The organism is Pseudidiomarina aestuarii (assembly GCF_048263735.1).
Taxonomy (GTDB): domain Bacteria; phylum Pseudomonadota; class Gammaproteobacteria; order Enterobacterales; family Alteromonadaceae; genus Pseudidiomarina; species Pseudidiomarina aestuarii_B.
The window spans coordinates 1-57,671 of record NZ_JBLXDX010000008.1 but is presented as its reverse complement, the minus strand read 5'-3'; the positions used below and the strand labels follow the sequence as shown (position 1 = coordinate 57,671).

Sequence of the window (57,671 nt, the reverse complement as noted above, 5' to 3'; positions counted from 1 at the left end):
CTGGGCGAAGTCCTACGCTCTATCGCCAAAAGTACCGCCAGCAAAGCACCGCAAGCAAAAAAACGTCTAATCTTATAAATTAGGACGCGTAGACCCGCCGCACCTGTTGCAATGAGTCCATCAACAACTGATGGACTTTACTCATGCTCAAAACATTCTCGAAATGGTTTCTTGGTCTCCTGCTGTGCACCCTTGCGTTGGCTGCCGGATATCTATTGTGGTTTATCAATGGCGTCAATTTTATCTATGGCGCGCACACTGAAGTGGTGGATCACGAGGCGTTCGCCACACCCGCCCAGCTCACTGCTGTGACCAACATTAACGTGCTATCGCCAGATGGGCCGACCATGCTGCCTGAACGCACGGTCATTGTTGATGACGGGGTTATTGTTTCGGTGGCTATTGATGGCGTCATACCCACGGGAGCCAACGTTATTGATGGTCGCGGTAAATACATGATTCCCGGGTTGGTCGACTCTCACGCGCATCTGCTGCGCAGCCCCAATGACCTTTTGCTGTATGTTGCCAATGGCGTGACGCATATTCGTGACTTGGGTGGCCCCGAGGAGCGCTTGCAGTGGCGCAAGGAAATTGAGCAAGGTCGGGTAGGGCCGCGGCTGTTTGTAGCATCACCACCAATTGACTCCATGGGCTTACTCGAGGGCGCCTTCTATGAGCTGATTACCTTCCATAAGAATACCCGCGGTGTTGAGCATGCCGAGAGTCTGGTGCGCGACTTTGTCGAGCAAGGCTATGACGCGATTAAAATCTACCATCTGGATATGCCGAGCTACCGCGCCGTCAACGCCGTTGCCGCTGAACTCGGCGTGCCAACCACGGGGCATTTTCCGTTGTCCTTGGAGCTATCTGAGCTTGCCGTAACGCAGCAAAAAGAGATCGCGCACTTGGAAGAGATTGTGCGGGTGTTGATACGCGAGTTCGGCTCCATCAGCGAGCAAGGCAGCGATGCCTTCTATGCCCACGTGGAAGCCCGCAGCGATGCCATTATTGATGACCTACTTGCCAATAACATAACCGTCAATTCAGTGTTGTGGTTTATGGAAAGCATTCACGATCAATTCAGTGACCTAGAGACGGCCTTAACGCAAGTTGAAATGGAATACGCCAACCCAGGCATTGTCGAGGGCACACAGGACTCGGATGAATTCAAAGTCGGTTGGCTGCCGGGCTACAATCAGTTTGAACTGAGTGCAGATGCCTCTCCAGAACTACGCGAGAAAAACGACATCTTCTGGCGCGCCCGTGAGCATGCGCATCATATTTTGTTGAAGGCCATGGTGCGTCGCGGCGTATCTATTGTTGCCGGCACCGACGCGGGTGCCAACTTAGTGGTTCCGGGATTCTCGCTGCATGACGAGTTGGCTTCGTTAAATGCTGCAGGTATGAGCCCGGCGCAAACATTGGCAGCGGCAACTAGTGCGCCCGCGTTAATGATGAGCAGTAATGCGGGAGTCATTGAAGCGGGTCGCCGTGCCGATCTGGTCATACTCAATGAGAATCCTCTCACGGCCATTGAGAACACCCGAACCATCGACACTGTTATCCTCAACGGACGCGTGTTTGACCGCCAGCAGCTCGACGCCATGCTCGCCGCCGTCAAGCAAGCCAACACCAACAGCCGCAAGCTCAGTATCGATGCATATTTGTAGACAAAGCCGCACAAATGAAACTATCAGCCATGAGTGGAATCTAGACCTATATTTTATTGACACAAGGCAAAATTATTACCAAACTAAAACCACGACTCACCCCTTACAGCTATCATTCAGTTGATTTCGGTTCGGGGCGGAAAAACCGCCATCATATATGGCGGTTTTTTCATTTCTGAGGGCAAATCTATGCCCTTTGCAAGCCAGTTATTGGTGAAAGAGTCCTTCTAAATTGCTCTCTAAAGTATCGCCAACTACAATGAAAAGTAACTATTTCTGGAGGTGTAGCATGGATGAAATGCAGGTTGAGCAGGATTGCTGGCAACAGACATTAGAGGCGATCGAGTCGGCTTCCGCAGGAAAGCTGGTTGATGCGAGTGAAGTCCACAAATGGCTCCGTGGTTGGGGCAAAGAGAACGAGCCTGATGCTCCTATGGTGGCCAAAAATGACTAATCAACATATAGGGTCATCTTTGGATGACTTACTCGAAGAAACAGGTGAGCTGGCTGAAGCAAACGCTGCGGCTTTGAAGCGCGTCACCGAGTGGGAAAAGAATTCGCATAAAATGAATGCGGAAGACCCCTCAGACGCTGACCATCCATCGACGGATTAAAACTTCTTAAGGAACGAAACGATGCCCGTATATGCGCTAAACCTATTCGATATCGTCGATAAAGACGAGTACCTGGCATACGCGCGGCGCTCGGTCAGCGAAGTGGGCAAGCATGGCGGGAAGGTTGTTTCGCTGGGCAAGTTCAGAGAGGCGGCGCTGGGTGATATGACGCCGCGCACGGTGCTGATTCTGGTCGAGTGGGAGTCGAAAGCTGCTTTTGAGGGTTACTGCAATGATCCTGCGTTAGCTGACTTGCACCCGCATCGTGAGAAGGGTACAAAGAATTATATTTGGCACTTATTCGACAAGCTGGATGATTTACGGCCTATATTAAAAGCTCATGACTAAGGCGCGATAGGTTCAGGACCCTAAAGGTAACGAAAAGGAAGAACGAAACATGGATGACTTAGTACAACTCGGCTTCAGCTTAGTCTGCGTTTATGCGGTGATGTTGTCTATTCACTGGCGCAGGCGTAAACGCCAAAGCAGCAATGAGGCAAGCTCTGCTCCAAAAGACATCAGCTTTCTCAAATTTCTGAATGACTTCGGGGTCGGAGCTCTGATTGGTATAGCTATATTTACGGTGATCTTCGGTGAACCAACGAGCCTTGTGACATTCGAGCCCACTAGCTGGTTGCGCTTGCTTTCGGAGTTCATCATTTTTAGTGTCGTGCTCGGTTCGGTATCTTTCCAGATAGATCGCTGGATGAACCGCAAAACCTAAGTTACAGCTGTAGCCGCAAATTGCCTGCAATCTCATTAATCAACGCCTTCGGCACCTCATGCTGCTCGGCAAGCGAGCGCCACTTGGCTACCTGCTCAATGGTTTCATCTAAAATAGCGTTGATGTTGTCGGCGCTGAAAGTTTTGCCGAATTTGCTCAGGTGCTGAAAGTCGCGGCGAGTAAAGTCTTCGCGTTTTCCGTTTAAGCTCATCCAATGATGATTCACCCATTTGCTGCCGGGTTTGTAGCTGTAGGCGACATCGTAGGCCGGTGCCAATTTCCACTTGCGGTCATCGAGCATAAAAGCGAAATTCTTGGCGTGGTCGTCATGATTGCGCGCCACAATGTTGAAGCACATACGGCGCAGTAATTGCTCGGCTTCATAGCGGCTCAGCTTCAGTTGGCGGGCAACGTCGAACAGCTCTTCATAGGAAAATGAGCCGGGGTTTTTGTAGTCCACATGCGCCATGCCAGTCAGCGTTTGGACGTGAATTTTGTCATTGCCGCGGCGGTCAAAACGGCGGGTGACAAAGTGTCGCCGGTTCCCTTCCGGTAACAAATGACAAGGCTCCATCTCAATACCTGCAGCGGTGGCCATCAAGTGGTACACGTACTCCATCACGCCATATCCCGATGGGTCACCAAAGGTTTCTTGATGGGTGTTGTGCTCGCTGACACCATCAAATTTCATTAAGTAATGCGTGAAGCCAGCGGGTACTTGTGCTTGACCGGAACGGACTTGGGTGAAGTCATCATTAAACGCCAGTACCGCTTTGGCTCGTGCGCCGCCGGCACTCATGCCTACCGACATCAGCTCTAGCATGGTCTCGCGATCTTCCTGGCCGTGCTGCAGCTCCACAGCAAAGTCATTGCGGCTATCCAGCACTTCCTGCGCAATGCTCACCAAACTCTCGATCTCAACTTGACGTGCTTTACTCAACACATCCTTATTGAGCGTTGGGGTGTACTCGAGCGCGCCCATGGCTCGCGCGCCAGTGTATTGCAGCCGTTGTAACGGTGTGATGTCTTGCGGTGACTTCCCTTGTGCCGCCACCCAAGCATTCATGACTGCATTACCGAAGTCATCCGGGAGTGAATCCGCCAACAAGCCGGGTAGCCCTCGGAACGTGGGGTAGGGCAAACCGGGGAAGTTATAGATGCCTGCGCGCAAAGGCATGGTCAGCGGCGCCAGTTCAATGCCCGATGCGATAAAGCTATTGGCATATTCGAAGCTGCCATAACCTTTCTCAACATCAAAGCTCACCGCACCGATAATGCGGCCTTGATAGCGAACATTGACTACTTCAGTCACCATGATGAATCCTTACTCGTTGCTGGTTACCACTGTTCCATGTCGTCATCTTGCGACATCTGGCCGGAGGCACGCTGGCGCTGTTTGCCTTTCAGCTTGGCCAGTTGCAGGGGCGAGATGTCTTGCTCGGGCAAGAACACATCGAGCTGGTCAATCACCCCTAAAACTTGCATGATACCAATCAAGGTATCCAGCTTCGCGTTGCCTTGTTCGGCTGCGACTAACGTCCGCCGCGAGATGCCCACTTTGTCGGCAACTTCTTGCTGGGTGAAGTTCTTGTTCAGCCGGGCCTGTTTTAGCCGCGCGCCAATTTCCTCAGCAATCACAGCTACTGGCGCTGTGCTAAACCTTATTTTGCTATTTTTAATGTTCATTTTCATGCTCATTAATGAATAAAATAGTTAATTATGTGCAAATTATAGCACCTTATTTTATTTATGCATTTTTATTTTAATGTAACAATAATTGCTCATTAATATTATTTTATGCAATTTAAGTTCAATTATTTGCTCATTATATCTTTAGGTTAACTATCTGTAGCCTTCTAACCCGCTGAGGGGCTCCAAAACCCTGATAATTCGCCTGCCAAAAATAAACTTTTCCGTTATAAATCAATAAACTTGACGGATTCTTGATAGCGGTTATGCTTGTATCGTAAAGGTAGTAATGGATGTCATTACCAAAAGGCCAAGCATGGGAAGTAAGAAACCAACCGTGGAGTCACAGGGAAGTGACGCTGAAGTTGTCGATGAAATACTAAAACGTGTGTCCGAAGCACAACGCTTAGTCGGTCATCAGGACTACTTTGTTGAGCTCATGCAAATACTGGCCAGCACACTACAAGTCGACCATGCCATGGTCGCCGAAGTGCTTCCCAAACAACACACCGCCACCACCAAAGCATTAGTGTCTTTTGGGAAACCAGTTGCCAATATCACCTATGAATTGAAGGGCTCACCGTGCGAGCAGGTACTGGATCGTCAGAGTTGTGCTTTTAGCGAACATGTGAGCGAACAATTCCCGGATGACGAAGTTCTGCAGCAGATTAAAGCGGAAAGTTACTTGGGTGTGCCCATGTTTGACCAAGCGGGCTTCAAGCTCGGATTAGTTGCATTGTTGCATGGTGCACCGCGAGAGTTTAGCCCCTTTGTACAGCGCATCGTCGCTATTATCGCGACTTTAGCGGGTGCCGAGCTGGCGCAAAGTCATTCGTACAAAGCATTAAAAGAGAGTCGTCGCCGCTTAGAAACCTTAATCGATAACCTACCCGGTGTGGCGTATCGCTGTAAGAACGATGAATTCTGGACCATGGAGTTTATTAGCAGTGGGGTTGAGTCGTTAACCGGTTACACACCACAGCAGTTGCTCGATAATCGCGAGCTGTCATGGCTGGATCTCATTTATCCACCGGACCGCAGCATTGTTGATGCCAGCGTGGAAGTCAGCAATGAACAGCACAAGCCGTTCCAGTTGAGTTACCGAATTATCCGGAAGGATGGCCAAGTTCGTTGGGTCTGGGAGCAAGGGCAAGCGGTGTATGGACCCGATCAATCCGTCAGTCATCTGGAAGGCTTCATTACAGATATCACCGAGCGCCAAGAGCAGAACGAAAAAATCACTAAAATTGCTTTCAGCGATACGTTAACGGGTTTGCCGAATCGCGCCGCACTGCTCCATCATCTCCAGTACAATACGGGCAATGGTAGCGAGCGGTTCGAGGCTATGTATGTGGCCATTATTGATGTGGTGAGCTTCCGTGATATCAATGATAACTGGGGCATTCATGTGGGCGACATAGTGCTGCAACAAATTGCTGAGCGCTTGCGTGAATCAACTCGTGCGAATGAATATTGTGCGCGTATGTCGGCGGATGAATTTGTGTTAGTGGTGCATGATGATGCCAACCAAGAATCTATCGAACACGTATTGAAGCGGATAATGAATGCGGTCAATAAACCGATCAGAGCAGATAGCGTTGAGGTTCAAGTAAAACTGCGAGCCGGTGTGGTGCATACCTCTATGATCGCGACGCCAAGTGAACTGCTCCGCTGTGCGAGTACGGCGTTACATCAAGCAAAAAGCAGCGCTCGACCGTTGTGCGTATACAGCCAGGAGTTAGCGGCGCAATTGCAGAAGCATCGTCATAAAACCGAACGGTTTTTGCGAGCACTGGCTAAGCGGCAACTCACCATTTACTTCCAACCACAAATTGACCTCGCAACGAATAAATTAATTGGTGCTGAGGTGCTGTGTCGTTGGTTTGATGACGAATTAGGTATGGTGGCGCCCGACCAGTTTATTGCCATTGCTGCAGAGCAAGGCGTTCTGGATGAATTGGGTGAGCAGGTGATGAGTCAGGCTTGTGATTATTTGCGGCAGTGGCAGGAAAGCTATTCGCAGGTAGTCAAAATATCGGTCAACTTGGCGGTACAACAGCTCGATAGTGAAGAGTTGGTCGCAAAATTGGTGCAACTGCGTGGCGAGTTGCCAGAACAGCTAATCACCTTAGAGATTACTGAGAGTGCGTTGATGTCAGACCCTGATCTGGCCACAGGTGTTATTCACAAGCTCCGCGAGTCGGGCTTTAAGTTTGCCGTGGATGACTTTGGGACCGGCTATTCGTCACTGGCTTACTTGCAAAGTTTCTCGGTGGATATTCTGAAGATCGACATGTCGTTCGTGCAGAAAATGATAGACGACGAGAGTAGCTCAGCCATTGTGTCGACTATTATTGCTATGGCCGAGACGCTCGGCATGAGTACTATTGCAGAGGGTGTGGAGACGCAAGCGCAAGCGGATGCGCTATTAAAAGCTGGTTGTACATCCGCGCAAGGATACTTGTTTGCGAAGCCCATACCCGCCGAGGAGTTTGCTAAGCAGTGGTTGTCGCGCCTGAACGACAGCTAGCTGGGATCGGTGCGCGGTAATCCAACCGCTAGAAGGGCTGCCAGAACGATGCAGCCCGCCGACACCCATAAGCATGCCGTGAGTCCATACCATTGATACACCAAGCCGGACGCAACCGTACCTGTGAGTCGGCCCATCGCATTAGCCATGTAGTAAAAACCCACATCGAGAGATACGCCATCGGCACGCGCATAGCTGACAATTAAATAGCTATGCAGCGCTGAATTGACTGCAAAAGCAGCACCAAAGAGTAGTAGCCCACTGACCACTATCAAGGCTGGTTCTAAATCATAAGCAAGCCCAGCAATGATCAGCGGCGGAGTAAGTGCTAACAACCATGCCCACCACACGGCGGCACGACGCGGTTCACCGGTTTTATGGGTGAAGCGTGGCGCAAGGCTCTGCACGGCACCATAGCCAATGACCCAACAGGCCATAAAGGCACCGGTCCAGGTGTGTGGCCAATTGAGTTGCGTTGCAAAATACACGGGTAGGGCGACCACAAACCAGACATCGCGTGCGGCAAATAGGAACAATCGCGCTGCGGAGAGCTGATTAATGGCGCGGCTTTTTGACCAGATATCCCGAAACTTGGGCTTGAATTTAGCTTTACCGAGGTCGGCACCGAGGCGCCACAAGCTAAACAGCCACACCAGTGCGAGTGCGCTGAGCATGATGCCAATTGCACCCTGAAACCCGACGGTATAGAGCAGCAGTGAGCCGAGGAAAAAGCCGACCCCTTTTAACGCATTCTTTGAGCCGGTAAGCAATGCTACCCACTTATAGAGTTGGCCTTGCGCATCGGCAGGCACCAGTGTTTTGATGGCGCTTTTGGCGCTCATTTTGTTCAAGTCTTTGGCAATGCCGGACAAAGCTTGTGCTGCCATGACCCAGAGCACCGTCAACGCGGGGGTAGGAACGAGCAGCATAGCTAACGCAATCAGTTGTAAGCCAAGGCCGATGTTCATGGTCCGATTCAGACCAATGCGCGCACCCAGCCAGCCGCCCACTAGATTTGTGACTACGCCGAAGATCTCGTAGAACAAAAATAGCATCGCGATACTGAGTGGACTGTAACCGAGCTGATGGAAATACAGCACCACCAGCATTCGCAGTGCACCGTCGGTCAGCGTGAACGCCCAGTAATTGCCGGTGATCAGCAAATATTGGCGCACGGGAGCGGAGAGCTGACGGATAGCTGCCATCATGCTTAAGCAGTGCCTAACTTAGCTTTGCCAACTAAGGCAGCTAATTCGACGGTGCGGTTCGCATAACCCCATTCATTGTCATACCAAGCATAGAGTTTCACTTGGGTGCCGTTCACCACCATAGTCGAGAGTGCATCGATAATGCTCGAGCGCGGGTCGGTTTTGTAGTCAATCGATACCAGTGGGCGCTCCTCATAGCCTAAAATGCCCTTCAGTTCACCGGCAGCGGCTTCTTTAAGCCAACCATTCACCTCTTCCACGGTGGTGGCGCGCTCGACTTCAAATACGCAATCGGTCAGTGATGCATTCGCCAGTGGCACTCGCACGGCATGGCCATTTAACTTGCCTTTCAGCTCCGGGAAAATCACGGTAATTGCGGTTGCCGAACCTGTGGTGGTCGGAATCAAACTCATGCCGCAGGCGCGCGCACGGCGTAAGTCTTTGTGCGCCGCATCTAAAATGGTCTGGGTGTTTGTGATGTCATGAATGGTGGTCATCGACCCATGCACAATACCAAGTTTCTCATGAATCACTTTCACGACCGGCGCTAAACAGTTAGTGGTGCAGGAAGCCGCAGTCACAATACGATGCTGCGCAGGATCAAACTGATGATCATTCACACCCATCACCACGTTCAGCACGCCATCTTCTTTCACAGGCGCAGTCACGACCACACGCTTCACGCCTTGGTCGAGATAAGCCTGCAGCGCTGCTTTGGTTTTAATCTTACCGCTCGCTTCAATCACGATATCGCAATCAGACCAATCAATCGCGTTAGTGTCGCGTTCTTGCGTAAACGCGAGCGTCTGGCTGCCGACTTTGATTGCGCCTGCGTCCGTCGCCTCGGCTTCTTGCGCCCAACGGCCATGAACCGAATCAAAGTTCAGCAAATGCGCAAAGGTCGCCGCATCAGCCGCAGGGTCATTCAAACGCACGAACTCAACTTGTGGATTATCCCAACCCGCCCGTAACGCCAGCCGACCAATACGTCCAAGTCCATTGATACCAATTTTTAGTGTCATGCGTTACTCCTTTCCTGAATACGTTGCGCTAACTGTTGAATGTGATGGGAATCGGCTTGCGCAGCTTCGAGAAGAACTCGAACCGACCAGTCGGGTAGGCGTGGGTGCACCTGATACAAGACGTTCTGATTACACCGCTCATCTAAGACTAGTCCACACCCGCGCAATTGCGCTAAATGTCGACTGACCTTCGGCTGACTTTCTTGTAATGCCTGCGCTAACTCAGTAACCGATAGAGTGCCACGATGCTGCAACAGCAACATCACTGCCAGTCGCGTCTCATCGGCTAGGCACTTAAACAGCTGCAATGGATTGATGACGGGGGTCAAGGCGCCTTTCTGCTCCTTGCTCTGAACTAACACAAACATTTTGATGCGTTCATTGAGCTCCTGCAGCGTCAGCTCGAAAGCCCGAGGATTGTCGCTGGTACGCGGGTCAGGATAGTCCCAGGCAATCACTTCGCGCGCTTGAGGTAATTGCGCACATTCTTGACGGGCTTTGTCGCACAGGGTGATCACGTAATCGAAACTCTGTCCCGCAAATTCATCGATCGATTTACTTTGCAGGCCATCAACGGGTAAATGGAACTTTTGCAGTGCGGCGATGGTGCGCGGATCGATGTCATGTGGCTGCGAACCCGCACTGAAAACTTCAAAAAAGTGCCCAGCTTGATGACGCAGCAAGGCTTCTGCGAGTTGTGATCGCGCCGAATTACCTGTGCAGAGAAAGATGACCCTTTTCATAGTCAACACCATAACATGTGTAATTTCGCATATATGGTAAGTCGAATATTCAAAATGTCAATTCTGTTTCTGAGAATTTCCAGCTATGCTCTGGTTACGGCCAACAATAACAATAAGTCAGAGCCATGAATCTACCTACATCATCTCGGTTACGGGCACTCGGTCCCGGAATTATTCTCGCTGCCGCCGCGGTCGGCGCTTCTCATTTGGTGGCATCCACCCAAGCTGGCGCTTTATTTGGCTGGGAACTGTGGTGGGTGATATTGGCAGTAAACGTGCTGAAGTATCCATTCTTCCGCTTCGGTGTGACCTACACGCTACAAAATAACGAAAGCCTGATTTCTGGTTACTATCGCAAAGGGCGTTGGTACTTGCAGCTCTTCACCGTTTTGAATGTGGTTGCCGCGGTGGTGAATACCGCTGGCGTGTTGTTACTGACAGCGAGCTTGCTGCAATGGTTTACGCCACAGTTGTCGGTTACTTTGCTGTGCTGGATTCTGCTGCTGGCGTGCTTGTTTATTCTGTTGGCAGGGCAGTATCGAACGTTGGATCGGCTATCCAAGTGGATTATGTTCAGTCTCACCGTGGCGACGGTCGCAGCCGTGATTATTGCCGCACAACAGCCGGTTACGGTATCCCCAGACTTTGTGCCGCCTTCACCGTGGAAACTATCTGCGCTGGCGTTCTTGGTCGCGATGATGGGCTGGATGCCAGTACCTATTGAGCTCTCCGCCATTAACTCGTTGTGGCTGCGTAGCAAGCAGCAGCTTACCCAAGTGACGTTGCGCGATGGCCTGTTTGACTTCAACTTAGGGTATTGGGTCACCGCTGCGCTCGCATTGCTCTTCTTAGCGCTCGGCGCCATGGTGCAATTTGGCAGCGAACAGCCCATAGCGCTCGCGAGTGGACAATTCGCGACACAATTTGTCGCGATGTACGCCGCAACTATAGGTCCATGGTCTGAATACCTAGTGGGTGGTGTCGCATTCTTATGTATGTTCGGCACCACACTGGCGGTGCTCGATGGCTATGCACGTACCCTCAGAGAAAGCTTCCGAATATTGCGGCGCCGCACCAAAACCGCCGAAGGCAAGCCACGACTCAATAGCTCACTGCGCTACTGGATTATCGGCCAAGGCTTAGCCGGCATGGCAATCATTCTGTTCTTCCGCGGTGCTCTAGGCCCCATGCTCACCTTCGCCATGACCTTAGCGTTTCTGACCACGCCATTCTTTGCTTGGCTGAATTATTCGCTGGCGCGGAAGAAGCGGTTGGCGCCCGCAATGCGTCTCTATGCGTGGCTTGGCTTGTTCTATCTTGCCGGATTCGCGTTGGTTTACGCAGTTTGGCTGCTATTAACGATGAAATAAGCCGATTGGTCGCAGTACGCTTGAGGTTTGTTAGCGAATCCCCTTAAATGAAGTGAATCACTTCAATAAGGGTATTGGATATGAAATTACTCGCTACAAACGTACTCTCAGCACTCATGTTGGCAGGTGCGCTGGTCGCACAGCCGGTGTACGCTGATGACCATGGCAAAATGCCATCAGCGAAACTTGCTGCTGATGAAACCGTCACCACCGAGCATCGTGTCACCATCAAAGGTGAACGTGTTGAGTACACCGCAACTGCCGGTACGCAGCCGGTATTCGACGAAAGCGGTGATGCCATTGCCGCTTTGCATTACACCTATTACCAACGTGAAGGCGTAAAAGACCGCGCGAACCGCCCGTTATTGATCTCATTCAACGGTGGTCCTGGTTCTGCATCGGTGTGGATGCACATCGCCTACACTGGTCCGAAATCATTGCGCGTGGATGATGAAGGCTTCCCCATCATGCCGTACGGCGTGAAAGACAACCCGCACTCAGTGCTAGACGTTGCGGATATCGTATTCGTAAACCCAGTCAACACCGGCTACTCACGCGTTCTGCCCAACAGTAAAGGCGAAATGCCATCACGCGATCAACAGCAAAAAATGTTCTTCGGCGTGAATGCGGATGTGAAGTACTTAGCCGACTGGATTAACACATTTGTGACGCGCAATGAGCGCTGGCGCTCGCCAAAGTACCTGATTGGTGAAAGCTACGGCACTACGCGCGTGTCTGGCTTGGCGTTAGAGCTGCAGAACCGTCAGTGGATGTACTTCAATGGTGTGATTTTAGTATCACCGACGGATATCGGTATTAACCGTGACGGCCCAGTAAAAGCGGCGAACCGCCTGCCTTATTTTGCGGCTGCCGCTTGGTATCACAAAGCGCTGCCAGAAGACCTGCAAAGCTTAGACCTTCTCGAATTACTGCCACAGGTTGAGGAATACACTTTAGACACTTACTTACCGGCACTAGCGAAAGGCCACATGCTGAGCGACGCCGAAAAACGTGAAGTCGCAGAGCAAGTAGCACGTTACTCAGGCTTGGATGCGGATGTGATCATGCAAACCAACCTGGATGTCGAAACTCGCTTTTTCTGGAAAGAGTTGTTGCGCGACCGCGGCCAAACCATTGGACGTTTGGATTCACGTTACCTCGGTATAGACCGTGCGGACGTGGGTGAGTCGCCAGACTACAACGCAGAGCTGACCTCATGGTTGCACTCGTTCACGCCAGCCATTAACTACTACATGCGTGAAGTCCTGAATTACAAAACCGATGTGAAATACAACATGTTTGGTTCCGTACATCCGTGGGATCGCAGCAATGACCGCACCGGTCATCAGCTCGGCGAAGCGATGCGTGCAAATCCATATCTGCATGTGCTGACGCAGTCAGGGTATTTCGACGGCGCGACTAACTACTTTGATGCGAAATTCAATCATTGGCACATTGATCCGAGCGGCAAAATGCGTGATCGGTTCAGCTTTAAAGGCTATCGCAGCGGACACATGATGTATCTGCGTGCGGAAGACCTGCGTCAGTCCAATGATGATTTACGTGAGTTTATTCTGAATACCTTGCCTAAAGTGGGCGAACCCGCTAAATATGAAGGGCAACAGTAATTTATTCAGACTAATCACAAAATAACAAGGAGCCCATCATGGCTGATTTCTTAAGGATTATTATCGCTATTTTATTACCGCCCGTAGGTGTGTTTTTACAGGTCGGTATTGGTGGGCACTTTTGGTTGAATATTCTGTTAACAATCTGCGGTTACATCCCAGGTATTGTTCATGCTGTTTGGGTAATCGCCAAAAAATAAAACAACAAGGTTAATGTATGAAACTTTCCACGCTGGCACTTTGTGTCGGCGTAGCTTTGTCTACGTCGGTACCACTTCAACTCCACGCACAAGAAACCGAAGACGCTCCCAAGTGGGACGTGAATAACCCGCAAGGCGAATTCAAAGATATCCAAATTAATGTCAATGAAGGCACTTGGATGAACGTCGATATGAGCCCCGATGGCAAATATATCGTGTTCGATTTGCTCGGTGACATTTACCGTATTCCTGCCAAAGGCGGTGATGCGGAGCTATTAGTGGGTGGCATTGCGTGGAACATGCAGCCGGTGTACTCGCCGAATGGTGAATACATTGCCTACACGTCGGACGCCGACGGTGGTGACAATATCTGGATCATGGATGCGGACGGTAGCAACCAGCGCCAAGTGACCAAAGAAACCTTCCGCTTGCTCAATAGCCCTGCGTGGAGTCCGGATAGTGAGTACTTAGTTGCGCGCAAACATTTTACCGCACAGCGTTCATTAGGCGCGGGTGAAGTCTGGATGTATCACCGCAATGGCGGCAGCGGTGTCATGCTAACTGAGCGTCCGAACGATCAGAAAGACTTAGGCGAACCAGCGTTCTCGCCAGATGGTAAATACATCTATTTCTCGCAAGATGACACCCCAGGAAAAACCTTCCACTACAGCAAAGATTCATTGGAAGGCATTTATGTCATCAAGCGCTTTGAGCGCGAAACCGGTGACATTGATGTGATTTTGGGCGGTACCGGCGGTGCGATTCGTCCTACCCCATCACCTGACGGTAAATACTTGGCGTACATCAAGCGTGAAGACTTCGACAGCGTGCTGTATTTGTATGACCTCGAGTCAGGCGAAGAAACACGTTTGTACACCGAGCTGGATCGCGACATGCAGGAAACTTGGGCGATCCACGGCGTGTATCCAACCATGGATTGGACGCCAGATGGCAAGCACATGATTTTCTGGGCAGGCGGTAAAATTATGAAGCTCAATGTGGCTGAAAAGTCAGCGAACATCATTCCGTTTAGCGTCGAAACCACCAAAAAAGTGCAACAAGCACTGCGTTTTGAGACCAACTTAGACCAAGACAACTTCAAAGTGAAAATGCTGCGTATGGTGCAAGTGGCACCGAACGGCAAGCAAGTGACTTATGAAGCCTTAGGCCATTTGTATCAGCGCGGTTTGCCAAGCGGTGAGCCAGAGCGTCTGACGGATCGTGATGGAGCTTGGGAGTTGTATCCCACCTATTCACGTGACGGCAAAAAACTGGCGTATGTGACTTGGGATGACCAGAAGCAGGGTCAAATTATTGTTCGTGATGTCGCTTCAGGGCGTGAGCAAGTGCTTGATACCGGCATGGGTAAATTCGTGGAGCCCGTGTTCGCGCCAGACGGTAAAAGCTTGGTGTATCGGAAAATTCGTGGTGGCTACATCACTCCAGATACCTATGGCTTGAATCCGGGCGTTTACCACATCAGTTTAGAAGGTGATGCGGAGCCGCGTTTGTTAAGCGAGAGTGGCTCACAACCACAGTTTGGTGATCGCAGTGACCGCGTGTTCTTGCTCGCTTACGACGGTGGCCCAGCGCTCAAGTCAGTGGATATCGAAACTAAAGCACAGCGCACACTGTATAAATCTGAGCATGCGACGGAATTCCGTGTATCGCCAGATGGCAAGCATTTAGCCTTTGCTGAGCGTTTTAAAGTGTTTGTCACGCCATTTGTGGAACGCGGCGCGCCTATTTCCATTAGCCCAAATGACCGTCAGTTCCCGGTTCAGCAATTGTCTGTACGCGCGGGCGAGAATATCTCCTGGACGGCTGATGGCCAGAACTTGTATTGGTCGCTGGGCCCAGAGCTGTATCAAGCGTCAGTGGCAGGATTATTCGCCATTCCAACAGACGAATCTGAATTTGCCAAAGTTGAAAACGGCTTAGACATTAGCTTCGAAGCACCGTCAGCCATTCACGATGAAACCGTTGCCTTTGTCGGCGGCCAAGTCATCACCATGAATGGTGAGCAGGTGATTGAGAACGGTACCGTTGTGGTACGCGGCAATAAGATTGTTGCGGTCGGCACTGCCGATGAAGTGGATGTGCCAGCTGGCGCTACCGTCATTGATACCACTGGCAAAACCGTGATGCCAGGCTTGTTCGACGGCCATGCGCACGGTCCGCAGGGTGACAATGAGATTATTCCAGAGCAAAACTGGAAGTCATACGCATCAATGGCATTTGGCGTGACGTCTATTCACGATCCGTCGAATGACACTACGCAAATTTTTGCGGCCAGCGAGTTGCAAAAAGCGGGTCTCATTGCAGCACCACGGACGTTCTCAACAGGTACGATTCTCTATGGTGCGAATGGCCCAGGCTACACCGCTCATGTCGATGACCTTGACGATGCGAAGTTCCATTTGGAGCGGTTGCAGAAAGTCGGTGCATTCTCGGTGAAGAGTTATAACCAGCCACGTCGTAACCAGCGCCAACAGGTCATTCAAGCCGGTCGTGAGTTGGGCATGATGGTCGTGCCTGAAGGTGGCTCGCTGTTGCAACACAACTTAAGTATGGTTGCAGACGGTCACACCACTATTGAGCACTCGATTCCAGTAGCCGAAATCTACAATGACATCGAGCAGTTTTGGGAGCAAACCGATGTCGCTTACACGCCAACCTTGGGTGTAGCGTACGGCGGTATCTGGGGTGAGAACTACTGGTATGCTGAAACCGATGTATGGCAGCACCCGAAACTCTCTAAATTTGTCCCGCAAGAGGCGGTAGTAGGCCAAGCGATGCGTCGCGAAAAGGCACCGCATAACCATTACAACCACATCAATAACGCCAGCGTTGCCGATCGGTTAGGTGATGCGGGTGTGAACGTGGTTTCCGGCTCGCACGGTCAGCGTGAAGGTTTAGCGCAACATTGGGAGATCTGGATGATGGCGCAGGGCGGCATGACGCCACTGGAAGCGTTGGCAACCAGTACCATTAACCCAGCCCGTGAGTTCGGTATGGACAAGTACATCGGCTCCATTGAAACCGGCAAACTGGCGGATATTATCGTGATTGATGGTGACCCGTTAGCCGATATTCGCGTGACGGATCGCGTAACCCATACCATGGTGAATGGCCGTTTGTATGATGCCAATACCATGAACCAATTGGTGCCAAGTGCACCAGAGCGTGCGCCTTTCTTCTGGGAAAAAAACTAGTTTCAGACTAAGGTCGCAGCCAACTTCACTGTACTTTTCAGCGAAGCAAATTATAATCCCGCTATATTCTTATAGCGGGATTTATTTTTTCTATGAATAACATCAAAGATATCGACCTCAATTTATTGGTCTATTTGGATGTGTTGCTGCGTGAACGCAACGTCACCAAAGCCGCAGCGCAATTGAATATTACTCAGCCTGCTATGAGTAATGGCTTAAAACGCCTGCGTACGCTTTTGAATGACCCTATCTTGGTTCGCACCAGTGAAGGCATGTTGCCGACTGAACGTGCACTAGCCATGCAAGACTCCGTGCGCAGTGTTCTGTATTCGGTTGAAGAAATGGTGCAACCCGCGCGTGAGTTTGTGCCGGCTTCAACGGACCGTGTATTTCGGATCATGGCGTCTGACTATGCCGCATCAACACTTGTGCCGCCCTTGCTCGAAAAACTCAAGCAACAAGCTCCTGCAGTTACACTCGATATTATGACGCCAAGTGATATCAGCTTTCATGACGTTGAAAACGGCAAGGTGGATTTAGCCATCAACCGTTTTGAAAAGCTGCCCCAGTCGTTCCATCAAAAAGCGCTGTGGGAAGATGACTTCTCGGTTTTGATCCAGCGTGATCACCCATTACTCAAGGACTATTCGTTAGAGAACTACCTGCGCTATGAGCACGTGTGGGTGAGTAAAACAGGTTTTGGTGTGGGTGTGGGCATGGACCCACATGACGTGCAGAAGCTGGGTTGGGTTGACGAAGCTCTGGGTGAACTCGGGCATAAGCGGGATATTCGCGTCTTTACTCGAAACTACCATGTAGCCATGCATTTGGCGCGACAGGGCTTGATTGCAACGCTCCCAACGCGTGCGGCTAAGCTTTATCAAGATGACCCTGAATTGGTCATGAAAACGCCACCGTTTGCCATTCCAGATTTGGACTTGCAGATGATTTGGAGCCCGCTACTTCAGCATGACGCTGGGCATCGTTGGTTCCGTCAATTGATTGCCGATACGGCAGATTTCGGCGCCCCCTAACGGAGACGCCGAAGTGCGGTACTAAGCGGTACGTGTGGCTAACGCGGGGCTAATTTGTGAAGCCTTGCGCGCTGGACCAAATACGGCCGCTTGCCCAACTACCCACAGAATCACCATCGCCACTGGAATGTAGTACCAGCCAATACGCGGCAGGCTAAAGGCATCCACCAGCCAGATATTCAGGGCAATACTCGAGCCGACACCCAGCACTAAGCCAGCGCTGGTGACGAGGAAGTTCTCCAGCATAAAGTGCTTCATAATGTCGAAGCGACTCGCACCTAAGGCACGGCGGGTTCCGATTTGCTTGCGGCGACGATTCACACTAAAGGTCACCATACCCACAATACCCAAAGCGGTAATGATGGTGAGGATGATCACAATGATCCACAGAATGGTCTGCAGTGCAGAGTAGCTGCGATAGCTATCATCTCGTGTTTCTTCCATCGTGCGCACGCTGCGAATCAACCGACCACGATCTTCAGCGACCAACATTTCCTCGACTTCTTTCATCATGCGGTCACGTTGGCCTGGCTCGGTGCGAATGAAGTAGCGCGACGAGCGGAACTCCGTCCGTTGTGGCACGAGCATGACGCGCTCAACACCGCTCCAACCGACCCAAGGTGCTTGCAGTTGATCAATGACTCCGGTAATCGTCATAGGCTCATCACCACCAATATAGGCGGTTTTACCAATTATTTGCGCTGGCGCTAAATCAGGGAACAACTCCTTGGCCATCGCTTCAGTCACGATAATATTCTGTGGCCAACCTTGCTCATTGCGCTGACGGTAAGTGATTTCGGTCGGGCTGAAGTTCTCGCCCGCAATCAAATTCACACCAAATGCGTCAATACCGTGGTCATCGACAAAGTAAACTGCCACGCCGACTGAAGGTTTGTCTTCACCGGGTTCGGTTTGCAAGCCCATGGACCAGCCGCCACCACTGAGCGGAATCGCATTGATTTGCGTGACATCGACAATTCCCGGTAGCGCGCGGATGTTCCGCAAGTCTTCTTCAACCACGGCACGTTCGTTGAAGTTCTCTGCGTAACCATTGCTGGAGAGGTAAAACTGATTCGCCTCGTCCAAGCCCGAAGGCCGCGCCATCATGCTGCTACGGTTTTCAATCATGTGGATTGCATTGACCATAATAGTCATGGTTAACGCAATTTGTAGTGCCAGTAAGAATGCGCCGACTTTGTTGCGCAATAAGGCACGAAAAATAGGACCTAGTTCACTCATGTTCGTCTCCTTATTGCGATTTCAGTTGGCCAGCAGGCGCTACTGAACACGCGCGCCAGGTGGGATAGAGTCCGGCTACAATAGTGCTGACAATCGCCAACACAATGGCAAAGCCAACCATCGTCAGATCCAGTTCGTTCAAGCCTTCGGTCATGTCGCCGTACAGGCCACCAATACCTTGCAAGCCAAACCATGCGAGTACGAGACCCAGCAAGCCACCGGCGATGCCAATCATGGCGCTCTCCACGGTATATTGCAGGAACAAGTCACGTCGACTCGCACCCACGGCACGACGTAGCGCAATCTCGCCGCTACGGCCGAGGAATTTCGCAAGTAAGAGGGCAACGGTGTTCAGCAAACAGACCACGAGGAACATGATCGCCATGTACATCATCATGATGGCGTCTTCTGCAACTACTTCGCGATACTCCATCCAGTCCATCACGTCCAGCAAGCGGTTATTCAAAGGGCGTTCGAAGCGGCCTAACTTTTTCTGTTCGGTCACGTAGTTATTGAGGAATGCGAGGTAGTTGTCAGCATCTTGTGGGTCTTCGAACTCGACCCAAAACTGACTGTTCACACATTCTGAGCGCAGGAACGCCGAGAAAGTCTCTTCACCGACCGGTTTCCAACAGTTGTTGTTACCATTGAGCGGTAGCTCCAACGGCTCTTTCAATGACCAAGGTACAAACACTTCCTCGACATCATTAAAGGGCCCAGTCGAAACGTCATAGAATCGTGGACGTGGCTGCCAGTCATTGAGAACACCCACCACTTGGAAAGCGCGACCACCCATTACCACGGTTTCACCGACGGAGTTTTCACCCCCGAACAGCTGGTCATTGGTAGCTTTACTCAACACCACCACTAAGTTCTGGCTGGTGTCATCGCTGGCAGTCCAACCGCGCCCGTATAAAAAGGGCACATCGAACATCGGGAAGAAGTCCGCTGACGTGGCGCGACCAGAGGCAATAAACGGTTTTTGTTCCGCTTGGCTTGGCTCTATCACAAAGCTAGTGCCGCCCATGGCTGCTTGACGAAATGCACGACCTTCCTGAAGCAAGTTGGTGGCGTCGAGCCAAGTCACTTGGTCAGGTGGCTCATTAGGTTCGTTATAAGGAGCATTGGGCGACCAGTTATCGAGCTGAACGTGAAACAAACGCTCGCTCTTTTGTGGAATGGGGTCCGACGACATCATGTAATTGACGGTGATGGTTGTCATCGCCGCGCCAATACCGAGGCCAATGGCCGCAATCATCAAACCGGTCAGCAGTATATTCTTGCGTAAACTCAGGAGCGCAAGTCTCACATAGTAACTAAACATGCGGGCCTCGCTTAACCAACCTGAGCGGTTTTGTGCAGCAACTCGACAATGTCGTCTTCTTTGCCAACTTCCGACACCTGACCGTCACGCACAAAGATATTCCGACCTGCGCGTTTTGCCAGCATAGGATCATGGGTCACCATAATGATGGTGGTGCCTTGATTGTTGATCTCTTGCATAAGGTCGAGCACGCTGGTGGCCATTTGGCTATCCAAGTTTCCGGTTGGCTCATCCGCTAGCAGAAAGCGCGGACGACCCGCTAGGGCGCGAGCAATCGCCACCCGTTGTTGCTGACCACCAGAGAGCTGCGCGGGTAAATGCTTCATGCGACTGGCTAAGCCGACGACTTCCAACGCTTCTTCAATACGACGTTTGCGCTCGGCCGCTTTGAAGCCGCGATAGCGCAAGGGCACATCCACGTTGTCGAACAAGTTGAGGTCGGGCAGTAAGTTGAAGCTCTGAAAGATAAAGCCGATTTTCTCGTTGCGTAGGCGTGCCAACTGCGTGTCGTTCATGCCTTTGACACTTTGTCCGTCGAGTAAGTAATCACCGCCATCGAAGGTTTCGAGCAACCCTGCAACGTTCAAAAAGGTGGTTTTTCCGGAACCTGAAGGGCCCGTCACCGCCACGAAATCACCTTCTTCCACTTCTAGGTTAAAGTCGCGCAAGGCGTGCGTTTCTACCATTTCGGTTCGAAAAATTTTACGGATATTCTGCATACGTAACATAAGTTGTTCTCTTTTTAGTCGGTGATACGGACCGTGTCGGCGTCACCGAACGGCTCTATGCTTGAAATAATGATTTGATCGCCAGCATTCAGACCGCCAATCACTTCAACGGAGCTGAGGCTAGTGACACCCGTTTCAATTGGGGTGCGGAAAGCGAGACCGTCACGAACGACATAGGCGATACGCCCGCCGCCGGTCTCGAGGAATTGGCCACGGCTCACTTGTAGGACGTTAGGTTTTTCATCCAAGATAATGCGTGTGGTCAGCCGCTGATTCTGTCGCAATGAAGGTGGCATTTGATCCATAAAACGCACATTCCCAATTACTTGGTTGTCGCGAATTTCTGGTGATATGGAGACCAACTGAGCATGGTAAAGGGTACCGTTGTAGCTCACTTCAGCGGCCATACCTATGGCGAGGCTGTCTGCGTAGCTCTCAGGAATCGCAATCTCGACCTCAAACGCAGTCAAATCGACGACATTCAGCACTGGTTGATTGCGTCCCACTTGATTTTTCTGGTCTAACTCGCGGTTACCCACTAGTCCATTAACCGGGGATAAGATGTTGAGTGCGGTGACTTGCCGCGCCAAGTCTTCTGCGAGAGCAGTTTGCCGATTTACTTCCAACTGGCGAGTTTGCAACTCGAACACCTGGGTTTCGGCTTCAAGCTTCGCATCTGCAACCGAGTGCTCGTAGACCAATCGCGCGTTCTCCAGATCATCTTGTGCTTTTTCGTAATCGATTTGGCTGATGGCACGGGCAGCCCAAGCTTCATCGGCACGACGCTTTTCGCGCTCGGCTGCAGTGAAGGTCACGCGCGCCATATCAATATCACGCTGCGCTTCCAATTCTGCTTTGCGGGTTTGAATTTCTTGGCGTTGCAAGGCTACCTGCGCGCTGTCCAGCGACGCTTGCTCCTGTTCATAACGACTCTTCAGCTCTGGGCTATCGATGGTCACGAGCAGTTGACCGAGTTCCACTTGGTCGCCGGCGTCCACATGATAGGTCACTGTGCCCTCAGCAGGGCTGTACAGGGTTGGACTCACTGCGGCAATCACACGGCCTTGAATCGATACATCGCGCGTGAGATCGCCTTGGGTAACGGTAGCAATTCGAATACGGTCGAGCGGCACTGACGCTTGTGCCTGTGACCAGTCACTGACAATCGGAAACGCCAAAATCAGCAGCACAACAGCTACTGCTCCGCTCAGCCACAGGCCCCACCGCCGTGACTTCGGCACCTCGCGGACCACGTCTTGGCCGCTGGTATCTGCAATTTTTATCACTGAATAATTCTCTCTTGTTGTAGTGTTCGGATTCAGCTCATGCTTCAATGAAGCTAATCATTGAGACTGAAGCTATAGTCGCACCGACGGTACGAAAGGTTTACCGAAGGGTTGTAAATAGTCGGGAGTGCTTGTAAGTAATTGTGACGACAGACACACATTCAAGAGCTGCAGAAGAATTAGCGCAAGAAATATTGCAAGGTTTTCAGCGGCATTATGATCGGTTTAGCCATATTACTGCGCAGGCGCGGCAGCGTTTCGCCGATGGCGCGTGGCTGGAAGGGCAGCAAGCTGCCGCTGCACGAATTCATTTTTATGATGAGCGTGTGAGTGCCACTACCGAGCATTTACGCGAGCAAACGCAAGGTGTCTTGGACGAAGCCTTGTGGTTATCGGTGCGGCAGCACTATGAGACGTTGTTGCAGTTTCATCCGCAGGCTGAGTTAGCCGAGACCTTTTACAACTCGGTGTTCTGCAACCTGTTTCATCGGCGTTACTTTCATAACTCCTATATTTTTGTTGAGTCGACACTGGCTCGTACTCTGCCATTGGCAGTGGAGACCGAGTATCGTTCCTATTTTCCGGTGACTGAAGGTCTAGCTCGCTGTTTGTTGCAAATAGTGGAGACCGCTGATTTCGCCGCGCCTTTTGCTGATCTCAAGCGCGACTTGCGCCAGTTACAAATGGCTTTTCAGGAGCAAGCCCTGTCGGTCGACTTGCAGCCGGAACAAAGCCGTATTGATGTGCTCAAAGCACCGTTTTATCGCAACAAGGCCGCCTACATTGTCGGTAGACTGGTGACGACCACCGCAACTTATCCGTTTATTGTGCCCGTACTACGCACCAAGCAAGGCCAGCTGTATATCGATGCCTTGATTACCGACCGTGACCAAATGGCGATTATTTTCGGTTTCGCGCGCACCTATTTTATGGTGCAAACTCGCGCGCCATCAGCACTAGTGCGGTTCTTAAAGGATGTGATGCCCAACAAAACCTTGGCGGAGCTGTATTCTGCCATTGGCTTGCACAAACAAAGTAAGACCGAGTTCTACCGGGACTTTTTGCAGCATCTCGATAGCAGCCAAGATCAATTGGTGGCCGCCGAAGGTATCAAGGGCATGGTCATGACGGTATTTACGCTGCCATCTTTTCCCTTTGTATTTAAGGTCATCAAAGACGTATTTGGTGGCAATAAAAGTATGGATCGAGCCACCGTTATTGAGCGCTATCGCATGGTCAAGCGGCATGACCGAGCAGGCCGCATGGCGGATACCTATGAATTTGCCAATGTCGCCATACCGCTGGTTCGCATCAGCCCAGAATTACTTGAGGAACTGCAGGCAACGGTAGCCGGCAGTTTAAAAATTGATGGTGACCATTTGATCATTCGCCATCTGTTTGTGGAACGCAGAATGACGCCGCTCAACTTGTTCTTAGAATCGGCAAGCCCTGCTGAAATAGACATGGTGATGAAGGACTATGGGCAAGCCATAAAAGACATGATTGCGGCGAATATTTTCCCCGGCGATATGCTCTTAAAGAACTTCGGTTTAACGCGTCAGCGGCGGGTGGTGTTTTATGACTATGATGAGGTTCGTTACCTCACCGACATGAACTTCCGCGAATTACCGCGCGCAACCACGATAGATGAGCAAATGGCAGCAGAGCCGTGGTATGCGGTAGGGCCAGACGATATGTTTCCGGAGCAATTGCCGGTGTTTGCCGTGCCGCAACCGAAGTTACGGCAGGCATTACTGCAGTTTCATGCCGACTTGGCGACACCCGAATTTTGGCAGCGCCAACAGCAAAATATTCAGCAAGGGGTAGTAAGTGATGTATTTCCCTACCCCGAGTCACTGCGGTTTATTAACCAAACACCTCAAATAGACTCGCGTTAAGCCACAAGTGGGCGTAAATCGAGGCGATATAACCCAGTAAAATCACTGGTGCCCATTTTAAGTGTGAAGCAAAGGTGTAATAACCGCGTGCTTGACCCATCAACGCTACACCAGCGGCGGAACCAATCGAGAGTAAGCTACCACCGGTACCTGCAGTTAGGGTGATCAGTAACCACTGACCGTGCGACATTTCCGGCTGCATTGAGAGCACCGCAAACATCACTGGAATGTTATCGATCACGGCAGACACTAAACCGAGAATGACGTTCGCCATGGTGGGGTCGCCGCTGCCGTAAAGGGTTTCGGACAACAGCGCCAAATAGCCCATAAAGCCGAGACCACCGACACAAATGACGATGCCGTAGAAGAACAATAAGGTGTCCCACTCGGCACGCGAAACCCGACTGAATACGTCAAACGGCACCACGCCACCTAAGCGTTCAAGCTTTTTCATGTCACCTGCACGCTCCGCCATCGCTTTTTTACGCGCCAGTGAGCCTGGCAGCGTCATGCGCAGGAAATAGCCGAAGAACTGCAAGTAACCTAAGCCCATCATCATGCCCAGTACAGGCGGCAAATGCAGCCACATGTGACACGCCACTGCGGTCGCAATAGTGAGCAAGAACAACGAGGTGATGCGCAAGGCGCCACGCTTGAGTTCGACTTCTTCATGAACCGCCGCAGGCTTACGGTTCTCAATGAAGAAGCTCATGATGACGGCTGGAATCAGGTAGTTCAGCACCGATGGAATAAACAGGACGAGGAATTCTTGGAACTCGACTATCCCGGCCTGCCAGACCATCAAGGTAGTGATGTCACCGAATGGGCTAAAGGCACCGCCGGCGTTAGCTGCGACAACTATGCTCACACAACACATGCTGATGAATTTCTTGTCGCCATCCGCCACTTTCATAATGACTGCACACATAAGTAGTGCAGTGGTCAGGTTGTCAGCAACCGGCGAGATGAAGAAGGCGAGCCAGCCCGATAACCAGAACAGCTGTCGATAGCTGAAGCCTTTGCGGATCATCCAGGAGCGCAAACCATCAAACAGCCGACGTTCTTCCATAGCATTGATGTAGGTCATAGCAACCAACAAGAACAACATCAACTCGGCAAATTCGAGCAAGTTATGGCGAAATGCGGTCTCGGCGACGCCCGGCAAATCTTGGTCGACATACACCCAACCAATCATCATCCAGATCAAGCCAGCAGCGACCAGCACCGGCTTCGATTTGCGCATGTGCAAATGCTCTTCACCCATCACCAACAGGTAAGCAATGGTAAAGATGATAATGGCGGTAATACCAACTGTAGTGCCAGTCAGGTCGAGTTGACCGTCAGCAGCGGCGATAGCTTGCGGAGAGAGAAACAGACTCAGGAAAATGGTAAGAACGGCAACCCACATGGTGGAAAATCCTTTCGCGGAGACACAGTTTTTTGACGCGCGCATCCTACCACAAAAAAAGCCGCTGATTGCAGCGAATCAACGGCTTTTTATCACTTTTGTGACATTCCTCAATAAAAATTACGCAGAGGTCTTAAATTGGTCTTCTTCGGTAGAGCCAGTGAGGGCTGTAACCGAAGATTTACCACCCTGAATGACGTTGGTAACGTCATCAAAATAGCCGGTCCCCACTTCTTGTTGATGCGCCACAAAGGTGTAGCCTTTCTCAGCTGCCGCAAATTCTTGTTGCTGCAGTTTCACGTAAGCAGACATGTCGTTGCGCGCATAGTCATGCGCCAATTCGAACATGTGGTACCACATATTATGGACACCCGCTAAGGTGATGAACTGGAATTTGTAACCCATCGCCGCCAGCTCTTTTTGGAACTTGGCAATAGTGGCGTCATCCAGATTCCGCTTCCAGTTGAATGACGGCGAGCAGTTGTAGGCGAGTAATTTACCTGGATACTTGGCATGAATGGCTTCTGCAAATTGACGCGCTTCGTCCAGATCGGGCTTCGCAGTCTCGCACCACAACAAGTCCGCAAACGGCGCATAGGCAAGGCCACGCGAAATAGCTTGGTCGATACCGGCATTCACACGGTAGAAGCCTTCTGCGGTGCGCTCACCCGTGCAGAATGGATGGTCATTCGGATCCACATCAGAAGTTAGCAAATCAGCGGCATTGGCATCGGTCCGTGCGAGAATCAATGTGGGAACGCCGGCAACATCGGCAGCGAGGCGAGCGGCAATCAACTTCTGTACCGCTTCTTGGGTTGGTACCAATACCTTGCCACCCATGTGGCCGCACTTTTTCACCGACGCCAGCTGATCTTCAAAATGGACGCCAGCGGCACCCGCGCGAATCATGCTTAGCATTAATTCGTAGGCATTGAGGACGCCACCGAATCCAGCTTCAGCGTCTGCCACAATAGGTGCAAAGTAGTCGATGTAACCCGCTTGATCAGGCGCAATGCCTTTTGACCATTGAATTTGATCGGCACGCGCAAACGAGTTGTTAATACGCTCAACCACGGTCGGAACCGAGTCCACTGGATACAAACTTTGGTCAGGATACATCCCCATCGCGCTGTTATTATCCGCCGCAACTTGCCAGCCTGATAAATAGATAGCCTGCAATCCAGCTTTCACTTGCTGAACTGCTTGGCCACCGGTCAGTGCGCCAAGTGCATTCACATAGTTCTTACCGAACTTGGCTTCGGCACCGCCGTTGACTAGGTTCCATAGCTTGTCGGCGCCATTTTGCGCATAGGTATATTCGGGTTGAACACTACCGCGTAAACGCACGACATCGAGTGCTGAATAGGTACGTTGCACTTGTTGCCAGCGTGGGTTGGTTTCCCATTCTTGCTGTAAGGCTTTAGCGGCTTCGGCTTGCTGAATTGGTATAGTAGTCATAGTCGTGGTCCTGTTGTTCGTAAGTTATTAGAAGTTATTAGTCGAGTAACTCGTAGCCGGGCAGGGTCAGAAAGTCGACCAGCTCGTCTGCGGTAGTGATTTGTGCGAGTAGTTGTTGCGCCGCTTCGAATTTCTCTGCTTGCCAGCGCTCGAGGCCTACTTCTTCTTGAACTACTTGGGCTTCCTCTTGGAGATACTGCAAAAAGAGGGCGCGGGTAACGGTTTCTCCGTTGTCGAGCGATTGTTCATGGCGGATCCACTGCCAAATCGATGTCCGCGAGATCTCCGCGGTGGCGGCATCCTCCATCAAGCCATAAATCGGTACGCAGCCCTTACCGCAAATCCAGGCGGCGATGTATTGCAGAGCAACGCGGATGTTGGTGCGCATGCCGGCTTCGGTGCGCTCACCGGAACTGGGCTCAAGAAGATGTTCAGCACGAACTTCCGCATCATCACTACGCGTGACATGCAGTTGGTTGTCACCGTCGAGGCTATCGACAAAAATGCTACGAACGGTCTCGGCGAGTCCTGGATGTGCTATCCAAGTGCCATCGTGCCCGTTGTCTTTTTCGAGCTGCTTGTCGGCGCGAACCTTCGCCAGAATCTTTTCATTTTCGTCTGCATCTTTACTCGGAATGAATGCGGCCATCCCGCCCATAGCCAAGGCACCGCGTTGGTGGCATGTGCGCACGAGCAGACGTGAGTATGCGTTTAGGAAAGGTTGGTTCATGGTGACCACTTGGCGGTCGGGTAAGACGCGGTCGGCGTGATTCTTCAGTGTTTTGATGTAGCTAAAAATGTAATCCCAACGACCACAATTTAGTGCTGCAATATGGTGGCGCATGGCGTGCAAAATCTCGTGCATTTGAAAAACGGCGGGTAAGGTTTCAATCAGAACCGTGGCACGAATGCTGCTGCGCGGTTGAGCAAAATAGTCCTCACTGAAGGTAAAGACGTCACCCCACCATGCCGCTTCAGTGCTATGTTCTAGTTTGGGTAGGTAGAAGTAGATTCCAGTGCCGCGCTCACTGCGCTGTTGGTGGTTTAACGCAAAGTACAAAGCGAAGTCGAACAATGCGCCCGGTATGACTTCACCGTCTATGAGCACGTGTTTCTCAGGTAAATGCAGGCCACGCACTCGGGCAATCAACAACACATGCTTCTGCTTGAGTTCGTAGTATTTACCTGAGTTCGGGTCGGTGTAATCGATGTCGAGGCGATTCGCGTCATGCAGATTGATTTGTCCCTGCAACAGACCTTCCCAAGTGGGCGACTGTGAGTCTTCAAAGTCAGCCATATAACAATCTACATTGGCGTTCAGCGCATTAATGACCATTTTCCTATCAACTGGACCGGTGATTTCCAGCCGCCGCTTCTGCAAGTCTTTTGGTAATGGTGCAACGGTCCAGTCACCATCGCGAATAGATTGGGTAGTAGGATCAAAGTCGGGAAGGGTGCCGTTGTCGATTTGCGCTTGGCGCTGTTCCCGCGCAACCAATAACTCATTGAGGCGCGGTCGAAAGGTGCGAACCAGCGTCACTAAAAACTCTTGAACTTCTGGAGTAATTAGCGCTTGAGCTTCACCTGATAAAGCAGGCATAGTGAGACCATCAGTAGCGGTTGTTCCGTTCATAATTCACCCGATTGTTATAAATTGGTTTATTGGATTCCTTGATTCACAGACTAGATCGGGCTGCTAACATTCCGCTAATTTATATGTTGGATTGCGAGCATTCACTAAAATAATAAAGAGGTTGAGTATGCGATTACTTCCCATCATGGGCTTGCTGGCTGGTGCTTTGCTGTCTTTCGACGCAACAGTGTCCGTGCAGGCTCACACTGAATCTGAGCGCGATGCTATCGAGCCGTTGTCGTTGGAAGCGCGTGGTTTGATCATCGACGACTGGATGGAACAACGTATCGAGACAGTAGTGCCAGATCTGATGCGTCGTACCGGTATCGATATGTGGATTCTGATCAGTCGCGAAAACAACGAAGATCCCACGTTGCTGACGATGCTGCCGAGTGATTGGTTCAAGGCTCGTCGCCGCACTATTTTAGTGCTGACCGACCTTGGCGTGGTGGACGGTGTTGATAGAGGTGTGGAGGCATTAGCGGTTGCACGTTACGACGTTGGTACTTTGTTTAAAAAGGCGTGGGACCCAGAAACCCAGCCTGATCAATGGGCACGCTTAGTCGAAATTATCGCTGAACGGAACCCGGCCAAGATTGGCCTCAATCAGTCTGATTTCTTTGCGCAAGCCGATGGCTTGGTGGCAACAGACAAAGAACAGTTCCTTGATGCGTTGCCTGCCGAGTACGAAGAGCGCATTGTGAGTGCCGAGAAACTCGCGATTGGCTGGTTAGAAACACGGATCCAGGACGAAATCGGTTTTTATCGTGTGGCAACCAAGTATGCGACGCAAGTCATCGAACAAGGTTTCTCCGATGCGGTGATTGAGCCAGGTAAGACGCACACCAGTGAGGTGGAGTGGTGGATGCTCGAGCGCATCAAGGGTGCTGGCTTAGACGCTTGGTTCCCGCCGACGGTCACTTTGCAACGGCAGGGTGGAGCAAGCCCGCGTATGACGGGCGTGATTGAACGAGGCGACTTACTGCATGTGGATATTGGCGTGACCTACCTGCGGTTGAATACCGACACGCAGCGGCATGCCTACGTGTTACGTGATGGTGAGACAGAAGCACCAGAATCACTGCAACAAGCACTGCGCAACGGTAATCAATTACAGGATATTCTGACCAGTAATTTTGTGACCGGTCAGACAGGTAATGAGATTCTGTTGAAGAGCTTGTCAGAGGCACGTGAGGCTGGCTTGCGCCCGTCTATCTATAGCCACCCGATTGGGTATTACGGTCATGGTTCAGGCCCAACCATTGGTATGTGGGACAAGCAGGAAGCGATTCCGGTGAATGGCGATTATCCATTGTATCCAATGACCGCGCACTCCATTGAGTTGAACAACACTACCTACAGTGACGAGTGGGCTCAGGATGTGGTGATTCAATTAGAGGAGAGTTCTTGGTTCGATGGCCAAAAAGTCGATTACTTATTTGGCCGCCAAACCGAGTTTTATTTAGTCCGCGATTGAGCCTTTTTATGCACAATGGCTTGGTATAGTGAGCGAGGTAGAAAACGCTTCATGTACCAAGCCGTTCGTCCTTCGCGATGCGGGAGCGCATGAAGCTTCCCAGCATCAACCGCTTGCCAAGCCATCTTCGCGACATCTGCAGCATTCAGCTTGCTCGACGCCATCCATTTATCCACTTTCTTGTCCATATTTGGCACCGATGAGCGCATGCCTTGGGCTAAATTGGTTTTAAAGAATGACGGACACAGTACTGTAACGCCAATATTATTGGGTTTGAGCTCATTGTGTAGGGTTTCGGATAGGCTAACCACGGCCGCTTTGGTTGCGTTATACGATGATGCGTTCGGCATATCCAACAGCCCCGCCAACGACGCAACATTGAGGAAATAGCCTTGGCCTTGTTCCTGCATAATCGGTGTAAACACCTTACAGCCACGCACCACACCGAGTAAGTTGATATCAATAATCCACTGCCAGTCACTGATAGACGTTTCGGTAATGGGACCAACTTGAGCAACGCCGGCATTATTCACGACGATATCGACACCGCCCCAACGCGATTGTAATTCTTTCGCAACCGCTTCAAGGTCGCTGATGCGCGTGACATCACATGGCATGAAGAAGGCGTCGGATTGCAACCGTTGCAGACTCTCTAACACCGCTTCGCCGCGCTCAGTATCGCGATCACCTATACAAACTTTCCAGCCTTTAGCTGCTGCTTCTTGGGCAAGGGCAAAGCCGAGTCCACTCGCGCCGCCAGTTATAAAAACACGCTTGATTTGCATAACAGAATCCTACTATCGCAACTCATGAGTAACGCGATCACGTCCCTCACGTTTGCTGGTATAGAGTAATTGATCGACCCGAATCATGAGGTCGGTATAGGTGAGGTTGAAATCTTTTTCGACGCTCAGTAAGCCAGCACTGACTGTCATTGGAATAATAGTGCCATCCACAACACAGCTGCGCGTTAATGCTGTGCGGAACTGTTCTAGGCGTTCGAGCAAGCTACCACTCGAGGCAGTGCTAACTACAGCAAACTCTTCGCCGCCATAACGACTGACGAGCTCATCTTCATGGTTAAAGAAGCGTTGGAGTTCTTTGGCCACCGAAACAATACATTCGTCACCAATGGGATGGCCCATGGAATCATTAATGTCTTTAAAGTTGTCGATATCCATCAATAACATATGTACTGGAAGTTGCTTCATGCAGCGTTTGCTGTAGAGCTTACGTGTCAGTTCATCAAAGGTGCGCCGATTCAGTAACTCGGTCAAACCATCCTCTTGAGATAGCTGATGTAAGCGTTTATTTAGCGCCTCCAGCTCTTGAGTTTTGTCCTGTACTTGTTGTTTGAGCTGACGGTTGAAATCAAGCATCAATCGACGCGCTTTCGACAATTGCCCAGATATAGCCTGTAGCTCGGTAGTCATGCCGTCATTGTTCTCAATATCCTCAACCGATGCATCTGAGGTCATGTGATCAACCAAAGTTTCTAGCGGACGAGTAATATCGCGAGAAAACTTATGAGTCACGAGCAAGAACAGTGCGGTCACGCCAAACAATGAGAACAGGAATACCAGTAAGTTATCCGTGAACACTTGCGTAATTGCCTGTGGTCGCGACATCACGTAAATATTCCAACCATATTGATTGCTCGCATTCGCAATCAAGTAGTTGCGACTGTTGAGTCGCGTCATATTAATTGCGCGAGTATACACGTTGTGCGCGGTGGTCGGCGTATAGACGTCGTAAACTTCTAAATTCGTCGTTTCAGAGGCATACACGACTCGATTGTACGCATCAGTGATAACTAGTAGCTGATCATTCAGACCAATGTCTTGACGCTCCTCTAACGAGGACAGCTTTGGTAGGTTCAAAGAACCTTCAGCTACGCCAACTACTTCTGTGTCGCGGATTATAGGGGCGCTTACCGCAATAATACTATCTGCACCAAAGCCCCGTCCTATAAAGACACTTGAAACGAAAGAGTTTTTGCTCTCTACAGCTCTACGAAAATAGTCTCGGTCACTTACGCTGAGTTCTTCTAACGGTTGTGTGCGTAATGTATCAAAAAATGAGTTCGGAGCCCCATGGGTAATGTAGCCGTCTCTATTGGCGATCAGCATGGTTAGAAAGCTGGGGTAATTGATCTGAGTTTGCGTGAGTAATGCTTGATGTTCATTCACATCGGTAAGCGCCAGCGTATCGGCTAATTGATTGACTACGCGCTCATGTTCAGCAATCAGGTCACGGGTAATTAAGCGAGCATTGTTGGCCTTGCGGTAGAGGTCGCCAACAATTTGGTCTTCCGCTTGTTTCGCGCCGCGCGCTGTCAGAATCAGGGCAATGATCAACGACGGAATCATGATGCTGATAAATGACAGATAAAAAATACGGCCAAACAGGGTGGGCGCTACCGGTGGCCGAGAAACGAATCGCCACGACATGGGCAATACGTGATAAATGGTGGAAGCCATTGCGGTGTAGAGGATGCCGTTCAGCATCAATTTGACTAACACCAACACCATGAAGTCAGTCGGCAAGCTATCGGCACTTTCCAAGTAGATATAAGAAATTGGCGCACCAATGACCAGCCAATAAATAAAGTTGCTCAGTAAAAATGAGAGACCACGCCGGTTCAGCCATAGCATGACAGCGAGTTCTAACGATAGTGTTACAAAGAAGAAAGCATTGCTTGTCTCATAGTAGAGACCGGCAGTTGAAATCATGCCCGCAATTAAGGCGGCTGGCAGACCGCGAGTCATCAGGGCAAGAATTACAAACATCTGGCCGATATGCAGCGTCACCAGCCCATAAAGGGGCAGTGAGAAGTATGCATTCATAAAAGCCGCTGGAATTCCGTACAGCGCACCAAGAGCCACAGCGGAGTGGAGGATATTTGTTTGTTTCAACCTGCAGTACGCCTGATTCTGTCCGTGAAATGAATATGTCTTGAGATTACCACAATTTAATTTGGAATGACTACGATGTCCTAAAATTATTACCGCTAAAATCTAACAAAAGATTACGAGGAATTACGAATTTGGATTAGGGGCGTTTTGAACTGCAGTGATTTTCACCAACGAGTGGTGAAATTGACTAAAGTATAGGTGCTCACCAGCGATTCAAAACTCAGCTATATTATGTAAGTTATTGAAATACAGTTGGTTACAATTATGGCCTGAAAATTGCTTATTCATTACTTATAGTAGCTACTTATAAAGTTCATAGGTTTTATTTAGTCTATATTTAATTGATGCATCGAAAGATGAGATAAGGAATTCGGCATGGCTATCGATACCACAGGCGTAAAACTAGAAGACCGTCCTATTGCCCAAGTGCGCGAGGAGGTCATTGATCAATTGATCATGAATTACAGTCATAACATCATTTCAGCCGAGGCTTTTGAGCGGCGGTTGGATGAGGCAACAAATTCTGATGATCATCATGTTCTGGTTAAATTGGTGGCTGATTTATCATTGAAACCAGACAACGCCTACCAAGAGCAGCGCGAACGCTCGTTCACGCCGAACTACGATTCCTCCGATGCCAGTGAGAATGAACGGATGGTCGCGATTTTGTCATCGAATGATCACTCCGGCCAATGGATGGTGCCGCGAGAGATGGAGCTATATGTCCTACTTGGCTCGGTAGATCTAGATTTTACAGATGCTGTATTCAATCACCAACGCGTCACTATTCGCGTTAAAAATTTACTCGGTAGCGTTGATGTAAAAGTGCCAGAGGGCGTGAATGTGGTTTCCAACATGTTTAACGTCATTGGCAGCACCACCAACAAGGCGCCATCAATGGGCGGCCGGCAGGCACCACAAATTGTGATCGAGGGCGTTTCAGTGTTGGGTTCTCTCGACATCGCCATCAAGAAGACCATGAAAGAGAAACTGGTGGCTTTTGCGAACACCTTCAAAGAAGCATTCCGTACCAAGTAGACACCTCAGCCACAACGAAAAAAGCCCCGCTAGCAATAGCGGGGCTTTCTCAATAATGGTGCCCAGAGGCGGAATCGATAAGATCTAATAACTTATTGTTTTATAGTGGATAAAAAATATTAAGATTCAAGCGTGTTACTTACCTTGTTACTAAAACTTCAGCTTTAGTTTTTTGATTGAAAGCTTTTTCACAAATGAATCTTTTAACTTTTTGGCTATGCCCAATACTCGCTTAACACGTTGAACATAGCTATAGTGGTCTGCAACTTGTGAACGTGTAGTGGCAAATAAATTCGTGCTTCTGATCAGAGATGAAAAGCTATACTTGTTGCTTTGGTTAAAGTGAATTAGCTATTTATCAACATTTTTCCATGGGCCGAACGCTATAAAGTAAAGAGGAATGATATTTGCGATAGGGATAACAATCAGAAGACCCAATGGACCAGGGTAGCCAACTCGTTGGCAGATACGCCATGCGGGAACAATAAAAATAGATCCCACAATCAGCATCCATAGAAAGCCCATGCCTGCGAACATTTCGTGATTCATCATTATTATTTGACATGCGCTAAAATGACGTTAGACTGAAGTTTTTTAAATTGCAAAAAGCAGGGTGCTCGTGCTAATTCGAATTCTGTTATTAATGACAGTGCTATTGGTGTCGATGTCGTTTTCGCAAACGGCAGAAGCTCACGCATGTCATGATAACAGCCAAATGCAGCACAGCATGATGTACGAAGCCGACACAAACGATTGCGAGCATGAGACGCAAAAGCACAACTCGTGCTGTGCTGACATGACCATTCGGCATTGCTCCGGCGGCTCGGTTTTATTTGTCGGACAGTCTTCTTCGGTTAATGCCGCTGCAGTTAACCTTTCTGCCAAAGTCGATGCGACCATCGACACCTCAATTCGTGCTAAACACGCGTCTAATTTATTCCGTCCCCCAATAATTACCGCTTAATAAATTACTAGAAATTTAACACACGCTCGGCGTGTTTCCTTAAAACTTATTAATCGGTGAATAATTATGTCTATCAAACGCAATATCGCTGTTTTGGCGATGCTGTTTTCCGTGTCTGTATCTGCAACCGATGTAGAAGAGCAGCAACTAACCGTTCTAAAAGATCCCAACTGCGGTTGCTGTGAAAAGTGGTTACAAGCTTTACCGGATAGCTTTAGTGTGTCCGTACAACATCCGAACAACTTGACCCAACGAAAACGTGATGCCGGTATTAGTGCCGAGGTCCAATCCTGTCATACTGCTATTTCTAGTAATGGCTATGTCTTTGAGGGGCACGTTCCTCCTACATTGGTTTCTCATTATTTAGCTGGGAAAAAGTCAGCCAATGGCATTGGATTAACTGTTCCTGGCATGCCGGCAGGGTCTGTTGGTATGGAAATGGGTACTCGGTTTCAACCGTATACGGTCTATGAAATCAAAGAGGACGGTTCAATTACACCTTATCAGCAGATAGCAAGTTTAGAGCAGCAGCAAGCACTCTCAAATGAAGGGCTTTAGCTATGGGTTTTGGCGGCTTGAGTATGGTTCAGCTAGGAATTTTACTAGTTATTGTCATCCTTCTTTTTGGTAGCAAAAAGCTACGAACCCTGGGCTCCGATCTTGGTAGTGCGATTAAAGGGTTTAAATCATCGGTTTCTGATGAGCCGTCTGATAAGGAACAGGACGTTCAACGTTATCAAAATTTAACCTCAAAAGAGGAGCGTCATAATGAGCAATGAGTTTAACAAAGGGCGTCGAAAGTTTATTAAATCTGCATTCACTGTGGCGTCTGCTTTAGCAATCGCCAAAGTAGCCCCAACTTGGGCTGCTCCTCAGGGACGCAGTTTTAAAGATCAGATCCTGACAAACGATGAGATTGATCTGACCATTGCAAAGTCCCCACTGCTCGTGGGAAATAAAGTAGGAGCACCAATAACCATCAATGGCCAAATGCCGGGCCCTTTGATTCGTTTAAAAGAAGGGCAGCGAGCAAAGCTAAATGTGACTAACCGGTTGTCGGAAGACACGTCAATTCACTGGCACGGAATTATATTGCCGGAGAATATGGATGGCGTGCCTGGCGTATCTTTCGAAGGGATAAAGCCAGGACGAACGTTCAAATACCGCTACGATGTCGAGCAAAACGGAACTTATTGGTATCACAGCCATTCCGGTTTGCAGGAGCAATTGGGACACCTGGGGCCGTTAGTGATTGAACCGAAAGACGGAGACATTGGTGCTGATCGAGAACATACCATTATTCTCAGCGACTGGACATTCGAAGATCCGGATACCGTGTTTCGTAACTTGAAAGTTGCGGAGGGGTACTATAACTATCAAAAACGTACGATATTTGAGACCTTCGAGGACGTGCGACAGCAAGGGTTAGAGAAAACCTGGAAGCAACGAGAAATGTGGGGGCAAATGCGAATGAGTCCTCGCGATATCGCTGATGTGACAGGGAGTACATACACCTACCTGATGAATGGTCGCGATTCAGCAATGAACTGGTCAGCATTATTTAAACCAGGTGAGAAAGTGCGACTTCGTATTATCAACGGCTCTGCGATGAGCTATTTCGATGTACGTATTCCTGGTCTAGAGATGACTGTAGTGGCGGCAGATGGTCAACCGGTGAAGCCTGTGTCTATTGATGAGTTTCGTATCGGAGTGGCTGAAACCTATGATGTCATTGTTCAGCCAAAGCATAACAAGGCTTATACGATTTTTGCGGAGAGCTTTGACCGTAGTGGCTATGTCAGAGGCACATTAACACCAGAAATTGGCCTTGAAGCAGAAGTTCCTGAGTTACGCGCGGTGCCTGAACGTGGTATGGCCGCGATGGGAATGGGGGCCATGGCGATGTCAGGAAATAAGGAAGAGAAAGGTATGATGAATATGAGCGGCACAGACGGTCATATGAATCATGAAATGATGCATAAAAAAGAGCTTCCTGTGGAAAACATTAAAATTGAGCACAGTGAAGGTGGTCACGGAGCTGCTGCCGCCATGATAGCTATGAATCCGACCAGTCGTCTCCATGAACCGGGCATAGGTTTGGATAATGTTGACCATAGAGTCTTAGTGTATAGCGATCTTATTGGCGCCCAAGAATGGCCAGATAAGCGGGAACCAGAGCGCCAGATTGAACTGCATTTGACCGGTAATATGGAACGGTATATGTGGTCGTTTGACGGGAAGAACTACACCGAAGTTGACGGCCCTGTGCAGTTCCGTCACGGCGAGCGCTTAAGGTTGGTGATGGTTAATGACACCATGATGGATCATCCAATCCACTTACACGGTATGTGGATGGAACTTGAAAATGGACAGTATCCTCGTCCTCGTAAGCACACCATTAGTTTAAAACCAAGCGAGAAAGTATCACTACTGATATCCGCTGATGCACCGGGAAGCTGGGCATTTCATTGTCATCTGCTTTATCACATGAAAGCGGGCATGTTTCGTGTGGTAAATGTGGCATAAGGAGGAAGGCTATGTACGCTAAATCATTGTTGTTCACTACAGCACTTTTTCCCGCAGTGGCAATGGCGGGACATGCAGAGGAAGGCTGGCCAGAGCCCGTTAAAGAATATTACACCGGGCAGGTATTATTTGACCGGCTGGAATTAACGCGAACAGACGAGGAAGAGAACGTTGCCGTTTGGGACATGATGGCTTGGTACGGTGGTGATTATCATCGGTTTGTCTTCAAAAGTGAGGGGGAAAATATTCAAGATGACGGAGAGCCCACTGACTTGGAAAGTGCCGAACTGCTGTATGGATACTTGGTGTCTCCGTTTTGGTCGTTTCAGGCCGGTATTGGTACGCGAGGTACCTTATCGTCGGATGCCTCGATGGAAAACTATGCGGTCTTAAGTTTTATGGGTTTGGCGCCGTACTGGTTTGAAATGGATAATTCTTTGATGATGAACGAAGAAGGCGATGTCCAATTTGTTAGCGAAACCGAGTACGAGTGGCAGTTAACACAAACCTCGTACTTACAACCTCGCATTGAGTTAACAGCCAACCTGACAGATTCAGACAAATATGAACGGCAAAGTGGCTTGAGCAACTTGCGTGTGGGGTTGCGTTATCGTCACGAAATCAGTCGTGAGTTTGCACCCTACATTGGTGTTTATTGGAACGGCGCGTTAGGCAACACGGCAGATGAAATGAAACGAATGGGTGAGGACACCACAGAAACAGGCGTGGTCCTTGGGGCCAGAGTTTGGTTTTAATTGATAATAAACAAAGAGGAAACAACATGAAAAACATACTTAAGTTAGCCTTCGGTACCACGTTATTTTTTAGTGCATGGGCCAGCGCTCACGTCGGCCTAACATCCAGTAGCCCGGAGGACGGTGCGACTTTGTCCGAGTCACCAACGGAAATTACGATGAATTTTTCCGGTGATGTTCGTCTGGCTAAAATTATGCTGCACTCAGATGACGGTAAAATGCATCCGCTGGACTTTTCGATGAGCATGACTCCCAAAGCAGCGTACGAAATTGCTGTTAAAAACAATTTGGCGTCAGGTGGTTATACGGTTTATTGGACGGCAATGGGTGGGGACAGTCATAAAATATCGGGTGATTTTAGCTTTGAGGTGAAATGATGACCCTTTGGAGTGTGGCCAGCGTTTTAACGTTGGCCTTTATATTCTGGCTTAACGCGGTGATGACCGCCTCGCCTTATATCGTTTATTTGTCCGGTTTAAAAAAGCAGTCTGAACGAAAGAATAGCCTTGTTGCGTTGCTTCTATTACTGGCAAGCCTTCTGTATTTTTTTCTGAAAGTCGGTAGTTTTGCTGCTGAAGGCTTTGCCGGCATGATTGACACGACCTACATGCAGTTTATATGGACCGGCCCTGTTGGGTTGTTCATCCAACTTCAGGTAACCGTTGCTGTTGTCTGGATTTTTTACTCTGTTGTTAAGGTAACAAGCATACAGTGGATGCTATATGTTGCGGCGGTTGGACTCATGGGATGGAGTTTTTTAAGTATCGGCCACGGTAGTGATGCCGTCTGGTGGAGCAAGTTAGCGCTTTTAATACACCTGCTAATTGCTTGGGTTTGGTTCGGCAGTCTTAACTCATTACGTAAGCTAGCAACCTCTGTATCGCCTGATAAGTCGAAAGCGATTATGGAGCGTTTTGGAATGCACATGTCTGCAGCGGTTCCGATACTCCTGATTGCGGGGGTGGTTATGTATCGAAGTGCAACCGGACAGTGGATACCAGAGCTGCCATTAACATCATACGACACGGTATTGCTGACGAAGCTTGTGTTTGTGGCGTTGATTCTTCTTGTTGCCGCACGGCATAAATTAAAGCTGGTACCCCAGTTGAATAATGAGTCGGCTGCGAAGCGACTGAAGCAATCGATAACGGTAGAAATGGTATTGGCTGTCACTATTTTTATCCTGGCCTCTGCGCTAAGCAGCGCGTTTTCCCCCGGTTAATGTAAGGAATAAGAAGAATGAAATTACTTGTGAGTGTTTTTATGGTTTCGGTAATGTTTATTTCAGCGCCCAGTAGCGCCGAAAAACTATCTGAGCCGACCGCTGTGCTTGATGCATTTCGAACTGCTTTAACTGAAGGTGACACGGAGGTCGTTAAAGACGTGCTTTCCGATGATGTGCTTATCTTTGAAGGTGGTGGTGTTGAACGATCCTTGGCCGAGTACAGTGCTCATCACCTTAAGTCAGATATTAAGTTTAGCCAGGCGGTTCCTTCACAGTTGCTTGAAAGGACAGTACAAGAAGCCGATGGCCTTGCTGTGATCACTTCTCGGTATAGCGTTTCCGGGGAGTATAACGGGCGTGAGGTTGATTTAACGATGAATGAAACCGTAACCGTATCAAATACGACTGAGTCTGGCTGGAAAATTATCCGGATCCATTGGTCCAACTGAGTTCAATCACAGGAGCTGATTATGGCAGAACACGATCATGAACACGGACATCAGGATTATCAGAAAAGCAGCCTGAGTCTTTGGGGGGCGGTGTCGCTGGGGACTGGTGTGATGATTGGCGCTGGTATTTTTGCACTGACCGGACAAGTTGCTCAGCTGGCAAGAGAGTGGTTTGTCCTGGCGTTTGTGTGCGGCGGTATCATTGCCGGCTTTAGCGCTTACTCTTACGTTAAGTTGGCGAAAGCCTATCCGTCAGCGGGCGGTATTGCGATGTTCCTCAGTAAAGCTTATGGAAAAGGAAGTGTGACGGCGATATTCGCACTCTTGATGTACTTTTCTATGGTGATTAATGAAAGTTTAGTCGCTCGGACATTTGCGTCTTATACCAGCCAGTTAATTTCTTTTGAAGCGCAGTGGCTTATCCCTTTGTTGGCGGTGGGTTTGCTGGTCTTTGCGTTTTTTATCAATATTTTGAGTAATCAGTTTATTCAAACGTTCTCGTTTTTTATGGCCTTTGTTAAGACTTTAGGGTTGGTCATTTTAGCGGCTGGTGGTTTGTGGGCCTCAGGCATTCAGTTTGAATCGATATCGGCTATTCCAGAAGAAGCTACGGGTGGCGGTATTTTAGCGGGGATTGCTTTAAGCATACTTGCGTACAAAGGGTTTACAACAATAACCAATAGTGGCGGTGAAATTGTTGAGCCTAAGAGAAATGTCGGGCGTGCCATTATTATTTCGCTGATTATCTGCGCGTTAATATACGTTCTGGTCACTCTGGCGGTTGGCTCGAGCCTGTCCATAGATGAGATTGTGAAAGCGAAAGACTACGCGCTTGCTGAAGCAGCCAGACCCGTCTACGGTGAAACTGGACTCTGGGTGACGGTTGCGTTTGCAATTGTAGCAACGGTATCAGGAGTGATTGCCAGCGCGTTTGCCGTTTCAAGAATGTTAGCCATGTTGACCAATATGAAGCTTGTTCCACACAGTCATTTTGGCATGCCAGGTTCCATTCAGAAGCATACGCTGGTTTACACCATTGTTATGGCTATGATCTTAGCGGCATTCTTCGATTTGAGTCGAATTGCGTCACTGGGCGCTATTTTTTATATCGTGATGGACATTGCGATCCACTGGGGCGTATTACGGCATCTAAGGCAAAAGGTGAATGCCAATATTTACATACTTGTCAGCGCAATCACGCTAGACGTCATCGTTTTAGTCGCTTTTATATGGGTGAAATGGACGAGCGATCCGCTGGTGATTTGGGCGTCTCTTATCGGTATGGCATTGATTGCCGCTGGTGAGATTTTGTTTTTACGTAAAAAGCGTTAAGAAAAAGAGCGCTATGCGCTCTTTTTCTAGTTCATTGTAAAAAACATCCAGACAGCCATAGCGACCATCATGAGGTTTTCAGTGAGCGAAATGAAGCCTAACGGCACATTACTGGAGCCACCGACACAGGCACATTTTAGCTCGCGTTTGTCGACATAAACGGCTTTAAACACCGATATAGAGCCTACGATGCCGATGAATAATGCGACGGGTATGGATATGACATGGGCGAATTCGGCTGCCATTAACAGACCCGCCAAGCCTTCGGCATAGGGATAAATACGGCCATAAGGCACCCATTTTTTGGCGAGAAGATCGTAATTGAGAAACATGGTAGAGAATTTCTCTACGTCCTGGAGTTTGAGCAAGGCCAGAACCACCATAGAGAAACTGATGAACCACTCGATGGTTTGTACGGTAAATACGCGACCAAAAGACAACCACGACGTGGCTACAGAGAGGAGTGCCGTCATAATAAATAATGCAATAACGGGCCGGTAACTGGTTGCGTCAGGGTCAGGAAGAGGCTTTCCAAGAAAGGCTCGAACCTCCTCGTACCCACCGATACGTTTATCACCAATAAACACTTGTGGAGTGGTATCGACGTCGTGCTTTTTCTTGAATTTGTCGGTTTCTTCTCGGCTTTCCAACAGGTTGTCGTCCACATCGTAACCGTTGGCTTTAAGTAAGTGCCTGGTTTTTAAACCAAAAGGGCATTGGTGGTCAGGTGTCGACATTCTGTAAAGCGTGGCTTTTTGAGTTGATTGACTCATAGTGACGTCTCCTTACTTAAAAATGGTACATCTATATACGCATTATAGTCGCTGGAGGATTAGCATCTCTAATTGTGAGATTAAAAATTCATAAAAATTGAAAATATATTTTAAATTTTGAAAAACTGGACAACTTTTTTTGATGGCTTTTTAACCGTTTATAAGAGCTAATTTTAAAAGAGTTAGGATATTTAAGGGGGGTAAAAGTTGAATATACAAGCTCTACAAGCGCTGCTATTAAAGAGCTTTGTATACAACTTTAGTTTTTTTGGGTATACGGATTTAATGGTTGATGGGGCACCTTCACCCCATCAATCTGATACCACCCTCAGATGGTTGATAGATCGACTCCGTAGTTGAGTTCCTCTGCGAAGTCCGGCAGTCCGTAACCGATGGTTTTCAGAAAGGAGAACCTTCGCAGTCGGTGCCTAATCTGTGCTTCGTGGTGTAGAGCATTCGTGCCGCATACCTCGAAGGAGTAACCGCGCCCTTCACGGTTCTTGTCCTTGGCCAGTCGGTTGATGGATCCGTGTAAGCGTTGGTGACGAGCATGTCCGTCTCCAAGTAGGTCGCCGGTATTTCGCGCCAGTTTCCACTGCCTGACCAAATCGTCCAGACTTCCTTTTGGCTCTTCGGGATGGTGGCTATCGACTCGTCCAGGGCGGCTTCTGCCTGAGCCGTGGGTGGCGTCCCAGATGCCGTAGAAGCGCTCCTTGTGCTCGTAGGCGGCCAGCAGTTACGGGAACGCGCCTGTCCAGGTCTCCATGATGAGGCGCTCCCGGTCTGAGACTTCGTGAGCGCGTTCAACAGGATTTTCCGGTCTCCCTTGGCCGCAGTGTATACAGAATCCGTCCACCATCTCCGGTAGCTGGGGCCTGAATGTTGTCTTGCAGGCCAGGCAGATATCGGCGGCGGACCCAGAGAGTGACCCGCTTGCCGTGGATGAGCAGATCACGATAGGGAACGTCACGCTTGCCGGACCGTACGAACTCACCTGCACGCCGCATTCGCAGGCGATGGGATCAGGCACGTCCACTGGAAGTGCATTTCGTCGTCGGTTGATTTGCAGCCCAGTACTTGGTATTGCGGCAGGTGAAGGATGTTGTCGGGAAGTTCGGTCATGGTGTTGTATAGGCGTAGGTGTCAGTCAGATCCATCCGACTCGGCATTGGTGTTTGCTTTTACCCAACAAGCTGCTGGAAACGAAAGTAAGGCACCGAGGACAATTGCAATATCAGCCAGGTTGAAGGCCGGCAATGCCAGCCTGCCATAGTGAAATCAAAGGAATCCACAACATAGCCGCGAAAGACCCGGTCAATCAGGTTGCCCATGGCGCCACCGAGGATAAGATGTAAGCGATGGCTTCTCCTTTATGACGATTTTCGGATCAGCTTGATCAGAAAAATCGAGACCACTACCGCGATTCCGATAAAAGTAGCGCTGCCAGCCTCCACCATTCGCAAAAGACTGAATGCGGCACCGGTGTTCCATAGGTGCACCCAGTTAAAGAACGGGGTCACCGAAACATACTGCCAGCAGGCCAATGATTGCTGCACCAGCCACTTTACAGCCTGATCAGACGCTGCCAGCAGGCCGATATGGACAATAGGGCATACGGCGAGAGTTTTACCAATAATGAGCATTATTTAACCCTTCAACGCCAAATGCGTCTGGCACCGTTAAGTACAATGCCCCGCGATGGTGCCGATAATCAGATCCGATAATTGAACCGGTCCACGCGACCAGGGCGCCGGCGGTATACCCCAGTTGATCACCACGTCGTTGACGAGAATATCAGCTTGCCTTCATGTGCGCCCTGCCTTCGATGTTTGATATGAAACGGCAGACAACGGTATTGGCAATCAATGCGACGAATGCGATAGCCATCATCACCAGCGATTCAGGCTCACTACCGAATACAAAGCGTCCACCACCTCTACGAGCACGCCCACAGCCAAGATCAGTTGCAGTACACCAGCAAGATGCGCAGCACGTACCTGCATTTTCACGCTATGTCCAACCGCATAAAGGCAAGCCCGACACCGCCACATCGGCAAAATTGTCCAGATTCTCCAATCAGGCCGGTGGACCGGGCGATCGGCCGGCAGTCATTTCCACCACGAACAGAAGTGCATTGATGCCGAGCAACCAGCGCAGGGTCCCGGATTCTGCTTAGCAGAAGCTGCCGAAAACTCGGCGGCCTTGATGGTCTCGGATTTGCAGCGACGGTTTCCGAAGCGAGGCGCCTAGCCCAAGTCTTCAGTTTCGAGGTGATGGGCTCGACTCGCCGTCATGCACGACCTTCAGCCGGCGGTTCATTAAGTCCAGGCGACAGCGCCCGAATCTCCTCAAGCCGTTCAGGCTAGGCGAATCATTCGTTCTTTGATGGACAGTCCATCTTCGGCACGGCAAAACGCGGACCCATCTCCTGGCGCCTCGGAGGAGGCCTGTATATCGGTATCCGCTGCGGACGTTGCATCACACACGGCGCCACCACAGGATTTGACATGATACGGCTCACTTGAACAATGCTTTTACATTTCAAACTATAAAGCTACTATAAGGTCAATAAGTAAAGAATCCGTTGGGAGGCTGATGCGCATTGGTCAGTTGGCGCAGTTGGTAGGGTCGAAACTGAGACGATCCGCTTTATGAACAGCAGGGCTGTTGCCGCCGCCTGATCGGCGGGACAACGGTTATCGTGTTATACCGAGAAGCATGGTGAGGGCGCCTTCATCCGTCGCTGCAGAATCCTGGGCCTGTCACTGGCTGAGATTCACGAACTACAGAGCTATCGGGACGACCCTCATCAGCCTTGTACCGCCGTCAACGCCTTGCTCGATGATCACATCTCATGTGCGGTCGCAATAACCGCTCTGCAAGCGCTTGAGAAACAACTCGTTTCACTGAGAGCGAGTTGCAACGATGACCGGGAAGTTGAGGCGTGTGGGTTCTTGCTGGAATTAGCGAAGGAAACATGCACCAGCAGTAGGTGAAGCATCAACCAGATAATCCGATGAGATGCCGGTCTGTCTCACTCTCATGCAAAGGTAAGATCAACCATTTAATCCGCTTACCCCAAATTATGAAGTAAAGTTACATAATGAGGGGGTTAGTGATATAGCTTTAACACTCGATTCAAAGCGTCAACTGACTCCATCCATTATGGAGCTTACCTTTGTGAGTTCAGAGCCCGTTAATTATGAAGCCGGGCAGTTTATGCAGTTTCGTATTCCACACTTAAACGAAATATTGTCACGACATTACTCTGTTGCTACGCGGCCTCACCCGACTCGATTTGTGTTTAACATAAGGCAGCTGCCATCGCCAAGCGAAGGGGTACCGCCGGGGGTGGGATCAAATTACTTATGTAATTTAGAAGCTGGCGCTCGTGTCGATGCCGTTGGGCCATTTGGAGACTTCCAACTGGCAAAGCAAAACTCTCATACACAAGTCTTCATCGGGGGCGGCGCGGGTATTGCACCGTTGAGAGCGTTAATACAAAGTGAATTAGCAGCAGGCTCTCCTCGTCGCTGTATCTTTTTTTACGGCGCACGATATGAAAAGAGCTCTGTTATAGGGATGAGTTCGAAAGAGATGAGCGGTTAAATTATATACCGGTACTTTCAGAGGTTGCTAAATCAGATGAGTGGGCCGGGCACACTGGCTTTGTGCACGAAACCGCAATGAAATGGTTGGCAGATGAAAACAAAAACACATTGGACGTTTACGTGTGTGGTCCTCCACCAATGCTGAAAGCAACGTTAAAGTCTCTTGCTGACTTTGGCGTTCCGCGAGAACAAGTAAGGTTCGATGACTTTGGTATTTAGAGCTTGAAAGCGCCTGAGTTAGCAATAAATCTGGGTGGTGATGTAGAAGTCGTATCACCATCTGGGTTGACTACCTCGTTATGGGTACTTCCTTTAATTGATTGATCTTTATCAGCCAAAAGAGATACAATGCAAGCATGTTTTTATAGTGAAGCTTCGCATGTATCGTTTAATCATTGTCCTACTGCTATTAGTAGTAACAACAATGTCATTTTCACAAACTATCAGTACGGAAAAGGCATGTATGCACGATTCTACTGAGCAAGTTTGCGATCTTGCGGGTTGCGAAGTGTCACATTCTCTTACCGATAACTGTTGCTCTGATTCAATGATGCGACATTGTTACAGCCCGTCGATTACTGTCGTTTATTCTGAGCAATCCACCGTTCCGCCTATTGAGAAGCTGGTTTTTAACGCTTCCTCATTCTTAGATACGAATATTAAAGAAAAGCACTCTCTCTCGCTATTTCGGCCCCCAATCTACTCTTAAAAAGTACTAAATTTCTCGCTCCTGGCGCGTTTATCGTCCAGGTAAAAGCACAGCTATAAGCTTTGGTTCGGTCATTGTCGTTACGACGTCGTTCGTCGTCCTCGTTACGGTCCGACTCATAACTTGGTCTGTGTTTAATTTAAAAATTCACAGTTTTTGAGAGTAACAATATGAAACTTTTAAGAAGAATGGCTTATTTAAGTGTTCTGACTGTAGTGGTGCCAAATGTCGTTAATGCACAAGAGCCGCTTTTGAATTTGCAAGAAGCAGTGAGTATCGCTGTACAAGAAGATCCTTGGTTAACGGCAAGTAAGCAAACCCAAGAAGCATTCGCGAGTGAAGCAATAGCCTCTTCCAGTTTGCCTGACCCTCAAATATCGCTCACGGCTGCCAGTTTCCCGGTTGACAGTTTTAGTTCAAGACAGGAAGGAATGACCCAGTTAGTCGTCGGTGTTTCACAAGCATTTCCCAGAGGAGACACATTATCGTTGTCTCGTAAGCAGAAAAACCAATTAGCTCAAAAACAACCGTTTTTGAGAGCGGATCGTATTGCAAAGGTCAAAACAACGGTCACGAAGTTGTGGTTAGATGTTTTTTTCTCTCAGCAAAGTATTCGCTTGATTGAATCGGATAGAGCGCTTTTTGAACAGTTAGTGTCGACGGCTAAGGCGAGTTATACCAGCACCGAGGGAAAAGCACGGCAGCAAGATGTTATTAGAGCCCAACTTGAGCTTACACGCCTGGATGATAGGTTGACGTCACTGCGACAAAAAGAGGAGCAACTTCAAAGCGAATTGTCGGAATGGATAGGTGTTATAGCGAAATCAACGTTACCGGATGACCTTCCGAGTCTTACGCTGAAGAAGACATTGCTATCACCTTCGACAATACCGAATCAAGCCTTGTACGAATTGATAAAAGAACACCCGGTTTTGCAAGCGACCGATCAAGACATTTTGGCGTCGGAGACGTCTGTCGAGCTCGCTCAGCAAGGTTATAAACCGCAATGGTCAGCCAATCTGAAATATGGCCATAGAAACGACGATCCAAGCGGCAATGACCGTGCCGACTTGCTGTCAGTCGGGGTTACGTTCGATGTCCCTTTATTTACTGATAACAAACAGGATAAGCAGGTACGCTCAGCAAAGTTTAAAACGGAAGCAAAAAAAACTGAGAAGTTATTGGTTGCCAGGCAGTTAATAGCCAATTTACGCAGTACGTTTTTACAACTGAACCGTTTGAATGAACGTGCTGCCCTATATCACGAAGAGCTACTTCCACAAATGTCCGCCCAGTCTGAAGCCGCATTGACTGCCTACAACAATGATGATGGCGACTTTGCCGAGGCGGTACGGTCACAGATTGCGGAAATCGACGCAAAAATTGATGCATTAGCAATCGCCATCAACCGCCAAAAATTGATTGCCGAAGCAAACTACTTATTACTTTCAGGAGTGTAAAATGAAAACAGTCACCAAATCTCTTATAAGTTTAGCTGTAGGCTTTGCAGTTGGCGCTGGCGCTATTGGCTATGTAATGCAATCGACTGAAGTGTCTGATCGTTCATCGGGCAATGCAGAAAAAGAGCCGTTATATTGGGTGGCTCCGATGGATCCCAATTATCGTCGAGACAAACCAGGAAAGTCTCCAATGGGGATGGACCTTATTCCTTACTATGGCGATGATGCAGAAGAGAGTTCACCTGGTACGGTGAGAATTGATCCCGACGTTATTAATAACCTTGGGGTTACAACTGCAACCGTCACGTCCTCGAGACTCAACCTAGATATCGAAACAGTTGGCTATGTTCAGTTTGATGAGGACCGAGTATTAACAGTAAGTCCTCGTGTTGAAGGCTGGATTGAGAAGCTTTTCGTAAAAGCGGTTGGTAACTCGGTTAAAGCCGGCGAGCCTTTATACAGTATTTACTCTCCTGAAATGGTTAATGCGCAAGAGGAGCTTGTATTGGCCTCGCAAAGAGGTAATCAGGTGCTAATTGATGCCGCTGAAGAACGCTTAAGAGCTCTGCAAGTCTCTGAATCTGAGATTAAAAAGTTAAAAGAAACTCGTAAAATTCAGAAAACAATCACGGTAAAAGCAAAGCAGTCCGGGGTATTGGATAGACTGACTGTGCGTGAAGGTGCGTTTGTAACGCCGAGTATGAATTTAATGACCATTGCTCAACTGGATAAAATTTGGGTTATTGCAGAAGTCTTTGAGCGGCAATTGAACCAGGTTGAGGTAGGCAATGACGTTCAAATGAACCTTGAGTATGCTCCAGGTAAAGAGTGGCAAGGAAAGGTTGATTATGTCTATCCGTCACTTAACCCTAAAACTCGGACGGGACAAGTTCGAATTCACTTCGACAACCCAGATGGTTTTTTAAAACCGGGCATGTTTGCGAATCTTAACATTAAGGCTGGTTTAGGCGACAAAAACTTAATCATCCCTAAAGAAGCGCTTATCCGAATGGGTGGTTCGAACCGAGTTGTACTGGCACTGGGTGATGGGAAATTTAAAACAGTTAATGTTGACGTTGGGCGGTTAGGGAGCTCGCGAGTTGAAATTTTATCGGGTCTTATGGCAGGTGATGACATCGTTACTTCAGCTCAGTTTTTGATTGATTCTGAGTCCAGTAAATCCTCTGACTTTAAGCGCATGCAACATGACACTGATGCTGATAACGAGAGCCATGGCAGTATGTCAAGTGACGCAGCAGCTCAAGCTGTCTGGGTTGAAGCAACCGTTAAAAATGTTATGCCTCAGCACTCGATGGTTACGCTGGAGCACGGTGAGATTTCTGAATGGGACTGGCCTGCAATGACGATGGACTTCGATGTTGCTTCGGATGTTGAACTTTCTCAGCTTAGCACGGGGTTATCCTTGCATGCGGAAATAACGCAAGTCGGGAAGCAACAGTACCAGCTCACATCGATTCATATTCCTGAGCAAAAACAAGTGACAGAGCAGGAGCATAACCATGATTAAGTCAGTCATTCGATGGTCAGTGAGTAACCGTTTTTTCGTTCTTCTGGCGACATTAATCCTCGTGGGTGTTGGTGCTTTTGCGGTTAAGAATACGCCCGTAGACGCACTGCCGGACTTGTCGGATGTCCAGGTGATCATTAAAACCAGCTATCCGGGTCAAGCGCCGCAGGTGGTAGAAGATCAAGTAACCTATCCATTAACAACCGCTATGCTGTCTGTCCCCGGCGCTAAAACCGTCCGTGGATATTCGTTTTTCGGCGACTCCTATGTGTATGTCATTTTTGACGAAGATACAGACGCTTACTGGGCGCGTTCGCGAGTACTGGAATATTTGTCTCAGGTTGCTCCGACACTGCCTTCTAATGCAAGACCGCAATTAGGCCCTGATGCAACAGGGGTTGGTTGGGTGTATTTGTATGCCTTGGTTGATCGTACGGGTAACCACAATTTGAGTGAGTTACGCAGTATGCAGGATTGGTTTTTAAAGTATGAACTGCAAACGGTCGAGGGGGTTTCGGAAGTTGCCGCCCTCGGCGGGATGGTAAAGCAGTACCAGGTGAAAGTGGATCCGGAGAAGCTGCGCGCATTCGATATTCCTCTTGCTCACATACAAAATGCTATCCAGCGAGGTAATCAGGAAGTGGGGGCGTCGGTGGTTGAAATGGCGGAAGCTGAGTATATGGTCCGGGCCTCAGGCTATATTGATGGTGTGTCAGACTTAGAGAGTATCCCGCTTGGCGTTGATGAAAATGGCACGCCATTATTGCTTAAAGACGTTGCTGATGTGGGTGTGGGCCCCCAAATGAGACGCGGTATCGCCGAACTCAACGGTGAGGGAGAAGCCGTGGGTGGTATTGTGGTAATGCGTTTCGGAGAAAATGCCCAAAAAACGATTGATGGCGTTAAACAAAAGTTGGAAGAATTAAAGTCTGGGCTACCAGAAGGTGTCGATATAGTCACTGTCTATGATCGTTCGGGGCTTATCTCGGATGCCGTGGAAAGTCTCTGGAAAAGTGTAGTAGAAGAACTCGCTATTGTCGCGTTTATCTGTGTGGTATTTCTCTTCCATGTCCGCTCCTCGCTGGTTGCCGTTATCAGCTTGCCTTTGGGTATTTTAACCGCGTTTATTGTCATGTATTGGCAAGGAATTAACGCGAATATTATGTCACTTGGAGGGATCGCAATCGCTATTGGCGCTATGCTCGATGGTGCCATCGTCATGATTGAAAATATGCATAAGCATATGGAAAAAACGCCACTGACAGCAGAGAACCGCTGGCGGGTGGTTGCCGCCTCTGCTTCAGAGGTGGGCCCTGCTCTTTTCTTTAGCTTGCTCATTATTACCGTCAGCTTTATGCCGGTATTTACCTTAGAAGCCCAGGAAGGGCGGATGTTTTCTCCGCTTGCTTTCACGAAAACTTACGCAATGGCAGCCAGTGCAGCCTTAGCGATTACCGTTATCCCCGTGTTGATGGGATTTTTTATCAGAGGAAAGGTAACACCTGAGGGGAAAAACCCGCTTAATCGGTTATTGATCGCCGGGTATAAACCGCTTTTAAAAGGCATTTTGAAATACCCCAAGACAGCAGTTGTCGGAGCGCTTGTTATCCTGGCCGTTGGTGTCTGGCCGATTGACAAAATTGGTAGTGAATTTATTCCAGATTTGGATGAGGGCGATTTGATGTATATGCCCACTACCTATCCCGGATTATCAATTGGTAAAGCAAGGGAGCTGTTGCAGCAAACCGACAAGCTCATAAAAACGGTACCGGAAGTGAAGACGGTTTTTGGCAAAATTGGTCGAGCGGATACCGCCACTGATCCGGCACCCCTAACGATGATTGAAACCTTTATTCAACTGAAACCGAAAGATCAGTGGAGAGACGGTATGACCACTGAGAAGTTGAAAAAAGAACTGGATGCGCTTGTAAAGTTTCCGGGGCTGACCAATGCGTGGGTTTACCCCATTAAAACTCGCATTGATATGTTATCGACAGGTATCAAAACGCCGGTAGGTATAAAAGTTGCCGGAGCTGATCTTAATGAAATTCAGAAGATCGGTCAGCAGCTTGAAACGATACTTGATGATGTCGATGGTACGGCTTCTGTTTATTCAGAGCGAGTGGCTGGTGGACGCTATGTCAAAGTCGACATAAAAAGAGAGCAGGCTGCACGTTATGGCTTGAACATTGAGGATGTTCAGCAGGTTGTTGCCACGGCTATTGGCGGAATGAATGTTTCAGAGACCATTGAAGGGCTTGAACGTTACCCAATAAACTTGCGCTACCCTCAAGATTACCGTGATTCGCCGGAAGAATTAAAGAAGCTACCTTTAGTTACGCCAAACGGGCAGCGTATTAGTTTGGCGGATGTGGCTGATGTCTACGTTGAACTTGGACCGCCGGCAATTAAAAGCGAAAACGCAAGACTTAATGGCTGGACTTTTGTCGACATTGAGGGAGTTGATGTCGGCACTTATGTTGAAAAAGCAATGAAGGTTGTAGAACAAGAACTCGAGTTGCCAGCAGGGTATTCAGTTACCTGGTCCGGGCAGTACGAATATATGGAAAGGGCAAAGGAAAAACTGACTTACGTGATTCCGTTAACGCTCGCGATTATTATCGTTCTTTTATATATGAACTTTCGAAACGTTACAGAAATAGCCATTATATTGGGAACTTTGCCTCTCGCATTGGTGGGGGCAATCTGGCTAATGTATCTTTTAGATTATAATTTCTCAGTTGCTGTAGCGGTTGGTTTTATAGCTCTAGCCGGTGTCACTGTAGAAATAGGAATACTAATGCTGACTTACTTAAACCAGTCCTATAATGAATATGAAAAAAGTCAGTTAGAGCATGGTAAAGCATTAACGAAAGACGGTCTCTCTCTTGCCGTAATGGAAGGGGCTGGACTTCGTGTTCGCCCCGTCATGATGACGGCCGTTTCTACAATTGCTGGTTTATTGCCTATAATGTTTAGTACAGGGACTGGGACTGAGGTGGTTAGTAGAATAGCGGCGCCAATGGTTGGAGGAATGATCAGCGCTGTTATCTTAACCTTGCTCGTATTACCTGCTGTTTACTACTTGTGGCGTGGGCAGAAGATCAAGTGTGTATAAGATCGGTTATTAGGGTTAGGAGCTGCACATCATTGATCTTGATCAATGATGTGCGCTAACAAGTATGCTAAGTTAAAATTCGGGATTGGGGACACACATATGGCTCAAACAAAATTTTTAGTTGTGCTTATGCTAGGAATAGTGATTCAACTATCCTTCCCAGCTGCTCCTGTCCATAATACTGCCTCCAGCGCAGAGCACGTAATCAACGTTAATCAGGCAGATGTTGCAAACGAGAGAAAAAGCAACATTCATTGTGATGACGACGAACAACCTGCCAGTAAAACGTGCTGTTATTGTTTAACTGACTCTGCTGATACATGTTTAATGGATGCGGAGTGCAACTCTGCAAGCTCACCTTTAGTATTAATTCCGTTCAATTTGCCAATAAAGTCAATTGGTTACTTGCAGCATCCTCTTTCATATGAAGGGAATGTTAAGCAAATGTCTTTTGATACTTTTTATCCTCCGAAATAGCTCCTGCTGAATTTCAATTAAAACTTTTTTCGAAATTTAATCATGCTAGATAGAGCTCTTAAGTTAAGTGACTTAAGGCTTGTAGGAGAATATATGAACCTATCTAAAATCACCGCTATTTTTGATCAACTTCGGCAAGACGCAGTGGAGGAGACTCTGGTTGGGTGTGGCGTTAGCGGCTTTACATTGTTTCCTGTTCGAGGTCGAGGCTATTACTTAGATAGTTATAACGATGATCACTTAGTTGATCACGTACAGCTCGAAGTTTATGTGAACAGTGATGACGCGCGTGACGTTGCGTTTTTGGTAGTTGAAGCGGCCTATACCGGGGTATCTAACGAGGGCTTAGTCTGTATCTCGCCAATAGATGAATTGCTTTGGGTTCACGACAAACGAGCAGCGACTGATAAAGAACTCTCGTTACAACGTTAATATCGCGGCAACGTCGACTGAAGCATATTGGTAGTTTTAATAAATAGGACAGTACTGATGTCAACTAACGATCATAGAGCCGGAGTGCGGGAAATTAACTTAGTCAATCGCACGTTAAAGCTAAACACTGAGAGTGTGAAAAAAGTTCGCGAAGCGATTAACGAAATCGATCGCTTGGTTGGTCTTGATAGCGTTGCCTACGACTCTGACCAGAACTTGTTATCGGTCGCTTATGATGCCTCTAAAGTCGATCTGACTATGATAGAGGAAAAGCTCGGAATATTTGGTGTTGAAATAAATAGTGGCTGGTGGACTCACTTGAAAGAGGAATACTACAAATTTATTGATCAAAATATTAAAGATAATGCAGAGCATACACCGTGGAGTTGCCACAGAAGCCCGCCACGTATCAAAAGCAAACGAAAGTAACAATTAATTATAGGTAAGGAGTAAAAAATGCAAATAGAAACAATCAAAGATGTACTGAGTTGGACCGTTGATTTCCACAAAAACCTGAAGGAGTGTGTGACTCACTGCTCTAAACAAAACCAAGATGAACGAGCTCGGATGATTCTAAGCTACGTGTCGGGTCATGAAGCTAGCTTAGAGCGAATGGTTGAAGGTTTTTTGAATACAGCCAACCTAAATGCATTAGACACTTGGTGTTATGACTATATTGGGAAACATCCCATCGTTGAGCATGGGCACTGCGATTCGCCTTTTAAAGAGTTAGATACCGATCACATTATGGAGAAGGTTGTAAACCATCATGAGCAAGTCATAGAACTGTATGAACACCTATATTCCCGTGTTGATATAGATAGCGCAAAAGAGCTGCTAGAAACGGTAAAGAACGTTGAAGAAAATGAAATTAAACGAATGGTGCAAACTGCGCATCGATTTTCGGATATGTAGTGAGTGACGGTTTTATCGTTGGTACTTTGCGGGAAATAGCTGTTGCTTGGCTCGTTTCCCGTCAATAAGGAGCACTGGTATGGGTGTAAAAACTGAGGACGTTCGTAGTCGTTCCATTGAGGAACTCATTATCGAGGGAGCCGGTTGCGCGAGTTGTGTTGGCAAAATCGAAAATGCATTAAAGTCTGTATCCGGCGTGGAAAATGCAGAGATGAACTTTGCCCAGCGAACGGTCAGTGTGACTGGAACAGCAAATCCGAGCGCTTTAGTGAAAGCAGTAGAGAGGGCGGGGTATAGCGCTAAAGTAGCCACGTCCGAAAGTGACGGTGATGCGTTGGCAGAAAAAGAGCAAGCCGACTGGGCTTATTACAAGCGGCTGATGCGGGAGATGACCGTTGCGCTGTCGTTAGGTGTACCTCTCATGATTTATAGCCTTTTTGTTGGTGAAATGACGGTGACCACTGCCACAGAGCGTGTGACATGGTTAGTCGTAGGTATTCTAACGTTAGGTGTACTTTACTTTTCGGGCAAACACTTCTTCGTCGGTGCCTGGCAATCTTTGAAAAATCATTCCGCTAATATGGATACGCTGATCGCACTTGGTACTGGTACCGCCTGGTTGTATTCCATGGTGGTTGTATTGGTTCCGCACCTGGTTCCGGAAATGGCGCGTCACGTATACTTTGAAGCGACCGCAATGATTATCGGTTTGATCAATTTGGGGCTGGCACTTGAACTGAAAGCTCGTGGGCGCACGTCCGAAGCCATAAAACGTCTCATTGGTTTGCAGGCGAAAACCGCAAGGGTGATTCGTGACGATAAACAATTGGATATCGCTATCGAAGACGTACTCGAGGAGGACGTAGTACGTGTTCGTCCCGGAGAAAAAATCCCTGTTGATGGAAAAGTTATAGAGGGAAGTACCACCGTTGATGAATCTATGCTAACGGGTGAACCCATGCCCGTGGAAAAATCAGTTGGTGATGACGTTGTGGCGGGCACGATAAATAAAAGTGGTTCCTTTTTGTTTCAAGCGACAAGAGTCGGAAAAGATACAGCACTTGCTCAAATTATTAACATGGTGAAACGGGCGCAAAACTCTAAGCCCCCAATCGGTCGTCTTGCCGATATTATTTCAGCTTACTTTGTGCCAGTCGTTATGATTATCGCTGTTATCAGTGCTCTAGCTTGGCTTAACTTTGGGCCTGAGCCGGCACTGGCCTTTGCTGTGGTATCAGCGACCACTGTCTTGATTATTGCTTGCCCTTGCGCATTAGGCCTGGCGACGCCTATGTCGGTAATGGTGGGTGTAGGAAAAGCCGCAGAGGCAGGTGTGCTGATTCGCAATGGCGAAGCATTGCAAACAGCGTCGAAAGTATCGGCTATGATCCTGGATAAAACGGGCACCATTACACTTGGTTCTCCTAAAGTCACCGACGTATTAGTAGCGAGTGAGTACGATGAGCAAACCGTACTGCAACTTGCAGCGACACTTGAGTCTGGCTCTGAACATCCGCTAGCACAGGCGATAGTTGAGTCAGCCAGGGAAAGAGGGATTAAGACAAGTAAGGTCTCGAACTTCAACGCCATCGCTGGTCATGGCGTGGAGGCAGAAGTTGACGGGAAGTCCCTCCTTTTCGGTAATGAAAAGCTGTTGCGTGAACGTCAAGTTGAGCTCGGTAACTTTGTTGAAAAAGCCCAAGGCTTAGCTGCTGAAGCTAAGACGCCTATGTACTTTGCCGTTGATAATGAGTTAGCTGCAATTATTGCAGTTGCCGACCCGATAAAAGACGACTCCGTAGCCGCCATTAAACGTTTGCAAGATAACGGTGTGCGAGTAGTGATGCTTACTGGTGATAATCGCGCGACAGCAGAAGCAGTTGCTGAAAAAGTAGGAATTAAAGAATTTTTCGCTGAAGTTCTGCCGGAAGAAAAATCAAAAAAGGTTCAGGAGCTGCAGATGGAAGGCGAAATCGTTGGCATGACGGGAGATGGTATTAATGATGCGCCAGCACTAGCTATTGCCAATGTAGGCTTCGCGATTGGCACGGGAACGGACGTCGCTATTGAAAGTGCTGATATTACATTGATGCGCGGGTCGTTGCACGGGCTTGCCGATGCGGTCGCGGTGAGCAAGGCCACACTGAGCAACATTAAACAAAACTTATTTGGTGCTTTTATTTACAACGTAGCAGGTATTCCTTTTGCCGCAGGCGTTCTGTATCCATTTTTTGGAATGCTGTTGAGTCCGGTTATTGCAGGTGCAGCAATGGCTTTTTCTTCGCTTACGGTAGTGAGCAACGCTAACCGGTTACGCTTTTTCAAAGCCAAGAAACATTAATGCACCTTTTATCATTGGCGCATTCAGGAGAATAAATATGTTATTTATTAATATTGCTGGTATCGCTCTGATCGCACTGATCGTCTGGTGGTTTTGGCTTTACACGCCCAAGCAGATGAAGCTGGGAGAAGGTGATTGGGTGATTGCCGTCGAAAACGGCACCTACTCGCCTTCGAGAATAAACGTACCTGAAGGTAAGCCGGTTGAACTCAGGTTTCTGCGGAAGGATCAATCGCCTTGCTCTGAAACTCTGCTTATCCCTGACCTGGAAATCAGTGAAACGTTGCCTTTTGACAAATTAAAGCCAATTCAAATACCAGCACTGGAACCCGGAGAGTATGACTTTCATTGCCAGATGCAAATGTATCGGGGAAAAATCGTTGCTGGTTAAATGGCTTAAAACGTCCAGGTCACAATGAGAATTTTAAAAGTTTTCCGCTAGATTCAATGAAATTCAATTTCATCGAAGGCATTGAAGAATTCGGCGATGAATACTGCCGTTATATGGGATCTACGTCAGCGTGGGTTCCAAGATTTAACTATAGTGAAATAACGTCAAATTAATGAAACCAATACAATTTGGTCATAATCAAGAGGGTAATAGAATGAAAAAAGTACTTTCAGCTTTAACTATCACAGCTTTAATGGCCTCTCCTGTCTTTGCTGATGCTCAGCATAAACATGGCGATGATAAAACAGGTTCAATGAGTGGAATGATGCATCATGAAAAAATGACATCAATGAATGAGCACATGCAAGAAATGCGCGAAGCTATGGAAAAAATAAAAAGCGAATCCGATCCCAAGAAACGTAAAAAACTAATGGAAGAACACATGAAGTCAATGCAGAAGGGAATGCAAATGATGAACCATGGGATGTGACAGGCCCCCATTATTAGAACCACTCGAGGAATGAATTGAGCTGTTAATTGACAGGCCCCCATTATTAGAACCACTCGAGGAATGAATTGAGCTGTTCAATTTTCAATGGATGCCACGAACTGCA

Annotated in this window: 51 protein-coding genes and 4 pseudogenes (1 of these 55 running past the window's edge); 37 read left to right on the top strand and 18 right to left on the bottom strand. The window is 48.8% G+C overall.

Annotated elements, in window-relative coordinates; translation table 11 throughout:
• The 6 genes from ACN0S4_RS12440 to ACN0S4_RS12415 all read left to right on the top strand — a co-directional run.
• A protein-coding gene (locus tag ACN0S4_RS12440; RefSeq protein WP_417657985.1) for a helix-turn-helix domain-containing protein crosses the window boundary here: on the top strand, positions 1-83 show its 3' end. It extends 1,072 nt beyond the left edge of the window; only the last 83 of its 1,155 coding nucleotides appear in the window; its start codon lies beyond the left edge, outside the window; the stop codon is at positions 81-83.
• Between the two features lie 60 nt (positions 84-143).
• Complete coding sequence (locus ACN0S4_RS12435; RefSeq protein WP_417657984.1) at positions 144-1,670, top strand: amidohydrolase family protein; 1,527 nt, start codon at positions 144-146, stop codon at positions 1,668-1,670.
• A gap of 289 nt (positions 1,671-1,959) precedes the next feature.
• On the top strand, positions 1,960-2,124 hold the full coding sequence (locus tag ACN0S4_RS12430; protein WP_417657983.1) for a hypothetical protein: 165 nt from the start codon (positions 1,960-1,962) through the stop codon (positions 2,122-2,124).
• The gene (locus ACN0S4_RS12425) at positions 2,117-2,284 is read left to right on the top strand and encodes a hypothetical protein (RefSeq protein ID WP_417657982.1); all 168 of its coding nucleotides are present in this window, start codon (positions 2,117-2,119) and stop codon (positions 2,282-2,284) included. The genes ACN0S4_RS12430 and ACN0S4_RS12425 overlap by 8 nt, the downstream gene beginning before the upstream one ends.
• Positions 2,285-2,305: 21 nt before the next feature.
• Positions 2,306-2,632, top strand: coding sequence for a DUF1330 domain-containing protein (locus ACN0S4_RS12420; RefSeq protein WP_417657981.1), 327 nt, complete (start codon positions 2,306-2,308; stop codon positions 2,630-2,632).
• Between the two features lie 49 nt (positions 2,633-2,681).
• Positions 2,682-3,008, top strand: coding sequence for a hypothetical protein (locus ACN0S4_RS12415; protein ID WP_417657980.1), 327 nt, complete (start codon positions 2,682-2,684; stop codon positions 3,006-3,008).
• A 1-nt stretch (position 3,009) separates the two neighbouring features.
• On the opposite strand, the gene ACN0S4_RS12410 is transcribed toward ACN0S4_RS12415, so the two are convergent.
• Together ACN0S4_RS12410 and ACN0S4_RS12405 are read right to left on the bottom strand one after the other, a co-directional pair.
• Positions 3,010-4,323: a type II toxin-antitoxin system HipA family toxin gene (locus ACN0S4_RS12410; protein WP_417657979.1), complete on the bottom strand. Its 1,314-nt coding sequence runs from the start codon at positions 4,321-4,323 to the stop codon at positions 3,010-3,012.
• Between the two features lie 23 nt (positions 4,324-4,346).
• Positions 4,347-4,694, bottom strand: a complete 348-nt coding sequence (locus tag ACN0S4_RS12405) for a helix-turn-helix domain-containing protein (protein WP_417657978.1) — start codon at positions 4,692-4,694, stop codon at positions 4,347-4,349.
• A 319-nt stretch (positions 4,695-5,013) separates the two neighbouring features.
• Between ACN0S4_RS12405 and ACN0S4_RS12400 the strand changes: the two genes are divergently transcribed.
• Positions 5,014-7,227: an EAL domain-containing protein gene (locus ACN0S4_RS12400; protein ID WP_417657977.1), complete on the top strand. Its 2,214-nt coding sequence runs from the start codon at positions 5,014-5,016 to the stop codon at positions 7,225-7,227.
• On the opposite strand, the gene arsJ is transcribed toward ACN0S4_RS12400, so the two are convergent.
• Genes arsJ through ACN0S4_RS12385 form a run of 3 tightly spaced genes read right to left on the bottom strand, consistent with a single transcriptional unit; the run spans position 7,224 to position 10,200 of the window.
• A complete protein-coding gene (arsJ, locus tag ACN0S4_RS12395) occupies positions 7,224-8,435 on the bottom strand; it encodes an organoarsenical effux MFS transporter ArsJ (protein ID WP_417657976.1) in 1,212 nt (403 codons plus the stop codon). The two genes, ACN0S4_RS12400 and arsJ, sit on opposite strands and share 4 nt — an antisense overlap.
• 2 nt (positions 8,436-8,437) lie before the next feature.
• The gene (locus ACN0S4_RS12390; RefSeq protein WP_417657975.1) at positions 8,438-9,457 is read right to left on the bottom strand and encodes an ArsJ-associated glyceraldehyde-3-phosphate dehydrogenase; all 1,020 of its coding nucleotides are present in this window, start codon (positions 9,455-9,457) and stop codon (positions 8,438-8,440) included.
• Positions 9,454-10,200: a metalloregulator ArsR/SmtB family transcription factor gene (locus ACN0S4_RS12385; protein WP_417657974.1), complete on the bottom strand. Its 747-nt coding sequence runs from the start codon at positions 10,198-10,200 to the stop codon at positions 9,454-9,456. Before ACN0S4_RS12385 ends, ACN0S4_RS12390 begins: the two co-directional genes overlap by 4 nt.
• A gap of 125 nt (positions 10,201-10,325) precedes the next feature.
• Here ACN0S4_RS12385 and ACN0S4_RS12380 point away from each other — a divergent pair, with 125 nt between their 5' ends.
• The 5 genes from ACN0S4_RS12380 (at position 10,326) to ACN0S4_RS12360 (ending at position 17,647) form a co-directional block, all read left to right on the top strand.
• Positions 10,326-11,570, top strand: coding sequence for an NRAMP family divalent metal transporter (locus ACN0S4_RS12380; RefSeq protein WP_417657973.1), 1,245 nt, complete (start codon positions 10,326-10,328; stop codon positions 11,568-11,570).
• A 170-nt stretch (positions 11,571-11,740) separates the two neighbouring features.
• The gene (locus ACN0S4_RS12375) at positions 11,741-13,198 is read left to right on the top strand and encodes a S10 family peptidase (protein WP_417657993.1); all 1,458 of its coding nucleotides are present in this window, start codon (positions 11,741-11,743) and stop codon (positions 13,196-13,198) included.
• A gap of 38 nt (positions 13,199-13,236) precedes the next feature.
• Complete coding sequence (locus ACN0S4_RS12370; protein WP_169931489.1) at positions 13,237-13,398, top strand: YqaE/Pmp3 family membrane protein; 162 nt, start codon at positions 13,237-13,239, stop codon at positions 13,396-13,398.
• A gap of 17 nt (positions 13,399-13,415) precedes the next feature.
• Positions 13,416-16,613: an amidohydrolase family protein gene (locus tag ACN0S4_RS12365; RefSeq protein ID WP_417657972.1), complete on the top strand. Its 3,198-nt coding sequence runs from the start codon at positions 13,416-13,418 to the stop codon at positions 16,611-16,613.
• Between the two features lie 92 nt (positions 16,614-16,705).
• Positions 16,706-17,647, top strand: coding sequence for a LysR family transcriptional regulator (locus ACN0S4_RS12360; protein WP_417657971.1), 942 nt, complete (start codon positions 16,706-16,708; stop codon positions 17,645-17,647).
• 21 nt (positions 17,648-17,668) lie between these two features.
• Here ACN0S4_RS12360 and ACN0S4_RS12355 read toward each other — a convergent pair whose 3' ends face one another.
• From ACN0S4_RS12355 to ACN0S4_RS12340, 4 genes are read right to left on the bottom strand one after another with little or no spacing between them, the layout of a single operon-like run.
• Entirely contained in the window at positions 17,669-18,886 is a 1,218-nt protein-coding gene (locus tag ACN0S4_RS12355; RefSeq protein ID WP_417657970.1) for an ABC transporter permease, read from the bottom strand.
• Positions 18,887-18,896: 10 nt separating this feature from the next.
• On the bottom strand, positions 18,897-20,210 hold the full coding sequence (locus ACN0S4_RS12350; RefSeq protein WP_417657969.1) for an ABC transporter permease: 1,314 nt from the start codon (positions 20,208-20,210) through the stop codon (positions 18,897-18,899).
• Between the two features lie 11 nt (positions 20,211-20,221).
• Complete coding sequence (locus ACN0S4_RS12345; protein WP_417657968.1) at positions 20,222-20,938, bottom strand: ABC transporter ATP-binding protein; 717 nt, start codon at positions 20,936-20,938, stop codon at positions 20,222-20,224.
• Between the two features lie 14 nt (positions 20,939-20,952).
• On the bottom strand, positions 20,953-22,221 hold the full coding sequence (locus ACN0S4_RS12340) for an efflux RND transporter periplasmic adaptor subunit (RefSeq protein ID WP_417657992.1): 1,269 nt from the start codon (positions 22,219-22,221) through the stop codon (positions 20,953-20,955).
• 146 nt (positions 22,222-22,367) lie between these two features.
• On the opposite strand from ACN0S4_RS12340, the gene aceK reads away from it, so the two are divergent.
• The gene (gene aceK / locus ACN0S4_RS12335; protein ID WP_417657967.1) at positions 22,368-24,122 is read left to right on the top strand and encodes a bifunctional isocitrate dehydrogenase kinase/phosphatase; all 1,755 of its coding nucleotides are present in this window, start codon (positions 22,368-22,370) and stop codon (positions 24,120-24,122) included.
• Here aceK and nhaD read toward each other — a convergent pair.
• The 3 genes from nhaD to aceB all read right to left on the bottom strand — a co-directional run bounded on the left by nhaD (position 24,091) and on the right by aceB (position 28,621).
• The gene (gene nhaD / locus ACN0S4_RS12330; protein ID WP_417657966.1) at positions 24,091-25,530 is read right to left on the bottom strand and encodes a sodium:proton antiporter NhaD; all 1,440 of its coding nucleotides are present in this window, start codon (positions 25,528-25,530) and stop codon (positions 24,091-24,093) included. The genes aceK and nhaD overlap by 32 nt on opposite strands.
• Before the next feature lie 120 nt (positions 25,531-25,650).
• On the bottom strand, positions 25,651-26,988 hold the full coding sequence (gene aceA, locus ACN0S4_RS12325; protein WP_417657965.1) for an isocitrate lyase: 1,338 nt from the start codon (positions 26,986-26,988) through the stop codon (positions 25,651-25,653).
• Positions 26,989-27,025: 37 nt separating this feature from the next.
• Entirely contained in the window at positions 27,026-28,621 is a 1,596-nt protein-coding gene (gene aceB / locus ACN0S4_RS12320) for a malate synthase A (protein WP_417657964.1), read from the bottom strand.
• Between the two features lie 127 nt (positions 28,622-28,748).
• On the opposite strand from aceB, the gene ACN0S4_RS12315 reads away from it, so the two are divergent.
• Positions 28,749-30,098, top strand: a complete 1,350-nt coding sequence (locus ACN0S4_RS12315) for a M24 family metallopeptidase (protein WP_417657963.1) — start codon at positions 28,749-28,751, stop codon at positions 30,096-30,098.
• Here the strand turns inward: ACN0S4_RS12315 and ACN0S4_RS12310 are convergent.
• Complete coding sequence (locus tag ACN0S4_RS12310; RefSeq protein ID WP_417657962.1) at positions 30,080-30,883, bottom strand: SDR family oxidoreductase; 804 nt, start codon at positions 30,881-30,883, stop codon at positions 30,080-30,082. The two genes, ACN0S4_RS12315 and ACN0S4_RS12310, sit on opposite strands and share 19 nt — an antisense overlap.
• A gap of 12 nt (positions 30,884-30,895) precedes the next feature.
• Positions 30,896-33,013: a diguanylate cyclase domain-containing protein gene (locus ACN0S4_RS12305; RefSeq protein WP_417657961.1), complete on the bottom strand. Its 2,118-nt coding sequence runs from the start codon at positions 33,011-33,013 to the stop codon at positions 30,896-30,898.
• Positions 33,014-33,388: 375 nt separating this feature from the next.
• On the opposite strand from ACN0S4_RS12305, the gene ACN0S4_RS12300 reads away from it, so the two are divergent.
• The 10 genes from ACN0S4_RS12300 to ACN0S4_RS12255 all read left to right on the top strand — a co-directional run bounded on the left by ACN0S4_RS12300 (position 33,389) and on the right by ACN0S4_RS12255 (position 41,302).
• Positions 33,389-34,051 (top strand): LiaF domain-containing protein, encoded by a 663-nt coding sequence (locus ACN0S4_RS12300; RefSeq protein WP_417657960.1) that lies wholly within the window; start codon positions 33,389-33,391, stop codon positions 34,049-34,051.
• A 619-nt stretch (positions 34,052-34,670) separates the two neighbouring features.
• Positions 34,671-35,015, top strand: a complete 345-nt coding sequence (locus ACN0S4_RS12295) for a hypothetical protein (RefSeq protein ID WP_417657959.1) — start codon at positions 34,671-34,673, stop codon at positions 35,013-35,015.
• Between the two features lie 66 nt (positions 35,016-35,081).
• A complete protein-coding gene (locus ACN0S4_RS12290) occupies positions 35,082-35,573 on the top strand; it encodes a DUF411 domain-containing protein (protein WP_417657958.1) in 492 nt (163 codons plus the stop codon).
• Between the two features lie 2 nt (positions 35,574-35,575).
• A complete protein-coding gene (gene tatA, locus ACN0S4_RS12285; RefSeq protein WP_290654276.1) occupies positions 35,576-35,794 on the top strand; it encodes a twin-arginine translocase TatA/TatE family subunit in 219 nt (72 codons plus the stop codon).
• Positions 35,784-37,541, top strand: a complete 1,758-nt coding sequence (locus tag ACN0S4_RS12280; RefSeq protein ID WP_417657957.1) for a copper resistance system multicopper oxidase — start codon at positions 35,784-35,786, stop codon at positions 37,539-37,541. The genes tatA and ACN0S4_RS12280 overlap by 11 nt, the downstream gene beginning before the upstream one ends.
• A gap of 11 nt (positions 37,542-37,552) precedes the next feature.
• On the top strand, positions 37,553-38,296 hold the full coding sequence (locus tag ACN0S4_RS12275; RefSeq protein WP_417657956.1) for a copper resistance protein B: 744 nt from the start codon (positions 37,553-37,555) through the stop codon (positions 38,294-38,296).
• Between the two features lie 26 nt (positions 38,297-38,322).
• The gene (locus ACN0S4_RS12270; protein ID WP_011234483.1) at positions 38,323-38,673 is read left to right on the top strand and encodes a copper resistance CopC family protein; all 351 of its coding nucleotides are present in this window, start codon (positions 38,323-38,325) and stop codon (positions 38,671-38,673) included.
• Positions 38,673-39,518, top strand: a complete 846-nt coding sequence (locus tag ACN0S4_RS12265) for a copper resistance D family protein (protein WP_126772055.1) — start codon at positions 38,673-38,675, stop codon at positions 39,516-39,518. Before ACN0S4_RS12270 ends, ACN0S4_RS12265 begins: the two co-directional genes overlap by 1 nt.
• 17 nt (positions 39,519-39,535) lie before the next feature.
• Positions 39,536-39,970, top strand: a complete 435-nt coding sequence (locus tag ACN0S4_RS12260; protein ID WP_055437789.1) for a YybH family protein — start codon at positions 39,536-39,538, stop codon at positions 39,968-39,970.
• 21 nt (positions 39,971-39,991) lie between these two features.
• A complete protein-coding gene (locus ACN0S4_RS12255) occupies positions 39,992-41,302 on the top strand; it encodes an APC family permease (protein ID WP_092841993.1) in 1,311 nt (436 codons plus the stop codon).
• A 26-nt stretch (positions 41,303-41,328) separates the two neighbouring features.
• Here ACN0S4_RS12255 and ACN0S4_RS12250 read toward each other — a convergent pair whose 3' ends face one another.
• The 4 genes and pseudogenes from ACN0S4_RS12250 to ACN0S4_RS12235 all read right to left on the bottom strand — a co-directional run bounded on the left by ACN0S4_RS12250 (position 41,329) and on the right by ACN0S4_RS12235 (position 44,561).
• Entirely contained in the window at positions 41,329-42,075 is a 747-nt protein-coding gene (locus tag ACN0S4_RS12250) for a MauE/DoxX family redox-associated membrane protein (protein ID WP_034732797.1), read from the bottom strand.
• Positions 42,076-42,403: 328 nt separating this feature from the next.
• Positions 42,404-43,197: pseudogene (locus tag ACN0S4_RS12245) on the bottom strand (transposase).
• 59 nt (positions 43,198-43,256) lie between these two features.
• A pseudogene (lspA, locus tag ACN0S4_RS12240) lies at positions 43,257-43,718 on the bottom strand (signal peptidase II).
• A gap of 11 nt (positions 43,719-43,729) precedes the next feature.
• Positions 43,730-44,561: pseudogene (locus ACN0S4_RS12235) on the bottom strand (cation transporter).
• A 109-nt stretch (positions 44,562-44,670) separates the two neighbouring features.
• Here ACN0S4_RS12235 and cadR point away from each other — a divergent pair.
• From cadR to ACN0S4_RS12170, 13 genes and pseudogenes are all read left to right on the top strand, one after another.
• A pseudogene (gene cadR / locus ACN0S4_RS12230) lies at positions 44,671-45,067 on the top strand (Cd(II)/Pb(II)-responsive transcriptional regulator).
• Positions 45,068-45,240: 173 nt separating this feature from the next.
• Positions 45,241-45,684: an FAD-binding oxidoreductase gene (locus ACN0S4_RS12225; RefSeq protein WP_417657955.1), complete on the top strand. Its 444-nt coding sequence runs from the start codon at positions 45,241-45,243 to the stop codon at positions 45,682-45,684.
• 5 nt (positions 45,685-45,689) lie between these two features.
• Positions 45,690-45,905, top strand: a complete 216-nt coding sequence (locus tag ACN0S4_RS12220) for a hypothetical protein (RefSeq protein WP_417657991.1) — start codon at positions 45,690-45,692, stop codon at positions 45,903-45,905.
• Positions 45,906-46,565: 660 nt separating this feature from the next.
• Positions 46,566-47,855 (top strand): TolC family protein, encoded by a 1,290-nt coding sequence (locus tag ACN0S4_RS12215; protein WP_233340204.1) that lies wholly within the window; start codon positions 46,566-46,568, stop codon positions 47,853-47,855.
• A 1-nt stretch (position 47,856) separates the two neighbouring features.
• Positions 47,857-49,383: an efflux RND transporter periplasmic adaptor subunit gene (locus ACN0S4_RS12210; protein WP_092854695.1), complete on the top strand. Its 1,527-nt coding sequence runs from the start codon at positions 47,857-47,859 to the stop codon at positions 49,381-49,383.
• Positions 49,376-52,501 (top strand): efflux RND transporter permease subunit, encoded by a 3,126-nt coding sequence (locus tag ACN0S4_RS12205; protein ID WP_417657954.1) that lies wholly within the window; start codon positions 49,376-49,378, stop codon positions 52,499-52,501. Before ACN0S4_RS12210 ends, ACN0S4_RS12205 begins: the two co-directional genes overlap by 8 nt.
• Before the next feature lie 99 nt (positions 52,502-52,600).
• Positions 52,601-52,978 (top strand): hypothetical protein, encoded by a 378-nt coding sequence (locus ACN0S4_RS12200; RefSeq protein ID WP_417657953.1) that lies wholly within the window; start codon positions 52,601-52,603, stop codon positions 52,976-52,978.
• 93 nt (positions 52,979-53,071) lie between these two features.
• Positions 53,072-53,410: a P-II family nitrogen regulator gene (locus ACN0S4_RS12195; protein WP_417657952.1), complete on the top strand. Its 339-nt coding sequence runs from the start codon at positions 53,072-53,074 to the stop codon at positions 53,408-53,410.
• 57 nt (positions 53,411-53,467) lie between these two features.
• Positions 53,468-53,839: a cation transporter gene (locus tag ACN0S4_RS12190; RefSeq protein ID WP_417657951.1), complete on the top strand. Its 372-nt coding sequence runs from the start codon at positions 53,468-53,470 to the stop codon at positions 53,837-53,839.
• Positions 53,840-53,866: 27 nt separating this feature from the next.
• Positions 53,867-54,325: an ATPase gene (locus ACN0S4_RS12185; RefSeq protein ID WP_417657950.1), complete on the top strand. Its 459-nt coding sequence runs from the start codon at positions 53,867-53,869 to the stop codon at positions 54,323-54,325.
• Positions 54,326-54,404: 79 nt separating this feature from the next.
• A complete protein-coding gene (locus ACN0S4_RS12180) occupies positions 54,405-56,666 on the top strand; it encodes a heavy metal translocating P-type ATPase (protein WP_126772030.1) in 2,262 nt (753 codons plus the stop codon).
• A gap of 37 nt (positions 56,667-56,703) precedes the next feature.
• Complete coding sequence (locus ACN0S4_RS12175; protein WP_417657949.1) at positions 56,704-57,057, top strand: cupredoxin domain-containing protein; 354 nt, start codon at positions 56,704-56,706, stop codon at positions 57,055-57,057.
• Positions 57,058-57,271: 214 nt separating this feature from the next.
• On the top strand, positions 57,272-57,547 hold the full coding sequence (locus ACN0S4_RS12170) for a hypothetical protein (RefSeq protein WP_417657948.1): 276 nt from the start codon (positions 57,272-57,274) through the stop codon (positions 57,545-57,547).
• Positions 57,548-57,671 lie beyond the last annotated feature (124 nt).

Bases quoted from the DNA above. Each gene is read 5' to 3' on its own strand.
- ACN0S4_RS12365 (WP_417657972.1), top strand. From the start codon at position 13,416: ATGAAACTTTCCACGCTGGCACTTTGTGTCGGCGTAGCTTTGTCTACG.
- ACN0S4_RS12380 (WP_417657973.1), top strand. From the start codon at position 10,326: ATGAATCTACCTACATCATCTCGGTTACGGGCACTCGGTCCCGGAATT.
- ACN0S4_RS12185 (WP_417657950.1), top strand. From the start codon at position 53,867: ATGCAAATAGAAACAATCAAAGATGTACTGAGTTGGACCGTTGATTTC.
- ACN0S4_RS12310 (WP_417657962.1), bottom strand. From the start codon at position 30,883: ATGCAAATCAAGCGTGTTTTTATAACTGGCGGCGCGAGTGGACTCGGC.
- ACN0S4_RS12275 (WP_417657956.1), top strand. From the start codon at position 37,553: ATGTACGCTAAATCATTGTTGTTCACTACAGCACTTTTTCCCGCAGTG.
- arsJ (WP_417657976.1), bottom strand. From the start codon at position 8,435: ATGATGGCAGCTATCCGTCAGCTCTCCGCTCCCGTGCGCCAATATTTG.
- ACN0S4_RS12410 (WP_417657979.1), bottom strand. From the start codon at position 4,323: ATGGTGACTGAAGTAGTCAATGTTCGCTATCAAGGCCGCATTATCGGT.
- ACN0S4_RS12195 (WP_417657952.1), top strand. From the start codon at position 53,072: ATGAACCTATCTAAAATCACCGCTATTTTTGATCAACTTCGGCAAGAC.
- ACN0S4_RS12420 (WP_417657981.1), top strand. From the start codon at position 2,306: ATGCCCGTATATGCGCTAAACCTATTCGATATCGTCGATAAAGACGAG.
- aceB (WP_417657964.1), bottom strand. From the start codon at position 28,621: ATGAACGGAACAACCGCTACTGATGGTCTCACTATGCCTGCTTTATCA.
- aceA (WP_417657965.1), bottom strand. From the start codon at position 26,988: ATGACTACTATACCAATTCAGCAAGCCGAAGCCGCTAAAGCCTTACAG.
- ACN0S4_RS12355 (WP_417657970.1), bottom strand. From the start codon at position 18,886: ATGAGTGAACTAGGTCCTATTTTTCGTGCCTTATTGCGCAACAAAGTC.
- ACN0S4_RS12190 (WP_417657951.1), top strand. From the start codon at position 53,468: ATGTCAACTAACGATCATAGAGCCGGAGTGCGGGAAATTAACTTAGTC.
- ACN0S4_RS12200 (WP_417657953.1), top strand. From the start codon at position 52,601: ATGGCTCAAACAAAATTTTTAGTTGTGCTTATGCTAGGAATAGTGATT.
- ACN0S4_RS12375 (WP_417657993.1), top strand. From the start codon at position 11,741: ATGCCATCAGCGAAACTTGCTGCTGATGAAACCGTCACCACCGAGCAT.
- ACN0S4_RS12405 (WP_417657978.1), bottom strand. From the start codon at position 4,694: ATGAACATTAAAAATAGCAAAATAAGGTTTAGCACAGCGCCAGTAGCT.
- tatA (WP_290654276.1), top strand. From the start codon at position 35,576: ATGGGTTTTGGCGGCTTGAGTATGGTTCAGCTAGGAATTTTACTAGTT.
- ACN0S4_RS12415 (WP_417657980.1), top strand. From the start codon at position 2,682: ATGGATGACTTAGTACAACTCGGCTTCAGCTTAGTCTGCGTTTATGCG.
- ACN0S4_RS12435 (WP_417657984.1), top strand. From the start codon at position 144: ATGCTCAAAACATTCTCGAAATGGTTTCTTGGTCTCCTGCTGTGCACC.
- ACN0S4_RS12300 (WP_417657960.1), top strand. From the start codon at position 33,389: ATGGCTATCGATACCACAGGCGTAAAACTAGAAGACCGTCCTATTGCC.
- ACN0S4_RS12225 (WP_417657955.1), top strand. From the start codon at position 45,241: ATGGAGCTTACCTTTGTGAGTTCAGAGCCCGTTAATTATGAAGCCGGG.
- ACN0S4_RS12350 (WP_417657969.1), bottom strand. From the start codon at position 20,210: ATGTTTAGTTACTATGTGAGACTTGCGCTCCTGAGTTTACGCAAGAAT.
- ACN0S4_RS12175 (WP_417657949.1), top strand. From the start codon at position 56,704: ATGTTATTTATTAATATTGCTGGTATCGCTCTGATCGCACTGATCGTC.
- ACN0S4_RS12425 (WP_417657982.1), top strand. From the start codon at position 2,117: ATGACTAATCAACATATAGGGTCATCTTTGGATGACTTACTCGAAGAA.
- ACN0S4_RS12390 (WP_417657975.1), bottom strand. From the start codon at position 9,457: ATGACACTAAAAATTGGTATCAATGGACTTGGACGTATTGGTCGGCTG.
- ACN0S4_RS12270 (WP_011234483.1), top strand. From the start codon at position 38,323: ATGAAAAACATACTTAAGTTAGCCTTCGGTACCACGTTATTTTTTAGT.
- ACN0S4_RS12255 (WP_092841993.1), top strand. From the start codon at position 39,992: ATGGCAGAACACGATCATGAACACGGACATCAGGATTATCAGAAAAGC.
- ACN0S4_RS12430 (WP_417657983.1), top strand. From the start codon at position 1,960: ATGGATGAAATGCAGGTTGAGCAGGATTGCTGGCAACAGACATTAGAG.
- ACN0S4_RS12345 (WP_417657968.1), bottom strand. From the start codon at position 20,938: ATGTTACGTATGCAGAATATCCGTAAAATTTTTCGAACCGAAATGGTA.
- ACN0S4_RS12210 (WP_092854695.1), top strand. From the start codon at position 47,857: ATGAAAACAGTCACCAAATCTCTTATAAGTTTAGCTGTAGGCTTTGCA.
- ACN0S4_RS12280 (WP_417657957.1), top strand. From the start codon at position 35,784: ATGAGCAATGAGTTTAACAAAGGGCGTCGAAAGTTTATTAAATCTGCA.
- ACN0S4_RS12360 (WP_417657971.1), top strand. From the start codon at position 16,706: ATGAATAACATCAAAGATATCGACCTCAATTTATTGGTCTATTTGGAT.
- ACN0S4_RS12400 (WP_417657977.1), top strand. From the start codon at position 5,014: ATGGGAAGTAAGAAACCAACCGTGGAGTCACAGGGAAGTGACGCTGAA.
- ACN0S4_RS12260 (WP_055437789.1), top strand. From the start codon at position 39,536: ATGAAATTACTTGTGAGTGTTTTTATGGTTTCGGTAATGTTTATTTCA.
- ACN0S4_RS12265 (WP_126772055.1), top strand. From the start codon at position 38,673: ATGACCCTTTGGAGTGTGGCCAGCGTTTTAACGTTGGCCTTTATATTC.
- ACN0S4_RS12215 (WP_233340204.1), top strand. From the start codon at position 46,566: ATGAAACTTTTAAGAAGAATGGCTTATTTAAGTGTTCTGACTGTAGTG.
- ACN0S4_RS12370 (WP_169931489.1), top strand. From the start codon at position 13,237: ATGGCTGATTTCTTAAGGATTATTATCGCTATTTTATTACCGCCCGTA.
- ACN0S4_RS12315 (WP_417657963.1), top strand. From the start codon at position 28,749: ATGCGATTACTTCCCATCATGGGCTTGCTGGCTGGTGCTTTGCTGTCT.
- nhaD (WP_417657966.1), bottom strand. From the start codon at position 25,530: ATGTGGGTTGCCGTTCTTACCATTTTCCTGAGTCTGTTTCTCTCTCCG.
- ACN0S4_RS12170 (WP_417657948.1), top strand. From the start codon at position 57,272: ATGAAAAAAGTACTTTCAGCTTTAACTATCACAGCTTTAATGGCCTCT.
- ACN0S4_RS12385 (WP_417657974.1), bottom strand. From the start codon at position 10,200: ATGAAAAGGGTCATCTTTCTCTGCACAGGTAATTCGGCGCGATCACAA.
- ACN0S4_RS12290 (WP_417657958.1), top strand. From the start codon at position 35,082: ATGTCTATCAAACGCAATATCGCTGTTTTGGCGATGCTGTTTTCCGTG.
- ACN0S4_RS12250 (WP_034732797.1), bottom strand. From the start codon at position 42,075: ATGAGTCAATCAACTCAAAAAGCCACGCTTTACAGAATGTCGACACCT.
- ACN0S4_RS12180 (WP_126772030.1), top strand. From the start codon at position 54,405: ATGGGTGTAAAAACTGAGGACGTTCGTAGTCGTTCCATTGAGGAACTC.
- ACN0S4_RS12205 (WP_417657954.1), top strand. From the start codon at position 49,376: ATGATTAAGTCAGTCATTCGATGGTCAGTGAGTAACCGTTTTTTCGTT.